The organism is Actinoplanes subtropicus (assembly GCF_000721705.1).
In the GTDB taxonomy this organism is placed as follows: domain Bacteria; phylum Actinomycetota; class Actinomycetes; order Mycobacteriales; family Micromonosporaceae; genus Actinoplanes; species Actinoplanes subtropicus.
Map to the genome: position 1 here is coordinate 397,004 of NZ_JOJL01000004.1, position 56,642 is coordinate 453,645.

Here is a 56,642-nt window from a genome sequence, read left to right on the forward strand (position 1 = left end):
CGCTAGGCCGTTCGGGCTGCTGAACGTGACGAACGGTTGACATCGGGTGATCTCAGGCATCTACTGAGGCCGTTGTGTTACCCGCGTCACAGCCTCGACGGGGAGGCCCGATGGTCCGCGTACGCCTCCGGTCTGTTCTTGCTCTGACCTGCACCGCCGCACTCACCGCGACCAGCGCCGGGTGCGCCGGCTGGGGCGGCGGCCCGGGCGGCGGCGGGCCGGACACGATCAACGTCTTGATGGTCAACAACCCGCAGATGATCGACCTGCAGCGGCTCACCGAGGCCAACTTCACCAGGACGACCGGCATCCACGTGAACTTCACCGTGCTGCCGGAGAACGACGTCCGCGACAAGATCAGCCAGGAGTTCTCCAGCCAGGCCGGCCAGTACGACGTCGCGTCGCTGAGCAACTTCGAGATCCCGATCTACGCGAAGTCGAAGTGGATCGCGCCGCTGGACGACTACACCAAGGCCGACACCCAGTTCGACCAGGCCGACATCCTGCCGTCGATGACCCAGTCGCTGACCGCCGACGACGGCAAGCTGTACGGCGAGCCGTTCTACGGCGAGTCCTCGTTCCTGATGTACCGCAAGGATGTGCTGCAGCAGGCCGGCATCACCATGCCGGACCACCCCACCTGGCAGCAGGTCGCCGGCATCGCCGCCCAGATCGACAACAAGCAGCCCGGCATGCGCGGCATCTGCCTGCGCGGCCAGCCCGGCTGGGGCCAGGTCTTCGCCCCGCTCACCACCGTGGTCAACACCTTCGGCGGGACCTGGTTCCAGAAGGACTGGACGCCCGAGGTCGACTCGCCCGAGTTCACCGCCGCCACCAAGTTCTACGTCGATCTGGTCCGCGCGCACGGCGAGAACGGCGCCCCGCAGGCCGGCTTCACCGAGTGCCTGAACAACATGGTCCAGGGCAACACCGCGATGTGGTACGACGCGACCAGCGCGGCCGGCTCGCTGGAGGCCGACAAGTCCCCGGTCAAGGGCAAGATCGGCTACGTCGCCGCACCGGTCGACAAGACGAAGAGCTCGGGCTGGCTGTACGCGTGGTCCTGGAGCATCCAGCAGGCCAGCAAGAAGAAGGACAACGCCTGGAAGTTCATCTCCTGGGCGTCCAGCCGCCAGTACGAGGAGCTGGTCGGGCGGCAGGTCGGCTGGTCCAGCGTGCCGGCCGGGAAGCGGACCTCGACGTACAAGAACCAGGACTACCTGAACGTGGCGCAGGCGTTCGCGGCGCCGACCGAGGCGGCCATCTCGAGCGCCGACCCGCGCAATCCCGGGGTGCAGCCGCGGCCCGCGATCGGCATCCAGTTCATCGACATCCCCGAGTTCACCGACCTGGGCACCCAGGTGTCGCAGTACGTGAGCTCGGCGATCGCCGGGCAGATGTCGGTCGACGAGGCCCTGAAACGGGGGCAGCGGCTGGCCGAGGACGTCGCCGAGCGGTACCAGTCCCGGCAGAAGGGGTGAAACATGACGTCCGTCGCCGAGCAGACCACCTCCCGGCCCGAGGCGAAACCGCAGCCGTCCCGCAGCGCCCGCGGCCTCGCCTGGGCCCGCCGGGCGCCGCTGATGCCGGCCCTGGTCTTCATGATCATCGTGACCCAGCTGCCGTTCGTGGCCACCCTGGTCATCTCGTTCATGAACTGGAACGCCTACTACCCGGACGAGGTCGGCTTCGCCGGCTTCGACAACTTCAAACGGGTGTTCACCGACGTCAACATGCGCGACGCGGTGCTCACCACGATCTGGCTCACCGCCGGCGTCGTGATCATCAGCCTGCTCCTTGGGCTGGGCATCGCCCTGCTGCTCGACCGCAGGTTCCGCGGCCGCGGCGCGGTGCGGACCATGATGATCGCGCCGTTCCTGGTGGTCCCGGTGGCCGCCGCGCTGCTCTGGAAGCACGCCCTCTACAACCCGGAGTACGGCCTGTTCAACGGCGCGATCACATGGGTGTGGAAGCTCTTCGGCTCGGACCACCCGCCGCAGCCCGACTGGATCAGCAACATGCCGCTGTGGGCGGTCATCTTCGCCCTGGTCTGGCAGTGGACCCCGTTCATGATGCTGATCCTGCTGGCCGGCCTGCAGGGGCGTCCGCTCGACGTGATCGAGGCGGCCCGGATCGACGGCGCCAACGGCTGGCAGATCTTCCGCAGCATGACGCTCCCGCACCTGCGGCAGTACCTGGAACTGGGCGCGCTGCTCGGGTCGATCTACATCGTGCAGAACTTCGACGCGGTCTTCACGATCACGTCGGGCGGATTGGGTACGGCGAATCTCCCGTACACGATCTACCAGATCTTCTACCAGGCCCACGACTACGGCCGGGCCTCCGCGGCCGCCGTCATCGTGGTCCTCGGCACGATCATCATCGCGACGTTCGCGCTGCGGACCGTCTCGTCCCTCTTCAAGCAGGAGGCCGGCCGATGAGCGTGGTCGCTGTTCCGTCCGTTCCGAGGAAGAAGGACCGCGGCGGGCCCTGGCTGTCCCTGCTGGCCTGGGTGGTCGGCATCCTGTTCGTGCTGCCGGTGCTGTGGATGGTGCTGACCTCGTTCCACTCCGAGGCGGATGCGGCCACCAACCCGCCCAAGGTCTTTGCCCCACTGACGCTCGACGGGTACCGCGAGTTCTTCTCCGGGGGCGCCTCGCCGTGGCCGCCCTTGCTCAACAGCCTCACGGCGAGCATCCTGTCGACGGTCCTCGTGCTCCTGTTGTGCTTCCCCGCCGCGTACGCCCTCAGCATCAAACCCGTGCGCAAGTGGACCGACGTGCTGTTCTTCTTCCTCAGCACGAAGATGTTGCCGGTGGTGGCCGGTCTCCTGCCGCTGTACCTGTTCGCGCAGAAGGCTGGGCTGCTCGACAACATCTGGCTGCTGATCATCTTCTACACCTCGATGAACCTGCCGATCGCGGTCTGGATGATGCGCTCGTTCCTCTCCGAGGTGCCGGTCGAGATGCTCGAGGCCGCCTCGGTCGACGGCGCCGGCCTGAGCAAGACGCTACGCTCGGTGATCGCCCCGGTGGTCATGCCGGGCATCGCCGCGACCGCGCTGATCTGCTTCATCTTCAGCTGGAACGAACTGCTGTTCGCCCGGGTGCTGACCGCCACCGTGGCCGAGACCGCGCCGGTGTTCCTGACCGGGTTCGTCACCAGCCAGGGGTTGTTCCTCGCCCAGCTGTGCGCGGCCGCGTTCGTGGTGTCGCTGCCGGTGCTGGTGGCCGGCTTCGCCGCCCAGGACAAGCTGGTGCAGGGCTTGTCCCTCGGCTCCGTCAAGTAGCGCCCGGGTTCTCCGCGCCGTCCGTAGGACCAGGCGCCGGTAGCGGCACAGCCACCTTTTCTGCGGATTTCCGGGGACAAGCCGGAACCTTCCGTACGCCTGGCTCGTCCAACCGGGCATGACTCGTCTCCGCGGCACCCTCTTGGCCGCAACCGTTCCCCTCTTCTTGCTCAGCGCCTGCGCCGGGAACGCACCGGCGGGCGCTTCGGACACGCACGCCACCGAGAGCGCCTCCGTCCCCGCGGATGCGAACACGCTGGTGATCCGCGTCGAGTCCGTGGGCGGGTTCGTCCCCGCCGAGATGACCGTCGGCCGCATCCCCGCCGTCAGCGTCTACGGTGACGGCCGGCTGATCACCGAGGGCCCGCACGCCATGATCTACCCGGCCCGGTCGCTGCCCAACATCCAGGAGCAGCTGCTCACGCCGGAGTTCGTGCAGGATCTCGTACGGCAGGGCAGGGAGGCCGGCGTGCGCAACGGCGCCGACTTCGGCAGCCCGAACATCGCCGACGCCCCGTCGACCCGGGTGACGGTCGGCGACCAGTCGGTGAGCGTGGTCGCGCTGAACGAGGCCCAGCCGACCGACCCGCGCCTGACCGTCGCGCAGCGCACGGCGCGGACCAAGCTGGCCACGTACGTGCGGACGGTGGAGGGTCTCTCCGGGGCCGAGGGCGTGGCCAAGCCGGTCGCCTACCAGCCCACCACGGTCGCCGTGCTGGCCCGCAAATACGTCCCGCCGCAGTCCTCCGAGCCGTCGACGAAGCCGCAGGCGTGGCCCGGCCCGGCGCTGCCCGGCGACATGCTGAACACGAACATCGGCATCGGCTGCGTCGCGGCCACCGGCGCCGACAAGGACAAGGTGCTGGCCGCGGCCAAGGACTCCACCGTGATCACCCCCTGGACCAGCGGCGGCAGCCAGTGGGCCGTCACCTTCCGGCCGCTGCTGCCGGACGAGCAGGGGTGCGCCGCGCTGAAGGGGGCGCGGTGACACCCATCGGGGAACCGCCGGAGCGCGCGGAACCCGGGGGAGAGGGAAGCGGGCCGGAACGGGGTGGTGCCCCCGTTCCGGCCCGCACCCCCTGCCGCCCGCCGGTCACCCGGCGTAGCCTGGCCAAATGAAAGTCGTGGTCGTCGGCGGCAGCGGGCACATCGGCACCTTCCTGATCCCCCGGCTGGTCCGCGCCGGCCACGAGGTGGTCAACGTGAGCCGGGGCAAGAGGTCCAGCTACGCCGAGGACCCGGCCTGGGAGCAGGTCAGCCAGGTGACCGCGGACCGGGAGGACGAGACCTTCGACGACCGCGTCGCCGGCCTGCGGCCCGACGTCGTGGTCGACCTGATCTGCTTCACGCTTCCCTCGGCGACCAGCCTGGTCGAGCGGCTGCGCGGCGAGACCGGCCACCTGCTGCACTGCGGCTCGATCTGGCGGGCCGGCCCGAGCCGCCGGGTGCCGGTCACCGAGGAGGACGCGCCACCGCCGATCGGCGAGTACGGCATCGCGAAGGACGCCATCGCCCGCATGCTGAAGGACGAGACCCGGGCCGGCGGGCTGGCCACGACGTCGCTGCACCCCGGTCACATCGTCGGGCCGGGCTGGCACCCGATCGGCCCGCTCGGCAACCTCGACCCCGCGGTCTGGCGGAGGCTGTCGGCCGGCGAGCCCCTCGACGTGCCGGGGATCGGCACGGAGTTCATGCACCACGTCCACGCCGACGACGTGGCCCAGGCATTCGAGGCCGCCATCGACCGGCGGGAGGCCGCGGCGGGCGAGGATTTCTCGGTGGTGGCGCCGTCCGCGCTGAACGTCCGCGGGTACGCCGAGATCGCGGCATCGTGGTTCGGCCGGAAGGCCGCCCTGCGCACGGTGACCTGGGAGGAGTTCCGCGGCCGGACCGAACCGGAGGCGGCGCAGGCCAGCTGGGAGCACCTGGTCCGCGACCACTACTTCAGCATCGACAAGGCGCGGCGGGTGCTCGGGTATGCGCCGCGCTACCAGCCGGAGGAGGCGGTGCTGGAGTCGATCCGGTGGCTCATCGACAACGGGGAGCTGGAGGTCGCGAACCCGCTGGCGGTGCTATGAGCCGGACGGGAGGTGCTGGACGGCGACGATGCCGGGCATGTTCCTGACCTCGTTGGCCATCCCGCCGAACAGGCCGGGGCTGGCCAGGTCGACGCTCCAGTACCACGGCAGCGTCCGCTCGGCGCCGGCGGCGAGCCGGTCGTGGCCGCAGAAGGCGTCCGCGAAGCCGGGGGTCGGCGCGCCGCTGAAGGTGTAGCCGCCGCCGAAGGCGCGCCGGAAGGCCGCCTCGATCAGGTTGCGTTCCTCGGCGGGGGTGGCGGGGTCGATGAAGACGCGGGAGCGGTAGCTCAGGCGTGCGCTCGGCGGGTCCACGACCCCGGACGGCACCGTCGGCGTGCAGGAGCCGGCGGCCAGGCGCCCGGTGTCCGCCCGGTAGAGGCCCAGGCCCAGCACGATCGTCCCGGCGGCGACCAGCGCGGCGAGCGCCCGGTGCGACCGTGGCTTCTTCAGGACGACCGCCGCGACCATCAGGGCCGCCACGAGGCCGGCGAGGACGGCCGGTCCGGTGCCGAGGTAGGCGAGTCCCTGCCAGAACGGCGCGGCGGTCTCGTCCGCCGTGCCGCTGCCGGGGAGCGCGAGCAGGGCGGCGGGCAGGATGCCGAGCAGGCAGCAGACCGCGCCGGCCACGCCCAGCGCCGCGGCCGGTCGCGACCGCACCCGGCGGCTCATCCAGCCGGTGAGCAGCCAGGAAAGCGCCGCGGCGAGCAGGCCGCCGAGCCAGGCGACACCCGTCACCCACCACGGCGGGCGATGCCAGATGGCGTACGTCGCGTTGCCGTCGCCGTCGTACCACGGAGCACCGGGCCGGAGGTAGTCGGTGAAGTGCAGTGCCAGGCCGCCGCGCTCGGCGGTGAACCCCTCGGCCCGGTCGGCGGGATTCGCCCCGACCATATCCGTCTCGTCCAGCGGCGGGTCGACGCCGGTGATGGTCCAGCCGGACGCCTCGAGCCGGGACCGGGCGGCGGCGGTGTAGCCGGCGACGTCCCGGGTGGCCGGCGTGGACTTGACCCAGGAGACGGCGTACCCGTACTCGATGCCCTCGCCGTCGCCCTGGGTGACGATCTTCGCGGCGTCGCTGCCGCCCCACACCGTCAGGCCGGGGAAGACGGTCTCGTTGAGCTCGGCCGCCTCGGCGCCCACCGGCAGCGACCCGACGGCCTCGAGGCCCAGCCGGCCGGCGGCGCCGGCCCCGAGGAAGCCGGCGGCCAGCGCGATGAGCAGCGCCAGCACGACGATTCCCCGGCTGCGGGGCCGGCCGAGCCGCGCCCGCAGGCCGTGCCGGACCAGGTTGACCACTTCGGACGGGGCCGGGCGGCGCCGGCCGGGCGGCGCGCACTCGATCAGCGTGCCCAGCAACTCGTCGCGCCGGGGCCCGGGCGGGTAAAACCGGAGCAGCCGGCGGTAGGCGCGGACGAGCCGCTGGTCGTCGGTCACCACGCCGGGCGCCCGGCCGTTCCGTGCCCGAAGCGTTTGAGCTGGGCGGCCGCGGCGTCGGCGCTGGCCCGCAGGCGCTCGGTCTCGGCGCCCAGCGCGGTCGCGCCCGGCTGGGTGAGCCGGTAGTAGCGCCGGGTCCGGCCGTCGACGATCTCCTCCCGGTCGACCTCGACCAGCCCCTCGTCCGCCAGCCGGTCGAGCGCGGCGTAGAGGGTGCCGGGCTGCAGGGTGACCCGGCCGCCGGACAACGCGGCGGCCTCGCGGATCACCCCGTACCCATGCCTCGCCTCGGAAGCCAGAGCGGTGAGGATCCAGAAGGTGGGTTCACGCATCGACGCGGCCATACGGGCAATATATAGATCATCTTAGTACGTGGCAAGGAGCCGAGATCAGCGAGGGCCCGGACCGCCTCCAGCCGCAACACGCGCCGGTCGCTGGCCAGGTCCGAGCGGATCTCGTCGGGCAGCACGGCGGGGCGCACGCTGCGGGCGACCACGAGCGGGCCCGTCGACTCGTATGCCCACTTGCGCGGCACCTGGCCCACTTGAGCTTCCCGTACGCGCTGGGAGGCGTGCTCGAACAACTCGTCGACCGAGATCTCGCCGTCGTGGTCGAGGTCGGCCGCCCCGGTCCGCAGCCCCCGCACGAGTGCCTCGGTGAACACCGACGGCTGCGCCTCGTACGAGGTGATCCGGCCGCCCTCGAACGAGTACTCGGTGGCGCTCGACGCCGTCAGCACGACCCGGCCCGTGCCGCCGCCCCGGAACGCGTCGGCAATGTGCACGCTCCGGTCGGCGCGGACCGCCGTGTCGTGGGCGAACGCGCCGCTGTAGCAACAGTCCAGGACGAGCAGGACCGAGCGGGACGCGGATTCGCCCATCTGCTCGGAGACGAACGAGGCGGGCAGGCCGGTGGCCGCCAGCGCGCTCAGTTCGGTGTCGGCGGCGGCGAGATAGCGGCGGCCCCGCTGATCCTTCAGGCCGTGGCAGGAGAAATGCAGCAGCAGTACGTCGTCGGGGCCGCGGTCGGCGAAGAAGGCCGCGACCCGGCGGCGCAGCACGGCCTCGTCGGCGTCGGTGAGCGTGTCGACCTCGAACGCCCCGATCGCCGGCGCGCCGAGGACGTCGGCCAGCGCACGGATGTCCGGAACCGGCGACCGTAACCGGCTGAGCCCCGGATCGCGGTAGGCCGCGTTCGCGACCAGCAGCGCGCTGCGCCGGCCGGCCGGGGCCGGCCGACCCGTTACGCCACCCGCCACGACGGAGACACTGATCCGCTGCCGCCGCGGATGCTGGGACTGTCAGCGCCGGACGAAGTCGGCGACCTGGGCGGCCTCCGCCGCCGCGGACAACCCGGTGAGCAGGAAGCCGACACCGGCGGCGATCAGCTCGACGGCCCTGGTCCCCTCGGGGGCAGGCCCTGCGGCCACCCGGTCGACACCGGGAATGCCCGACGCCAGCAGCTCCCGGCGCAGGTGGAGGGCGAGCTCCTCCACCTCCGCCGGATCCACATCGGCCGCCGCCGACGTGATCCGCAGGGAGATCCCGGTCTCGTCGGTCATCGGACCTCCGATCGCAGTGGTCGCGCGATCGTAACGTGACCGGCCCGCCGATGGTGTCGGCTATCTGCGGCCGACGGCCCGGTCACCCGCCGGCGACGGTCCAGCGCTCGTCGTGGCGGGCCAGATGCAGCGGCCGGCGGCTGCGCCAGCCGTGACGCTCCAGGTCGGGCGTCTCCTGGAGCGCGGTGACCGGCCCCAGGCAGAGCCACGCCACCGGCCGCACGCCGGCCGGGACACCGAGCAGGTCCCGCAGGAAGTCCTCCCGGTAGAAGGACACCCAGCCCACGCCGAGCCGCTCGGCGGTGGCCGCCAGCCAGAGGTTCTGGATGGCCAGGCACACCGAGTACAGGCCGGCGTCGGCGATCGCGTGCCGGCCCAGCACGGCGGGACCGCCGCGCCGCGGGTCGTAGGTGACCACGATCGAGAGCGTTGACTCCAGGACCCCGTCGATCTTGATACGGGCGAACCGGGCGGCCGCCTCCGCCGTCAGGCCGGCGGCGTACACCGTACGTTCGTAGCAGACGTGCTCGTGGAACGCCTCCCGCACCGCCCGGTCCCGGATGACGACGAAGTCCCACGGCTGGGACAGGCCGACGCTGGGCGCGGCGTGCGCGGCGGTCAGGATGCGGTCGAGCGTGGCGTCCGGGACCGGCTCGCCGGTGAACTCGCCACGCACGTCGCGGCGGCGGTGAATGATCTCGTACAGGTCGTGCGTCATGGGCAGGCTCCCGCTGCGCTCATGCCCCGGGCACGCCGGGGCCGTCAGGCGCGAGGCCGGTCTTCGGACTCCCGGATCGTCACCGCACCGCCCGCCTTCCCAGCCCCTTGGGCCAGTGGCTGCGCAAACGCGCGTGGGCGGCAGCTCCCCGGTCACCGCGGCGGGCCCGTGCCGGATTCGCACCGGCTTCCCGATTCTCCCGGGCCGTCGCCGGCCCGGGCACCTCGCAACAAGTTCATGCCGGTCCGTACGCTACCCGCCGGCCGACGCCGTACGCGGCAAGGGTCTTGATCATGGCGGTCCCGTCCGAACGCCGGCCAGCGGTATCGGCGGTTGCCGGCCGCCGATCCTCTGTGCTGGCCCGTATTCGCGGGCGGCGAGCGTTTCGGGCGGTCGATTTCGCCGCGGTGGACAAATGACGCGGTATCCCAGCATGGCCGGTCCCCGGAGAAGCCGGGCCTGAATATCGGCCGGGAAGTCCGGGACGCTCTACGTGTTGCCCAACGAGCTTCAGGGAGGGTCGCCATGAGGCGTCGGAAAGCGGAGATCGTCGTCCCCGGCCAGACCGGGAAGCTGGCCGTCGTCACCGGGGCCAGCGATGGGCTGGGGTTCGAGCTGGCCTCCCGGTTGGCGGCGGCCGGGGCCGAGGTGGTCATGCCCGTACGGAACCGGGGGAAGGGGGAGGGTGCGGCCGAGCGGATCCGGGGGCGGGTGATCGGGGCCAAGGTGAGTGTCCGGGATCTGGATCTGGCGTCGCTGGAGTCGGTGCGGGGGTTCGCTGAGGGGGCGCTCGGGGAGGGACGGCCGATCGACATTCTGGTCAACAACGCGGGGGTGATGACGCCGCCCGAGCGGGTGGAGTCGGTGGACGGCTTCGAGTTGCAGTTCGCGGTCAATCATCTGGGGCACTTCGCGCTGATGGCGCGGCTGCTGCCGTTGCTGCGGGCCGGGCGCGCCAGGGTCACCACGCAGACGTCGTTCGGGGCCAACTCGTACGGGGTGGCCTGGGACGACCCGCAGTGGACCGGGAGGTACCGGGCGAGCCGGGCGTACAGCAGCTCGAAGATCGCCGGGGCGCTGGTCGCGATGGAGTTCGATCGGCGCAGCCGGGCGTACGGGTGGGGGATCGTCAGCAACGTGGCGCATCCGGGGATCGCGGCCACCAACCTGCTCGCGGGGCGGGCGCCGGCGCGGGTCATCGGGTTCCTGAGCCGGTTCGGGGTGCTCGCGCAGACGGCCGAGGAGGGAGCGCTGCCCGCGCTGTACGCGGTGACCAGTCCGGAGGCAGGTGGTGGGGTGCTCTACGGGCCGTCGGGGTTGCTGCATCTGACCGGGGTGCCGGGCGAGCAGCGGGCGTATCGGTACATCGCCGATCCGGGCGCGGCCGCGCGGATGTGGGCGGAGTCCGAGCGGCTGGCGGGGGTGCGGTTCTTCGGGTGAGCGTGGGGCGTGGCTGCCGCTCGGCTGCGGGGCCGGTGATGCGGTGGCTGCGGGGCGGTGGTGGGCGGTGGCTGCGGGGCGGTGGTGAGCCGCGGGATGCGGGGCGGTGGTGGGCGGTGGCTGCGGGGCCGTGGCGAGCCGTGGAGGCCGGGGGAATGCCGGGGCGCTCGGTGCGGTGAGTTGTGGGGCTTTACTCGGGAGCGCTCCCATGTAACGATGAGCCTCAATCGACCAGGAAAGCGCTTTCCGCCGGGCGTTTCGGGTCTCCCTGCTTCCAGGAGTGCTCCCATGAAACTGAAACCGACCCGTGTCCTCGCGGCGTCCGCCGCCCTGCTCGCCGGGGGTGGGGTGGGCTTGGTCATGACGCATGCCAACGCGGCCACCGTGCCCGCGGCCGCCCTGGCGGACGGCTCCACGGCCGTGGCCGATACCGGGTGGGCCGCGCAGTCCGGCGGTACGGCCGGTGGCTCGGCGGCTACGGCCGCGCACACGTACACCGTCTCCACGCGGGCGCAGTTGCTGGCCGCTCTGGCCGGTACCGACCCGGCTACCGGTAAGACCGACAAGAAGGCGCCGAAGATCATCAAGTGGGTCGGCAGCATCGACATGACCGAGGGCAAGCCGTACACCAGCCACTCGGATCAGGCATCGCGGGCCGAGGTCAAGCTGCAGCCGAACACCACGATCATCGGGGTGGGGGCGAACGCGTACCTGCCGAACGGGTGGTTCAAGCTCTCCAAGGTCGACAACGTCATCATCCGGAACATCAAGGTCACCAACCCGTGTGACCTGGCGCCGAAGTGGGACTCCGGGGACGGGGCCGGCAACTACAACTCGGAGTTCGACGGGATGACCGTGGACGGCTCCACGCACGTCTGGATCGACCACATGTGGTTCACCGACGCGCCGTACACCGACGACATGGAGCCGCTCGGCAACACGGACAAGAACGGCGTCCGCAAGAACATCCAGTGCCACGACGGCTCGCTGGACATCAAGAACACGTCGGACTTCATCACGGTGTCCAACACGATCTTCGAGAAGCACGACAAGAACTCGCTGGTCGGCCAGTCGGACAGCAAGACCGCCGACATCGGGCACCAGACCATCACGTTCATCGGCAACCTGTACCGGGACATCACCCAGCGGGCGCCGCGGGTGCGGTTCGGCGAGGTGCACTCGGTCAACAACTACTTCGTCGGCAGCAAGAGCGACCCGGTCTACCCGCACCTGTACAGCATCGGCACCGGGATCAAGTCGCAGATCATCTCGGAGAACAACGTCTTCACCATCACCGGGGCGACCGCGGGGCGCTGCACGGACGTGGTGACCAACCCGAACACGGCCAACCCGGAGGGCAGCTTCTCCGACAGCGGCTCGACGGTCGACGGGGCCGCGCTCGCCGGCTGCACGGCGCCGAGTTCGGTGAACTGGTCGCTGCCCAGCGGCTACAAGTACACCAAGCTGCCCACCTCGCAGGTGGCCGCCTCGGTGCTCGCCAACGCCGGCACCGGCAAGATCTGACAACTGACGAAGCGGACGCCGGCACCCGCGCCGGCAAGATCTGACGCCGGCCGCGGCGGACGCCGGCACCCGCGCCGGCAAGATCTGACGCCGACCGCGGCGGACGCCGGCACCCGCGCCGGCAAGATCTGACGCCGGCCGCGGCGGACGCCCGGCCTACCCTGTGAATTCGGGGTGGCCGGGCGTCCCGTTGAACCCGCTCGGGCCGTTTCTCGTATCGAGATGCAGGTCAGGCCGGTGGGCGACGGAACGATTCTTGGAGGCCCGACGTGGCCGACGATCGTAGCGAGGGTACCGGCCTGGCGGCCGGCTGGGACTTCGGCGGGCGGCGCGCCACGCGGCACCCGGCGGATCGGTACGCGATCGACCAGCCGTTCGCCGACGAGAGCCCGGACCGCGCCATGGAGGTGCTGGTCATGGCGCAGCGGACGGCCGAGGAGCACCTCCGCTCGACCCGCCTCGAGGCGGAGAACATCCGGGCCCGGGCCCTCGCGTCGGCCGGCGAGGTGCTGCGCGACGCCGAGTCGTACGCCGAGGACATCCGCCGCAAGGCCGAGCAGATGCTGGCCGAGGCCAACAACGCCGCGGAGAGCGTCGCCCGGAACGCCCAGGAGCGGGCGGACGAGATCGAGCAGCGCGCGATGATCATCATGTCCGACGCGCGGTCCCGGGCCGAGCGGGTCGGCTCCGACGCGCGGCTGAGCGCCGAGGAACTGCGGCGCCAGGCCAGGACCGAGTACGACGACGTCCTGGAGCGGCTGCAGGCCGGCCGGGACGCGCTGCTGCGCCAGATCGAGTCGCTGGAGCAGTTCGACCGCGACTACCGGCTGCGGCTGCTCGGCTTCATGCAGGACCAGATGCGATCCCTGTGGGCCGACAACCCGCAGGTGCTGGGCGACCCGGCGGAGATGCCCGCCGAGTACCCCTTGGCCTGAGGGGACGCTACTGAAGGTAGGGCGCCAGGTCCTGGTGGCGCAGGCGATAGACCGGGCCGTACTGGCGCAGGACGCCCTTGCGGTGCGCGTCCTCGAGGAAGCGCATCGGGCGCGGCGGCAGGTCGCCCCGTGCCGCGTGCACCGCGACCGCCGCGGCGTAGGCGGCCGAGCGGCTCTGCGCCACGGCGACGGTCAGGCCCGCGGTCAGCCCGTACGTGCACGCCGTGGTCAAGGCGGCGATCACGGCGGCGGCCGGGCTCGACCCGCCCGCGGTGGTGCGCACCCCGACGGCGATGCCCACCGTCGCGGCGACGCCGAGGGTGCAGATCAGCATTACCGTACGGTCGAGGACGAGCAGCCGCCGGGGCGACATGGCCCCGTCCGGATCGTTCTGCCCCCGGCTACCGAAGGCCAGCGCCGCGGCCAGCCCCGCCGACACGCCGAAGAGCGGCAGGTACCGCGGGTCGAGCCCGGCGACGCTCGCTCCGGCCGCGACCGTACCGCCCAGCAGGCCGCCGCCGACGATGCCGGGATAGGACGGGCGCCAGGTCAGCGCCGGGGTGGAGCGGTGTGCCATCTCGGTGGCGACCTTGCTGGCCAGGCCCGCCACCAGGCCGGCGAACAGCCCGTAGGCCATCCCGGCGACCAGCCCGGCGGCGACCGCCGTGAAGACGCCCAGCACGAAGAACGGCGCCCGGTACCAGGCCGGCCACCAGGGTCGGGAGAGCAGGATCACGGCGACGGTGGTGCCGAACATCAGCGCATATCCCGGACGGGGCGAGAACGTGCCGTCCGCGTCGCGGCCAAGGGCCATCGCGTAGCAGGCCGCCGCGAGCACACCGGCGCCGAGACCGGTGAGGACCGGAGCGACCGGCCACGGCCGCGACGACGCCGTCATCCGGGAGCGAAGGACCGACCAGACCACCACGGCCACGGCGACCGCGTCGGCCAGCCCGCGCCACCACCCGCCGGAGAGGTCGGCCTTGGCGGCGTTGCCGACTCCGCTGACGACGGCCGTGACCACTGCCGCGCCGGCCGCGACCGGAAGCGGACGCACGTGCCTCCGGCCACCGTCCCCGACGACCGTGAGGGTGAACCACACCGCCACGGCCACCAGGAGCCCCTCGGCCGGCGCCAGCAGGTAGCCGTGCGCCAGGAACGGCCGGTACGAGTCGGCGAACGTGTTGACGGCGGCCACCACGAGACCGCAGGCCGGCGCGGCGACACGGGCGGCCGGCCAGGACACCGGCGGCCCCGGCGCGAACCGCATGCCGAGGGCCACCACCAGGGCGATGACCGTCGCGGTCGCCACCGCACCGTTGACGTCCTGGTCCCATCCGCTGACCGCGCCGTCGGAGAACCCGGCCGCGAAGCCCTCGGTGAGCGTCGGCTCCAGCCTGAGCAGATGGAAGTATTCCGCGAGCCGGATCGGGGCCACCGCCAGCGCCGCGGCGAGCCCGATGCCCGCCGCGTACCCGGGGCCGGCCCGCACGAGGGTGAGGGGTCGCCAGCTGAACGCGGCGGCGAACCCGGCGACCACCGCCAGCTCGTAGACGCCGCTGAGCACGCCCACCAGGTACGCGCCGAGCGCGGCCACGAACGCGGCCCGGCCGCCGCCGGATTCTGGCCAGACCGGGGATCAGGCCCAGGACGAGCGCGGCCGAGACGACAACGGCCGGCGCCGGGGCAGCGCTGGCCGCGAGCATGACCGCGAGCCCGCCCGCCGCGGCGAGCCCGATCGCCGGCAGCCGGCCGCGCCACGGCGGCCGGTGCGCCGGACGCGGCGGGGCGGCCGGCTCGGCCGGGCCCAACGGCACGCACTGCTCCAGCAACGCCCGGACGTACGCCGCCGCGGCCAGTGAGCCGTAGTGGTGCCAGGTGTCGTTCTTGCCGGCGTCCTCGCAGTAGTCGACCACCCCACGGACGACGAACCAGCCCCGGTTGCGCAAGGCGGCCGCCGCGGTCACGCCCACCGCCTCCATCTCCACGGCGAGCAGCCGGTACCGGGCGGCGAGCCGGTCGCGCAGGCTCTCGTCCCGCACCAGCACGTCGGCGCTGCCGATCGGCCCGTGGTGGACCTTCGGCCAGCCCTCCTCGTGCCCGCTCGCCGCGAGATCGGGGTGCGCGACCGGCTTTCCCGCCTCGTACAGGACGTCGCTCCCGGGCGCGGGCCGGCGGTACACCTCCCGGTCCCGGCCCTGTTCGGCCAGCCAGGTGCGCCACCGCCGGCCGCCGTCGGCCTCCCGGGCGCGCAGCTCGTTGGCCGCCCGGGTCAGGTCGGCCGACCGCCCGCCGATCGGCCGGCGAATGGTCTCCGCGCCGTCGGTCCGGCGCACGTGCGCGAAGCTGACGATCTCCTCGGCCACCACGACGTCGCCCAGCCGTACGTGCCGCGACGGGTCGGCGCGATCCGGCACGCCGCCGGCGATTCCGCAAAGGACCAGGCACTCCAGCGCCGGGAAGCTGCGCAGCAGGTCCGCGCACGCGGCCGAGGCGGCGGGGTTGCTGTCCTGGGTCAGCAGCGCGAGCACCACCCCGTGCGGCCGCTCCGGATCCGTGCTCGGCAGCCAGCCGCGGTAGTACTGGTTGCGGTCCTCCGGCTCGGGCGGCACCCGTTCCAGGTCCTCGATCAGGAGACGCATCGCGGCGGCCTCGACCGGCAGCGCCGACACGATCCCGATCGTCGCGACCAGCGGCTCCACGTATCGACGATATCGGTGCGGTCGAGGGTTGTGTTGTCGAAGCGGTTCGACGACGATCGATGCCATGCCCAAGACATCGAGACTTGTATATCTACTGAGCGTGCTGGTGATTCTCGTCGGCGTGGCGTCCCCGGCGGCGGCGCAGGCGTCGGCCGGGTGGACCGGAGCGTGGTCGACCAGTCCGCAGCGGGAGGCCGGCCCCACGTTCGCGGCGCAGACCTTGCGGATGCTGGTCCATCCCACGATCGGCGGATCGTCGCTGCGGGTGCGGTTGTCCAACACGTTCGGGGAGGCGGACGTCACCTTCGGGGCCGTGGGAGTGGCCCGGGCGGCGGCCTCCGGGGCGGCCGGCCTCGTGGCCGGCACCCAGCGGCGGGTCACTTTCCATGGGCGGGCGGCGGTGACCATCAGGACGGGTGAGTCGGTCTTCAGCGATCCGGTTCCGCTGAGCGTGGCGTACGGGCAGGACCTGGCCGTCGACGTGTACGTGACCGCGGGCGGCGACGCGGCCGCCATCACCGGCCACGACGCCGCGCAGGGGACGCAGTTCGTGGCGGCCGGCAACCAGGCGGGCGCGGGAAGCGCGGCCTTCACGGGTTACGTGAACTCGTGGTTCTGGCTGGACGGCGTGGACGTGCGCCCCGGTCCGGCCGTGCGCGGGAGCATCGTGGCGCTCGGCGACTCGATCACCGACGGCGCGTACACCACGTGGAACGGCAACGACCGCTGGACCGACGTGCTCGGCGCCCGGCTCGGCGGCCGATACGGCGTGCTCAACCAGGGCATCGGCGGCAACCAGGTGCTCACCGACCGGACCGACTGCTGCGGCGCCGGCACCAGCATCTCGGGCCTGAAGCGCGAGAAGGCGGACGTACGCGAGCAGACCGGCGCCCGCTACCTGATCCTCGCCGACGGCATCAACGACATCGGCTACAACGCCACCGCCCCGGACCTGATCGCCGGCCTGCGAACGATCACGGCACGCGCCCACCACGCCGGCATCCGCGTGATCGGCGCGACGATCACCCCCTACGGCTGCGACTCCGGGTGCTTCACGCCGGCGCAGGAAGCCACCCGGCAGACGGTGAACGCGTGGGTGCGGAGCACGCCCGAACTGGACGGAGTTGCCGACTTCGACGCGGCGATCCGCGACCCGCAACTGCCCAGTCAGGTGCTACCGGCCTACCAGGCCGACCACCTGCACCCGAACATCGCCGGCCAGCGCGCCATGGCCAACGCGATCGACCTCGGCCTGTTCCGCTGATCGGTACTGCCGGGAGCCCGGCCCGGCAGCTCAGCCCGGCGGTCGCCGGGCGGGCGTGACCCAACGCCTGGCTCGCGGGGAAACGCGGGTTCGGCCGCCGCTGCGGTGGGGGGAGATGCGAAACGTACGGTATGGGCTTGGTCTTGATCGGTTTTGCATGGAGGCGGACCCGCAAGCCGGCCCGCCTCCCGAAATACCTACTGCACGCCTAGCAGATCGACGACGAAGATCAGCGTTTCGTTCGGCTTGATGACGCCGCCGGCGCCGCGGGAGCCGTAGCCCAGGTGCGGCGGGATGGTCAGCTTGCGGCGGCCGCCGACGCGCATGCCCTGGACGCCCTGGTCCCAGCCGGCGATGACCTGGCCGCCGCCGAGCGGGAAGTCGAAGGGCTCGCCGCGGTCCCAGGAGGCGTCGAACTGCGCGCCGTTGGAGTGCGAGACGCCCACGTAGTGCACGCTGACGTATTGGCCTGCGGCGGCCTCGGCGCCGTCACCGACGGTGATGTCCTCCACCACCAGGTCGGCCGGCGGGTCGCCCTGGATCGGGCCGATCTCGGGCTTGTCCATGTTTGTCCTCCGGTTGTTCGATCCCCGCCATGCAATCACACCGGGCGAAAAGGTGAACGGTCGGCTACGGATCTCCGTATCTCCGCACGTGAAGACTCGCCTACCTCGCCGACTCAGTGCCGCCGCGGCCGCGGGGCTGCTGCCGTCGCTGCTCGTGGCCCTGCCCGCGTTCGCGCACGGGGCGCCGACCTCGCCGATCAGCCGGACGGCCGCGTGTGCAGCGGGCGGCGGGACGGCGACCGGCACGGCGGCGTGCAAGGCGGCCCGGGCGGCCAACGGTGGTCCGTTCGGGACGTTCGACAACCTGCGGGTGCCGAACGTGAACGGGGACGACCGGAAGTTCGTGCCGGACGGGCAGTTGTGCAGCGGGGGACTGGCCGACTTCAAGGGGCTGGATCTCGCGCGGGACGACTTTCCGTCGACGGCCGTCTCGCCGGGGGAGTCGTTGCCGATCACGTACCGGGCGACGTTGCCGCACGCGGGAAGCTTCCGGGTCTATCTCACCGAACAGGGGTTCGATCCGGCGAAGAAGCTCGCGTGGGGGGATCTCGGGAGCAAGCCGCTCGCGGAGATCAAGGATCCGCCGCTGTCGGACGGGTCCTACCGGATGAGCGTACGGCTGCCGTCGGACCGGACCGGGCGGCAGATTCTGTACGTCGTGTGGCAGACGTCGAGCACGGTGGACACCTATTACTCATGCTCGGATCTGGTGTTCCAGAAGAAGGTGGCTGCGGCGCCAGTGGCGGCGCCCAGTACCAAAGCGGCGCCCAGTACAAAACCGGCGCCGAGTACCAAGGCCGCACCCAGCACAAAAGCCACGGAAGCGGCAGAGGAGACCCCGCAGGCGATCACTCCGGTGGGTGACCAAAGCAAGGTGACGCTGGGTCACGGGCTCGTCGCCGGGGCGATGGTGGTGGGGGCTTGTTTCCTTGCGTACGCCTTAATTGGTGGATTTCTCCGGCGGCGGCGTGAAAACCGTTGAACCACAACGGTTCGGCCCCCGTACAGATGGGCGTCGACGCTGCAAGTAAAGACCAGCCCTTCCGCAAGATATGACGAAAGGCCGAGCATGAGTCGTGTTCGTTACGGCAGCCGGGCGGTCAACCGCCTGTCCCGCCGCCGGGTCCTCGCCATCGCCGCCACCGCGGGTGTCGGAGTTTCCGTCGCCGGTGTCGCCGGGCTGAGCCTGGCCGGCGAGACCTCCGCGAAGGACGACGGCCAGCCGCTGGTGCTCTCGTTGCGGGACGCCGCGAAGGGTACGTTCGACGTCTTCTCCGGTGGGTCGAAGTCCACACTCACCGACAAGAAGCTCGCCGCCAGCCTGCTCAAAGCCGTCAAGCGCTGAAAGGGGTTTCGTAAATGTCCTCGCATCGTGAAGCCCCGGAGATCAGCAAAGACCCGGTGGCGGACTCTTCCGACCTGTACGCGTTCGTCAGCCCGGACGACCCGGAGACCGTGACGATCATCGCGAACTACGTGCCGCTGCAGCTCCCGGCCAGCGGACCGAACTTCTTCGAGTTCGGCGACGACGTCCTCTACGAGATCCACATCGACTCGAACGGGGACGCGCGACCGGACCTGACCTACCAGTTCCGGTTCCGTACCGAACTGCGCAACAACAACACGTTCCTGTACAACACCGGCCAGATCAAGTCGCTGGACGACCCGAACTGGAACCGGCGGCAGTTCTACTCGGTCACCAAGGTCGACGCGCACGGCAAGAGCACCGTGCTGCACCCGAAGCTGCCCTGCCCGCCGTGCAACGTCGGCAGGATCTCCATCCCGCACTACGAGTCGCTCGCCGCCGACGCGGTGAAGAAGCTCAAGACGGGCGAGAAGGTCTTCGCCGGCCAGCGCGCGGACGCGTTCTTCGTCGACCTCGGCTCGATCTTCGACCTCGGCACGCTGCGGCCCTTCGAGAACAAGCACGTCGTCGGCAAGACGCTGTTCAACTACGCCGGCAAGGCACACAACGCCACCGACAAGCTGAACGTGCACTCGATCGCCATTCAGGTTCCGCTTTCGACCGTACGCAAGGACGGCAAGAAGGCCGTGCGGGGTCGCGACGCGGGCGCGGTGATCGGCATCTGGACCTCGGCGTCCCGCCGTCAGGTGCAGGTCCGCCAGGGCGACAAGAAGAACGAGGACGTCGAGGTCGGCCCCCAGGTGCAGGTGTCCCGGCTGGGCAACCCGCTGTTCAACGAGGTCATCGTGCCGATGGCGGAGAAGGACCTGTGGAACTCGCTGTCGCCGGCCGAGGACAAGCGGTTCGCCGGCTTCGTCGAGAAGCCCGAACTGGCCTCGCTGCTGCCGGTGCTCTACCCCGGGCTGTTCGACAACCTGGACAAGCTCAACAAGGCCAAGACGCCCCGCGCCGACCTGGTCGCGATCCTGCTCACCGGCATCCCGGACGGGCTGATCAAGGACTTCCAGAACTCCACCGGCGCCACCCAGGCCGACATGCTGCGGCTCAACACCGCGGTACCGCCGGCCAAGGACCCCAAGGCCTTCGGCCTGCTCGCCGGCGACCTGGCCGGCTTCCCGAACGGCCGGCGGATCGAGGACGACGTGGTGTCCATCTCGATCCGGGCCATCGCCGGTGTCACGTTCGCGCTGGTCGACCAGAAGTTCAAGCCGGACGCCGCGGCCGGGCTGGTCGAGCAGGGCCTGTCCATCAAGAACGTGAGCTCGAAGCTGCTCAAGAAGTTCCCCTTCCTGGGTACGCCGTTCGACGGGTTCGACAACCCGTGAGCCACGACCACGCGCACCACCACCACACGCTGGCGCCGTCCGGGCAGGGCACCGTCATGCTCACCATCGGCAACGGTCTCGGGGCCGTGATCATCCACACCCCGGGCAAGCTGCACGGGCACGAGATCGAGGTCAGCCCGGTCGACGACCCGGCGCACCGCACGCACGCCGCGGTCCGCGCCCGGTACGTGGCCGGCGGCGCGTCCTTCGCGGTGGTCATCGACAGCCTGCCCGCCGGCCGCTACACGGTCTGGCGGGACCCGGTGACCCCGATGGCGGAGATCGATGTCCCGGACGGCGGGGTGGCGGAGTTCTCCTGGCCGGTCGAGGCGGCAGTCGCCTGAAGCTAGGGTGGACGGCATGGTTGCCGCCCACCCGGGGGACACACCGGTCCACGTCGCTCTGCGGACGAGCGACGTGGACGAGGCGAAGGCGTTCTGCCGCCAGGCTTTCTACGGGCCGCTGCAGGTCACCCCGGTCGGTGACACGAGCGGCTTCGCCTTCGCCGGCGAGGTGGTGGTGCTCGGCCCGATCACGGTCGGGGTGATCAGCTACGGCGTGGACATCCACGTCGCCATCGCCGACCTGGAGACGTCGTACCACGTGCTGGCCCCGCTGACCGGGTCGCTGCGCTCGCGGCACCGGGGCACGGCCGTGGTGGCCGACCCGACCCGGGCGGCGGTGTACCGGCCGGTCGGCGACATCGACCTCGACTGGCCGGGCGACTGCCGGCTGGTGAGCGTGAAGATCGAGCGGGCCGCGCTCGAGCGCGAGCTGGACGCGGCCCTCGACCAGCAGATCGTGTCGCCGCTGCTGCTGGGCGAGAGCTTCGACCTGGCCGACGGGCCGGGCCGTACGTGGCTGGCGCTGGTCCGGCTGCTGCACGCGGAGTCGTGTGCGGAGGACGGGCTGGCCGCGCGGCCGCGGATGGCGGCCCGCTGGCGGGACATGGTGATCAGCGGGCTCGCGCTGACGGTCGAGCACCCGTACGGCGACGAACCGGCCGGCCTGCAGGGGCCGCGCCGCCCGCGAACCGTGAAGCGCACGCTGGACGCGATGCACGCCGAGCCGTGGCGGCAGTACACGGCCGGCGACCTGGCCTCGATCGCCGGGGTCGGGGTGCGGGTGCTGCAGGAGTCGTTCCGGCAGCACGTGGGGGTGTCACCGCTGGCGTACCTGCGGCGGTTGCGGCTCGACGGGGTGCACCAGGAACTGTCCCGGGCGGACGCCTGGCAGGTGAACGTCTCCGACGTGGCGTACCGGTGGGGCTTCACCCATCTCGGGCGGTTCGCGGGCGCCTACCGGGCCCGGTTCGGCGAGTCGCCTTCGCAAACCCTGCGGGAGCGGCGCTGACCCGCAGGATCCGCCGGTACGCCTGCTGGAGGTCCGAGCCCGGATCGATGCCCAGCTCGTCGGCGAGCCGCGTGCGGATCACCCGGTAGGTCGTCAGCGCCTCGGCCCGGTGGCCGGCCGCGGCCAGGGTGGTCACCAGGCTCGCCTGGACGAGCTCGTGCAGCGGCTCCATCTCGGCCGCGCGCCGCAGTGGCGCCAGCATCCGCGCCGGGCGGTGCAGCCGGACCGCGATCCCGGCGGCGGCCAGGACCGCCTCGAGGAACTCGTCGTCCAGGTTCGCGAACACGACCCGGGCGCCGGGCGTGTCGGCGAGACCGTCACCGGCCCGCCCCTGGACGAGGTGCAGCGCCTCGGCGTACCGCTCCAGCGCCTGGGTGGGCTCCGCGCGACCGGTGAACGTGCGCGCGTCGGTGACCAGCGCCCGGAAGCGGTTGAGGTCGAGCGCCTCCGGGCCGGCGGTGAAGCGGTAGCCGTTGCCGTGCCGCGCCAGGAACGAGCCCGGGGCGCGCGCCGGCAGGCCGGGCTCGAGCAGGCGGGCGGCGCCCGACCGCGAGCTCCAGCAGTCTCGACTTGCCTATCCCGGCCTCACCGCGCAGCACCAGGGCCGCGCCGCGCCGGTCGCCCGCGCCGTCGAGAGCGCCTCGAGCGCGCCGATCTCGTCGTCCCGCCCGACCACCACGCCCACGGTCCACCCCTGGCACGCCAGGGTACCCGGGGAAGGTGGACGCGGCGGCGGCCCGGTCAGGACCGGATGAAGGCCAGCAGATCCGCGTTGATGGTCTCGGCCTGCGTGGTCGGCATGCCGTGCGGGAAGCCGGCGTACGTCTTCAGCGTGCCGTTCTTGACCAGGTCGACCGCGCGCGGTCCCGAGCTGGCATGGGGGACGATCTGGTCGGCATCGCCGTTCATCAGCAGGACCGGGACGGTGACCTTCCGCAGGTCGTCGGAGTAGTCCTCGCGGATGAACGCGTTGACGCACTCGTACTGGCCCTTCGCGCCGCCCATCATGCCCCGGCGCCACCAGTTCGCGATGACCGCCTCGGACGGCTCCACGCCGGGCTGGTCGAAGTTGTAGAACGGCCCCGAGGGCAGCGCCCGGTAGAAGTCCGAGCGGTTCGCCGCGAGCTGGGCCTGGAGGCTCTGGAAGACGGCCAGCGGCGTGCCGGCCGGGTTCGCGCCGGTCTGCAGGACCGACGGCGTCACCGCGGCGATCAGCGCGACCTTGGCCACCCGGCTCTCGCCGTGCCGGCCGAGGTAGCGGGCCACCTCCCCGCCGCCGGCCGAGTGACCGACGTGGACCACGTCACGCAGGTCGAGGTGCGCGACCAGCGCGGCCAGGTCGTCGGCGTAGTGGTCCATGTCGTTGCCCCCGCCGACCTGCTCGGACCGGCCGTGCCCGCGCCGGTCGTGCGCGATCACCCGGAAGCCCTCGCCGAGGAAGAAGAGCATCTGGGGTCCCAGTCGTCGGAGCACAGCGGCCACCCGTGACGGAAGACGATCGGCTGGCCCGTGCCCCAGTCCTTGTAGAAGATCCGGGTGCTGTCGCCGCTGGTGAACTCGGCCATTCCCACCTCACCGTTCCTTTCTGGTCTCGCCACCGACGCTAGGCGGGCCGACTGGACAGCGACTGGAGCGCCGGCCGCCCCGGACCGGACGCAATCAGCCGCTCATCGGATGCGAATTCCGGGCGATCACGGCAGACTGCCGTGCATGAATGTCGATCTCACCTCGGTCGCGCTGCCGGGCGCGGTGCTCGGCGGCCGGTACCGCCTCGCGGAGCCGATCGGCAAGGGTGGGATGGCGGTCGTCTGGCGGGCCACGGACACGGTGCTGCACCGCTCGGTCGCGGTGAAGATGCTGGCCCCGCACGCGCACGATCCCGAGTCGCTGGCGATGATCCGGCGGGAGGCCCGGGCGGCGGCGGTGCTGTCGCATCCGAACGTCGCGCAGGTCCACGACTACGGCGAGTCGATCGCCGGCGACCGGCACGTGCCGTACGTGGTGTTCGAGCTGGTCAAGGGGCCGACCCTGCTGCAGCGGTTGCGGGCGGGCGCGGTGCCGTCCCGGTTCGCGCTGCGGATCGGGGCCGAGGTCGGCGCGGCGCTGGCCGCGGCGCACGCCGCGGGGCTGGTGCACCGGGACATCAAGCCGGCCAACGTGATGCTGTCGCCGACCGGGGCCAAGGTCGTCGACTTCGGCATCGCCGCCGGCCGGGCGATGCCCCGCCGGCCGGGCGAGGCGCTGTTCGGCACCCCGACGTACGTCGCGCCCGAGCGTCTCACCGGAAACGTGGTGACGCCGGCCTCCGATGTGTATGCGCTCGGCGTCCTGCTCTACCGCATGCTGTCCGGGCACACGCCGTGGGCCGACGAGTCGCCCGCCCAGGTCATGGACAACCACGTGCACGCCGAGCCGCCGCGGCTGGTGCCGATGGGCTCGGTCCCGCCCGACGCGGTCGAGCTGACCATGAGCTGCCTCGCCAAGGACCCGGCGGCTCGCCCGACGGCCCGCGAGGTGACCCGGCGGCTCGCCAGGGCGGCGGGTCTCGAGGTGGTCGAGGACGCCCCGGTGCCGGGCGCCCCGGGTGGCCCGGCCCCGGCGGAGCCGTCGATCGTGATCCGCCCGCCGGCCCCGCAGTGGGCGCGAATCACGCTACGGGCGGCCGGGGCGGCAATCGCCGCCGGCATCGTGGCGGCGGCGGGCTGGCTGATCTGGCGCGGCGGCCCGGCCACTCCCGGCACGGCCGCGCCGGTCAAGGACACGCCGTCCGCCTCGGCGCGGGTGAGCGCGCCGGCCGGCGCGCTGCCGGGCACGACGACCCGCGCGGCGGCCCCGACCACCGAGGCCCCGAACCGGACCGCAGCCACCACGAACGCCCCGCCGGCCGTGATCGGCGCCCACCCGCCGTCGCCATCGGCCGGGCGGACGACAACGGCCGCACCGACGGCGGCCACGACCACCACCAACCCGGCGCCGGTCCAGCGGGTCCTGACCTCGGACGGCGGCACGGTCACCGCCGAGTGCCCGACCGCCACCACGGCCCGGATCGTCAGCTGGACGCCCGCCCACGGTTACCACGAGACGTCGGCGGACACCGGCCCCGGCGCGGCGCCGTTCGTCACCTTCCGCCACGGGCAGGCGGACGTAACCATGACGGTCACCTGCTCCGCCGGGGAACCGACCGCAACGACCTCCTAGGCGCGCTTCTCTACCTCACGACGCCGGCCGGCGAGGATGTCGAGGTGGCCGGCCTCGGCGCGGGGCTCCGACCCACCTCGCCGGCGAGCCAGCATCCGAGGACCAAGCCGATCAGAATGCAAGCGCCGGCAATCTTCACGATCGAGGAAAAGCTCGTCCATACCTTCATGTCGAAACCTCCGCATCGGGCCGGAGGGCTTGGCGAAAGTAGACGCGCAGACCGGTTCTCGGAGACGACTTCCCAGCCGAAGTGTTCTGCCGGCAGCGAGCGACACTGCCCCGGACCAGCATGGCGATCTTCCCGGAATTTGGTAGCGTAAAACATGGTCACCTTCCTGTGGGCCTGAATCCTCAGGGGGTTGCCTGGCTGGGTCGATGTAGGCGCATCGGCCCAGCGCGCGTTTGAGACCTCGACAGACGCGTCTGTGGCGCGTGAGTGATCGGTTCCTCCTCACTCCTTTGTCAGATGGCCACCGCGTCCGCGGGCCCCGCCTTAACGACCGTTTGGCACGACGTAACATCATGGTGACTCACCGCTTGTCAATTGCCAAGAGGACGTTGTCGGCGGTACCGTGCCAAATGAAATTGCCATCTGGCTCGTTGCTTCGTCGCTGATCGGGAAATCGGGGAGGCATGGCATCCGATGTCAGATAACCCGGGGCCGGCGGTTCGTCGTCGGCAGTTGGGGGCCGCGCTGCGTCGGCACCGGATCAAGGCCGGTCTGAGCGTCAAGGATGCCGCCGATCACCTGCTGTGTTCTCCGGCCAAGATCAGCCGGATCGAGACCGCCCAACGAAATCCGACACTACGTGATGTACGCGACCTAAGTAATATCTACGGCATATCGGAAGAGGAGAGCTCATGGCTCATGGCTCTCGCTCGCGAGAGTCGTGAACGCGCATGGTGGCAGGCCTTCGACTACGATCCCGGCCTGGAGACCTTGATCGGCTTGGAAGGCGCTGCCAGAACGATAAGCGAATTCCAAAATACGACCATTCCAGGACTGCTTCAAACGCCCGAGTACGCCAATGCGGTAATCAGCCTCTGGCGGCCGGCGAGTGCCGCCGCGCTGCAGAACGCCGTCCATCTCAGGATGAAGCGTCAACAGATACTGAGTGACAGTATCCGGCCAAGGCTCGACTACGTTTTGGACGAGGGGGTCCTTCGCCGGGTCGTCGGCGGCGTGGCCGTGATGCGGGCGCAGTTGGAGCATCTGGCGGAACTCTCAGCCGCTTCTGCCGTCGACTTGCGCATCATCCCGTACGGCGCCGGTGCCCACAAGGGTATGAGTCAGGGCTTCATCATTCTTGAATTCGGTGAGGCGGACGAAAGAATGCCATCTGCCGGCCCGGCATTGCCGACGGTCGTCTACATCGAGGGCCTGACCGGGGAGATGTATGTGGACCAGCCGGCCGAGGTCGCGCACTACCTCGACGTATTCAACGGGCTGAAAGGAAAAGCTCTGCAAAGGAATGAGAGCCTGGACCTTGTTCGATCGGTGAGCCGCACGTTGCGTACCTAGGCTCTGCAAACACCCCGGAAACGGGAAAGTCCTCGGACCCGGCCGAGGACTTTCCCGGGAGAGGAGACGGATCAGGGGATCATGTCGTCGAATTCTCCGTCCTTGGCGCCGCGGATGAACGCATGCCATTCGTCTGCGGTAAACTGCAGAACGGCACCATTCTCCCCGTCCTTCGAGTCGCGTACCGCGACCGAGCCATTTTCCATGGGAGCCACTTCGACGCACCCCCCATGTTGGCAATACCGGGCAGTCCGCCACTTCAAGTTGACAACCTCCGCGCGGCGCATAGTGTCTCCGTAAGTATGGAATTTTTGGACCCCCTCGCCGCGTAGGCACGCCAGAGAGGAGGCCGCCCCCCGGGCGGCCCTAAGCGTTAGCATAGCGGCAGCTCCGGCAACGTCACCCTCAACTTGGCCGTTCAGCGCGTCGCTTCGCCCCAGGTGGGGGCGGTCGGTCGATACCCTCACCACCCGCGCTGGCTCTCCACCAGCGCAAACGGGTGCGCGTGCCGCCGGCCGCGTGGCGGCGCCTGGGCGCCGTTCCTCAGCTGGTCGCCGGCCCGCGGCCAGCACGAGGAGTCGGCGGACGCTCCGCTCGGCGCCGCGCCCGACTGAATCAGGGTGGCTTCGGCCCAAGATACCTGCGCGGCGCGATTCCCACGAGCTCGTATCGCGGGTCCTCGGCAAGCATGGCCAGCAAGGAACGACCGGCCTGCCGAGTCGGAACGCTTCGTCCTCACCCCATTCGTCCACCTCGCCGTTCCTGTTCAATTTCCACTTGGCCCGAGTCATGTGTCATGCCCTAAATGCCATTCTGTGGCCTTCCTTACGTGCCCATCATCAGGGTGCATAGTCGGTACCCGGAACCTCAGATTGCCAGGAGAGTTGGCCGGAAAGGCGGCGAGAATCCCCGGATGCGGGACTTGAGGGAAGGCCAATTCCACGCGATCCTTCCAGCCGGCGGCCGTCGTCCGCGACACGGACCAAGAGCTCGAAGCCCTCGGCTACAGCTCGCTGTGGATCGGTGAGAACGTGGGGCGGGAACCGATCGGCCGGAGTGCCATTCTGCTCGCCGCCACCCGGCGCATCACCGTCGCGCCCGCTGTCGCGAACCTCTGGGCACGGGATGCGCTGTCCATGACGGCCGCGCAGCAGACCCTCGCCGACGCGTACGCACTCCGTTTGTTCTCGGTTTGGGTTCGGCGTCCTCGCCGACTGATCGACGCTCTGGTGGTTGGGGTAAGAGACAGCTGTCGCGAGACGCGTCGAGGAACACCGGCGGGCTGGTGCGGATCACGTTAGCTTTCAGGTGCTCGACGCCGACTTCCGGGGTTGCCGCTGCCCCAATGGCGTCGCCTGGCCGCCGTCATCCCGGCCGGATGCCGGCCCTGAAGAAGCCGGCATCCGACCATCCCGTGCCCGTCAGAGCTCGACCCGCTGGCCCTTCCCGATGACCACGATGCCGTTGTCGGAGACCGTGTAGAGCTTGCGGTCGCGGTCGAGGTCGACGCCGATCTGGGCGCCCTCCGGGATCGCCACGTTCTTGTCGATGATGGCGTTGCGGACGATCGCGCGCCGCCCCACCGACACGCCCTCCATCAGGACCGAGCCCTCCACGTGCGACCAGGAGTTCACCCGGACGTTCGGGGAGATCACCGACCGTTCGACGAGGGCGCCGGAGACCACCACGCCGGGCGAGATCATCGACTCGATGGCGCGGCCCTGGCGGTCGTCGTAGCCGTGCACGAACTTGGCCGGTGGCCAGGAGCCGTAGTTCGTGAAGATCGGCCAGTCGTGGTTGTAGAGGTTGAAGATGGGCAGCGTGGCGATCAGGTCCATGTGGGCCTCGTAGAACGAGTCCAGAGTCCCCACGTCGCGCCAGTAGCCGCGGTCGCGGTCGGTGGAGCCGGGCACGTCGTTGTCGCGGAAGTCGTAGACGTTCGCCTCGCCCCGCTCGACCAGCATCGGGATGATGTTGCCGCCCATGTCGTGCTTGCTGTCCGGGTCCTGGGCGTCCCTGGTGACCGCCTCGCACAGCGCGCGGGTGGTGAAGACGTAGTTGCCCATCGAGGCGTACACCTCGTCGGGGGAGTCGGGCAGGCCGACCGCGTCGCGCGGCTTCTCCCGGAAGGCCCGGATGCGCCGGCCGTCCTCGCCGACGTCGATCACGCCGAACTGGTCGGCCAGGGACCGCGGCTGGCGGATGCCGGCCACCGTCACCGCGGCGCCCGAGGCGATGTGTTCGTCGACCATCTGCTTCGGGTCCATGCGGTAGATGTGGTCGGCGCCGAACACGATGACGTAGTCGGGGGACTCGTCGTTGATCAGGTTCAGGCTCTGGTAGATGGCGTCCGCCGAGCCGGCGAACCAGCGGGGGCCGAGCCGCTGCTGCGCGGGTACGGGGGTCACGTAGTTGCCCAGCAGCGTCGACATCCGCCAGGTCTTGGTGATGTGCCGGTCCAGCGAGTGGGACTTGTACTGGGTCAGCACGACGATCTTGAGGAAGCCGCCGTTCGCCAGGTTGGAGAGCACGAAGTCGATCATGCGGTAGATGCCGCCGAACGGCACACCGGGTTTCGCCCGGTCGGCCGTCAGGGGCATCAGGCGCTTACCTTCACCACCGGCCAGAACGATCGCAAGCACCTTGACAGCCATGGGAGGACGCTAACTTTCCGCCGACGCGAACGCCAGCCGAAGAATGATGCCGGCCAAGAGAAAGCGAGCACAGGTTACCCGATCTTGCCCGGCCTCGCGCCCGGATCACCCGACTGCACTAGGCTGCCAGGCGTGCGTGTCGACTTGATTTCGCGGGAGTATCCGCCGGAGGTGTACGGCGGGGCCGGCGTCCACCTCGAGTACCTGTCCCGCGATCTGCGCCGCCTCGCGGACGTACGGGTGCATTGCTTCGGGCAACCGCGCAGCGAGCCCGGCGTGACCGCCTACCCGGAGCCCGCGGAGCTGAAGGACGCGAACGCGGCGCTGCGCACGATGGGCGTCGACCTGGAGATCGCCAACGGCTGCGCCGGCACCGACATCGTGCACAGCCACACCTGGTACGCGAACTTCGCCGGGCACACCGCGAAACTGCTGCACGGCGTCCCGCACGTGGTCACCACGCACAGTCTCGAGCCGCTGCGCCCGTGGAAGGCCGAGCAGCTGGGCGGTGGTTACGCGCTGTCCAGCTTCTGCGAGCGGGTCGCGATCGAGAGTGCGGACGCGATCATCGCGGTCTCCGGCGGGATGAAGCGGGACGTGCTCACCGCGTACCCCTCGGTCGATCCGGACCGGATCCGGGTGGTCTACAACGGCATCGACACCGAGCAGTACCAGCCCGACCACGGCACCGGCGTGATCGACCGGCTCGGCATCGACCTGAGCCGTCCGAGCGTGGTCTTCGTCGGCCGGATCACCCGGCAGAAGGGCCTGCCGTACCTGATGCGGGCCTGCCGCGAGCTGCCGCCGCAGACGCAGATCGTGCTGCTGGCCGGCGCGCCCGACACCAAGGAGATCGGGGCCGAGGTCGAGGCCCTCGCCGTCGAGCTGCGCGAGGCGCGGGACGAGCGCGGCGTGATCTGGGTGCAGGAGATGCTGCCCAAGACCGAGGTCATCCAGGTGCTCACGCACGCCACGGTGTTCGTCTGCCCGTCGATCTACGAGCCGATGGGCATCGTCAACCTGGAGGCGATGGCCTGCGAGACCGCGGTGGTGGCGACCGCGACCGGCGGCATCCCCGAGGTGGTGGCGGACGGCGAGACCGGCGTGCTGGTGCCGATCGAGCAGCTCGCCGACGGGACCGGCACGCCGGTGCACCCGGAGCGGTTCGTGGCCGACCTGGCCGCCGCGATGACCGAGCTGATCGAGGACCCGCAGCGGGCCGAGCGGATGGGCAAGGCGGGCCGGCGCCGCGCGGTCGAGAAGTTCAGCTGGTCGCGCATAGCCGAGGACACGATGGCGGTCTATCAGTCGGTGCTCTGAAGTATGGCTCGGGCGGCGGCGCGCCCGCTCAGCCAGGCGGTCTGCACCCGCGGCCGGCCGAAGGCGTCGCCGCACAGGTAGACGTGGCCCTCCCGGGCGTACAGTCCGTGACCGGGTTTCGGCGACGCGTACGGCCAGTGACGGGTCTCCACCGACACCGGGTCACCGAGGCCGAGCAGTTCGCCGACCGCCTTGGCCATCTGGACGCCCGGGTCGACCGAGGCTGCCATCGCCGCCGTGGAGTGCGCCACCAGCACCGGCGCCCGGTCCCCACGCCTTTCCCCGTCGTCGCAGACCGTCGACAGCACGGGGTGGTCATTCACGAAAATCCCGGAAAAATCATTCCAAGACCGATTTGCGTACGTGAGAATCGCCGTCACCGCCGGAGACCAGGACTGTGCCCGGGCGGCTCCCAGGTCGGCGATGGCCAGCGCCTGCGGCCCCGGCATGGCCAGCACCACGGCATCCGCCCGCGGCAACGACGTGACCGGAACCCCGAGCGTCACGTCCAGCTCGCGGGCCAGGTCCTCGGCCAGGCTCCGCAGCCCGTCCGGCGCCGCCCAGCGCGTCGTCGCCGCCCCCACCTGCCCGCGCAGCGTGTCGGTCCACGGCCGGGCCAGCCCGTCGATCCGCCAGGTCTGCAGCCGCCCCTGGAACGCCGGATCGTCCGCCGTCAGATAGGCGGCCCCGGTGTCCACCCAGCGCCCGCCCAGCCGCTCGCTGGCCAGCCGGCCGCCCACCTGCGGATCCCGCTCCAGGACCCGGGCCGGAACCCCGGCATCCACCAGCTCCCGGGCGCACGCCAGCCCGGCGATCCCGGCTCCCACGACGACGACGGCCATGTCGGAAAACTCTACGGCCGCCGATCCCGTCCGGCCGGCAAGGCACACTGGAGGGCATGCTCCGCCGCCGTCCGCCCCTGCGGCTCGTCCTTCCGCTCGCGTCCTTGCTGTTCGCGCTGGCCGTCCTCGGCCTGGGCCTGCTGCGTGCCGCCGTGTACCACCCGCCCGCCGTCGCCGGCGACGAGTCGGCGGTTCCGCTGGCCACGCCGGACGGACCGGCCGGCCGGTGCGGGGGAGTGCCGGTGGCCGCGACCCGGCAGCTGCGCGGGATGTGGCTGACGACGGTGCTGAACATCGACTTCCCGAGCCGCCCGGGGCTGCCCGAGGCGCAGGTCAAGGCCGAGTACGAGAAGTGGCTCGACCTCGCCGTGGCCCAGCACCACAACGCGATCTTCGTGCACGTGCGGCCGAGCGGCGACGCGTTCTGGCCGTCGGCCTACGCGCCCTGGTCCGAGTGGCTGACCGGCAAACGGGACGGCCGGTCGCCCGGGTGGGACCCGATGGCCTTCATGGTGAGCGAGGCGCACGCCCGTGACCTGGAATTTCACGCCTGGTTCAACCCGTACCGGGGAAGTCAGCCGGCCCCCGACGGACCCGGCGCCGATTTCACCAAGCTCGCGCCGAACCATCCACTGCTCGCCCACCGGGACTGGGCGATCGCCTATCCCACCGGCAAGACCGCCCGGCTCTACTTCGATCCGGGCAATCCGGACGCGCGCAAATTCGTCGAGGACTCGATGCTGGAGGCCGTCCAGAAGTACGACATCGACGGCGTCCACTTCGACGACTTCTTCTACCCGTATCCGCAGAACGGCCAGGACTTCCCCGACGACGCCAGCTACGCCAGGTACGGGCACGGCGAGGCCCGCGCGCAGTGGCGGCGGGACAACGTGGACACCCTGGTCCGCGAGATGGACCAGCGGATCAAGCAGCTCAAGCCGTGGGTGAAGTTCGGGATCAGCCCGTTCGGCATCTGGCGCAACAAGGCGACCGACCCGGCGGGCTCCGACTCGCGCGGGCTCGAGGCGTACGACGACATCTACGCCGACACCCGCAAGTGGGTGCAGCAGGGCTGGCTCGACTACATCGTGCCGCAGCTGTACTGGAACATCGGCTTCGCCAAGGCCGACTACGCCAAGGTGCTGCCGTGGTGGGTGTCGCTGGTGCAGGGCACGAACGTGCAGCTGTACATCGGCCAGGCCGACTACCGGGTCGGCGAGAAGGGCGCGTGGAGCGAACCGGCCGAGATCGACCGGCACCTGACCATGGACCAGAAGTACGGCGTGCAGGGCGAGGTCCACTTCAGCGCCGCCTCCGTCCGCGCCGATCGGCTCGGCTCGGTCACGCTGTACGACAAGGACCACTACGCGGCCCCCGCCCTGGTGCCGGTGATGAAGCAGCTGCCGGCGAACCCGCCCGGCGCCCCCACGCTGACCCGCGCGCGGGCGGCCGGGGCGTCGCGGCAATTCGACTTCACCCCGGGCCCCGGGGCGCGACCGGTGAGCTGGGCGCTCTACCGGGTGGCCGGCACCACCGCGAAACTGGTGGCGACCGGCCGCGCGGGCTCGCAGGTTGCCGACCCGACCCCGCCGACCGGCACGGCTGCCGTCTACTGCCTCGGCGGCCTTGACCGTTCCGGCAACCAGGGCCCGCTCGGCCCGCCGCTCACCGCCGACGCGTCCTGACCTTGCCACCCTCTTCCCGGCGACCACCGGACCAGCGTGCGGGGAGAGTCCTCGATCGACGACGAGATGTCGGCGCCCGCTCTGGCTCCTCGGCGGCTTCGGCCTCGGGCCGCCGCGATCGGCCGGGACCCGAGCGGCAGCCGAGCCGCTGGCATACCCATCCATTGTGGAATATCGTGCCCGGATGGGCACCGGGATGGTCGTCGCGCTGACCGGGGCGGGGGCGGTGGTTCTGCTGGCCGGGGCGGTCCGGGGCTTCCGGGCGGTCGTCAAGAGCCGCCGCCGGCACCTGTTCGGGCGACCCGTGCACCGGGTCCCCACCGACCGCCGGGTGGTCGCCCTCACCTTGGACGACGGGCCGTACCCGGAGCACTGCCAGGAGATCCTCGATATCCTGCGCAGTCGCCGAGTGCCGGCGACGTTCTTTCTGGTCGGCCGGGACGCGGCGGCGCATCCCGAGCTGACCGCCGCGATTCGGGCGGCCGGTCACGAGCTGGCCAACCACAGCTGGTCGCACCGCCGGATGCTGTTCATGCGGGGGGCGACGATCGCCGGTGAGATCCAGCGGACCGACGACGTTCTGGCCCGGGCCGGTCAGCCGGGTCCGCCGCTGTTCCGTCCGCCGAACTGCGCGAAGCTGTTCGGCCTGCCCTACCACCTGCACCGGGCCGGGCGCCCGATGATCACGTGGGACGTGGAGCCGGAGACCGAGCCCGGGCCGACCGGCGACGCCGAGGTCATCGTCGAGCGGGCGCTGTCCTCCGCCCGTCCAGGATCTATCCTCCTGTTGCACCCGATGGACCAGGTCAACACCGCCACCCGGGCCGCCCTGCCCGGCATCGTCGACGGCCTCCTGGCCCGGGGGTTCACCCTGGTCACCGTCTCCGAGTTGCTCCGCGAGCGGGTTCAGGCACCCTCCGGCCGGGCGTAGGAGGCCCAGAGCGACCGCATCTCATCGCTGTCGGCGAGAAGATCCGCCAGGGTCCCCGAGCCGATCATGCCGCCCCGGCCGAGCAGCACCACCTGGTCGGCCGACTCCAGCAACCGGCGGCGGTGCGAGACGGCCACCACGGTGACACCGTCGCGGCGCAACTCGTCGAACAGCTCCCGTTCGGTCGGCCCGTCGAGCGCGCTGGACGCATCGTCCAGGAAGACCACGTCGGGCCGGCGCACCAGGGCCCGGGCGATCGCGACCCGCTGCAGTTGACCACCGGAGAGCCGCAGGCCGCGCGGCCCGACCGCGGTGGCGGTGCCCTCGGGCATCGCGGCGAGATCGATCTCCAGACGGGCCAGTCGCAGCGCACGGTCCAGATCCGACTCGGTGACCGCCGCGCCGAGCGTGACGTTCTCCCGCAGCGTGCCGGTGAACAGCCGGGGGACCTGCGGCACGTAGGCGCATCGGGGCGGCGCGAGGTCGGCCGGCCGCACCACGGTGCCGTTCCAGCGGATCTCACCGGTGACCGGGCCGGTCAACCCGAGGATCGCTCGCAGCAGCGTGCTTTTGCCGGTGCCGAACCGGCCGGTCACGACGACCAGCGCGCCCGCCGTCACGGTCAGGCAGACCCCTTCCGCTCCCGGGCGGTGGACCAGCGAGCTCACGGTGAGCTCGCGCAGCGGCTCCAGCGTCGCCGGGTCGGCGCCGGGCGCGGGCGGCGGGTCGGTGTCGTCCATCCGCACGCGCCGGCCGACCGGGCCGTCCGGGAGGTCGTGGCGCGTCCGGTCGAGCGAGATGCCGAGCCGCTGCAGCCGGACGACCAGTACGCCCAGGGACGCCAGCGCCTCGGTGAGCATCTGCAGGTAGTAACCGAAGAGCGCGATGTCGCCGACGGTCAGACTGCCGTCGCCGAGGCCACGGGCAGCGGCCAGCAGAACCAGTCCGGTGCCCAGCGGCGCGACGTTCGCGACGGCGTTCTGCTGAAGCGCGGCGTACGTCTCCTCGGCCACCGCCGCCCGGTAGCGTTCCTGGCCGAGCCGGTGCAGGTGTTCGCCGATGTGACTCTCGGCGTGGGCCGCCTGGATCACCGGAACACCGGCGATCGCGTCACGGAAACCCGCGCGCACGCGGGCGGTGGCCGCCACGCTCGCCGCCCGGTACCGCCGGTATCGGCCGTGCATCGCCCGGATCGTCGCCGACAGCACGAGAAGGAGCCCGAACACCGCCGAGGCCAGAGCCGCGTCGACACTCATCAGGATGGCGACGGCCGCCACCGCGAAGATCCAACGCGCCAGGTTGGCCGGCGACCACGCCGCGAACGTGCTGATCTCCTCGACGTCGTTGCCCATGATGGTGAGCACCCCTGGATCACCGGTCCGGTCGGCCGGCGCGCGGAGCCGGGCGGTCAGTAACTGGTCGCGGAGCAGCGCCTTGGTGCGGAAGACGATGCTCGGCTCGAGCCGGGAGATGACCGACGTGAACTGCAGGGTCTGCCGGGCCGCCTCGACCCCGCCGATCGCGGCGATCAGGCTCCAGGGGCCGAGGCCGGCGGCCCGGCCGCCGGAGATCGCGTCGAAGAGCCGCTGCAGCAGCAGCCCGACCGCGAGGGTGCCCACGCGCAGCAGCGTCCAGGCGCCGACCAGCACCAGGTAGTCGCGCCGCTGCCCGCGCAGCACCGAGGCGAAACGCCGCACGGTCGTCACGGAGCGGCCGTTTCCGCGGCGATCAGCCGGGCGAACGCCGAGCCGGGATCGGCGAGCAGGGCGGCCCGGGCGCCGTACTCGGCGACCTGCCCGTCGTCGAGCACCAGGATCCGGTCCGCCACCTCCAGGGTTTCCAGCCGGTGCGACACGATGACCGCGGTGCGGCCGCGGGCGAATCGGCGCAGCGCCTCCCGCAGCGCCCGCTCGGCGTGCGGATCGATCTGCGAGGACGGCTCGTCCAGGAGCACGATCGCCGGGTCGGTGAGGAAGGCACGGGCGAGGTTGAGCATCTGACCCTCCCCGGTGGACAAACGGTTCCACCCGGCGTCGAGGCGGGTGTCCAGCCCGTCCGGCAACGACTCCAGCAGCGCGCCCAGGCCGGCTTCGCGCAGCGCGGTGAGCAGCGCGCGGTCGTCGTAGCCGGTCGCGAAGAGGGTCAGGTTGTCGCGCAGGGTGCCGTCGAAGAGCGTGATGCCCTGGGGGATGTAGGCGACCGAGCGGCGCAACGACGCCCGGTTCAGCAGGCTCAGGTCGTGGCCCCCGACGTGGATCCGGCCGGCGCTCGGCACGAGGTGCCGGAAGGCCAGCTTGATTATCGTCGACTTGCCGCTGCCGGTCCGGCCGACCAACCCGAGGATCTGTCCGGCCGGGAGCCGGAACGAGACGTCACGAAGGATGGCCGGCCCCTCGTCGTAGCCGAACGTCACCCGGTCGAAGACCAGCTCGTACGACCGGTTCGGAGCCAACCGGGCGGTACCCTCGGCGGGCCGGTCGACGAGCAGTCGCCGGACCCGGCGGAGGCTGACCACCGCGGTCTGCGCCTCCAGCGCGCGACTGGCGATCTGGGTGAGCGGGAAGCGGATCAGGGTGGCGTAGCTCAGCGCCGCGAAGACGGTTCCCACCGTCGCCGTGCCGGCGCGGTTCAGCTCGACACCGAGCGCCAGCGCGAGCAACGTGCTGATCACCGACAGCGCCTGCACGGTCGCGGGCCAGCGCGCGCCGGTGGCGGCCGCGAGCCGCCCGGTGCGGTATTCCCGGCGTCCCAGCTCCCACAGCGAGCTCCTGACGTGGTCGACGCCGCCGGCGGTACGCAGGTCCTCGGCACCGGTCGTCCACTCGTCGACCGCGCCCAGGATCAGGGCTTCCGTCTCCCGCTGCGCCTCGATGTACGGCAGTGCCCGCCCGGCCTGGCGCCGCAGCAGCACCAGCATGGCCGCGGTGAACGGCAGGAACAGGACGCCGAAGCGCCAGTCCAGGCGGCACAGCGCGGCGATGATGCCGACAGCGAGCAGGGTCTGGGCGGCCAGGTCGAGCAGCAGGCCGGACATGGTCGAGCCGAGCCGGGCGGTGTCGTTGTCGATCCGGTCGACCAGCTCGCCCGGGGAGGCTTTCGCGAAGAACGACGCGTTCTGCCGTAGCAGGCCCGCCATGATCTGGTCCCGCAGATCGTTCGTGGAGCTCCAGGCGAGCTTGGCGCTGATGTTGGCCATCAGCACCGACGTGCCCAGCCCGGCCACCACGAGGGCGAAGTAGACGACCACCAGCCGTCCGGTCGATTCGATCCGCCCGGAAACGGCCGAGTCGATGAACCGGCGCAGGATCTCGGGCGTCAGCAACTGGCGGCCGATGTCCAGCGGCAACAGCATTGCCAGTAGCGCCAAGCGCCACCGGTTGATTCGAAAATGGCGCCGAAAGAATGGCTTCCAAGATTCAGAATGTGACTCGTCGATCAACGGCATTTCAACGGCAGCCAATGTCTATCCATCGGATCCGGGCACCGGCATCCGGACCGCGGGCAAGGCATGATGCCAGGCACGTGCAACACCCCGTCGTGGGCACCCACCGCGATGCGCTCTTCTGAGCTGTGTGTTCATAGAGGTTACGGTCTCGCAGGCGGCCAACGTACCATGACTTCCGTCGATGCGCCTACCGTCTTTCAGCCCCTCGCCGCCAACCTGGGAATACGCGTCCAGGTTCCGGATAATCAGCCCTCGAAACGTGCGCCGGCGCCGGACGGGGTAGACGTCTCAGCCACCTCTACTGTAGACATGAGACCGATCATACCGATTACGGGGCGGATGGTGTTTTGGTAACACCCAATCATGCTTGCCAACGGCGAGGTGCTGGATGCGCCACCGGATCGGCCATGCCTGCGCACTGAGACGCGCGACAGGAACGGGGAGGAGGGCCACCCGATGGCGAATCCGCAAGTCGCTCGAAGGATCCTCGTGACGGGCTCGGCCGGCTTCATCGGCAGCAACCTGGTGCGGCACCTGGCCGCGGCCGGCCGCCAGGTGGTCGGCATCGACCGCCGCGAGCCGGCACCCGGCACCGACTTTCCGGACCACCTCCGGCAGGTGGTCGGCGACCTCCGCTCGGTCGACCTCGCGCCGCTGCTGGAGGGCGTCGGCACCGTCGTGCACCTCGCCGCGATTCCCGGCGTACGGCCCTCGTGGCGGGACTTCGACGACTACGTCGAGTGCAACCTGCTGGTCACCCGGCGCCTGCTCGAGGCATGCACGACCGCCGGCACACCCCGGCTGGTGATCGCCTCCTCGTCATCGGTCTACGGCGACGGGGTCCGCGGGCCGATGGCGGAGACCCGGTCACCCGCGCCCGCCTCGCCGTACGCCGTCACCAAGCTCGCCGCGGAGCAGCTCGCCCTCGCCTACGCGCACCGGCCCGGCAGCCGGCTGTCCACTGTGGCATTGCGGTTCTTCACCGTGTATGGGCCGGGTCAACGCCCCGACATGCTGATCTCCCGGCTGATCCGGGCCGCGCTGACCGGCGACGAGATCGAGATCTACGGCGACGGCACCGCGCGCCGCGACTTCATCTACGTCGGTGATGTCGTCGAGGCCATCACCCGGGTCGTCGACGCGAACGTCGGCAGTGGTGTGTTCAACCTCGGCTCCGGCGGCAACGTCTCGCTCACCGAGTTGATCTCCCAGGTCAGCGAGCTGGCCGAGCGCGCGCCGCGAGTGGTCCACCGGGACCGCAAGGCCGGCGATGTCGGCTTCACGCTGGCCGATACCGGCCGCACCGCGACCGCGCTGGGCTTCCGGGCGGCCACCACCCTGGTTGAGGGTTTACGCCTGAGTATCGAGGCCCAGCGCGCACGGATGGCCACGACCAGCGCCTGACCGATCGCGGCACGGGGGAGCTACGGGATGTGTGGTTTCGCGGGTTTCAGCCACCCGGGATTCAGCGGGCCGGAAGGCTACGACCTGGCCCTGTCGATGCTCGCGGCGATCCGGCACCGCGGCCCGGACGGCGTGGCGGCCGGCCGGCACGGCGAAATGATGCTCGGCCACTGCGCGCTGCCGTTCACGGATCCGGTCAACGGCGCTCAGCCGCTGGTCACCGCGTCCGGGAACACCGCCGTCGTGCTGAACGGGGAGATCTACAACTTCCCCGAGCTGCGGGCCGAGCTGGCCGCCGGCGGTCTGGCCCCGCGGACCGGGTCGGACACCGAGGTCCTCGCCGAACTGCTGGAGCGCGACGGGGTCCGGGCGCTGGAACGGATCCGGGGCATGTTCGCCTTCGCCCTGCACGACCGGCGCGACGGGCGGACGATTCTGGCCCGCGACCGTCTCGGCAAGAAGCCGCTCTACTACTTCCACGACGGTGCCGGCCTGGTCTTCGCCTCCGAGCTGAGCGCGTTACGCCGGCATCCGCGGTGCCCGTCCACCCCCGATCCCGAGGCGGTCGCCGACTATCTGGTGCTCCAGGCGTTCCCGGCGACCAGGTCGGTGCTCACCGGCGTGCACAAGGTGCCGCCCGGCAGCTACCTGGAGTGGGCGCCGGGCATGACCCGCACGGTCGTCCACTGGCAGCCCGGCCTGCCCGCGACACGGGACCACCGGCCGGCCGGCGAGGTCGAGCGCGACCTCGAGACGGTGCTGCGCGCGGCGGTCGTGCGACGGCTCGGCGGTGCCTCCACTCCCGGGGTGCTGCTCAGCGGCGGCCTCGACTCGAGCGTGGTGGCGGCGCTCGTCAAGCAGGAGACGGGCCGGGCCCCGGCCACCTTCTCGGTCGGCTTCACCGACCCCGCGTTCGACGAGACCGACGCCGCGGCCGCCGTCGCCCGGCATCTCGGGACCGACCATCACCACCGCCGGCTCAGCGCCGGCGACCTGGCCGACGGAGTACGCGAGTGGTACGGCCGGATCGACGAGCCGCTGGCCGACTCGTCCCTGCTGCCCACCGTGCTCGCCTGTGACCTGGCCGCCGGATCGGTGCGTTGCGTGCTCACCGGTGACGGCGCCGACGAGGTGCTCCTGGGCTACCGCTACTTCCAGGCCGAGCGGCTGCTCGGCCTGCTCGGCTCGCTGCCCCGGCCGGTCATCGCCCGGCTCGCGGCGGCGTTGCGGCGCCTGCCGGTCCGGCACGGCAACCTGCCGGCGACCGCCGTCGCCCGCCGGCTGGGGTACGCCCTGGGTTGCCCGCCGCAACGCCGGTTCCTGCTCGCCGGGGCACCGTTCCAGCCCGCCGAGCTGGCCCGGGTCCTGGTCCCGCCGGCGACCGGCCGGCCGTTCGAGCGGGTCGACGCCACGCTCGGTGCGGATCCGGCGCTGAGCTCGCTGGAGCGCAGCCAGCTCGGCATCATCGCGCACTTCCTGACCGACGTGATCCTCACCAAGGTGGACCGGGCGTCGATGCTCACCTCGATCGAGGCCCGGTCGCCGTTCCTGGACGAGGCCATCGTGGACTTCTGCGCCGGCCTCCCGGCCGGCCGTAAACTCCGCGGGTTCACCGGCAAACACCCGCTGCGCCGGATCGCGGCGCGGATGCTCCCGGCGGCCACCGCGTACGGCGTGAAGACCGGATTCCGGGCGCCGATCGGCACCCTGCTGCTCCGCGAGCTGCGCCCCCTGCTGCTGGAGACGCTCGCTCCGCGCCGGCTGGAGCAGCACGGCCTGTTCCGCCCCGAGGCCGTCCAGGGGCTGGTCGGCCAGCACCTCGACGGCCGGGCCGACCACTCGCGGAAGCTCTGGGCGCTGCTCTGCTTCCAGCTCTGGCAGGACGCTGAACCCGCCCCCGCCGGCGGTGCCCTAGTGACCGCCTGCACCGAGCGGCACCTGCGTGAGTTGCACGCTCAGGCCGCGGGCGAGGGCCAGAAGGGCATGCCAAAGGAGGACACAGCATGACCGAGCCACGCATCGTCGTCGTGTCCCCGCGCACCTGGGGACAGTTCGGCAACTTCCTGGCCGCCACCCGGCTCGCCGGCGTGCTGCGGGAACGCCTTCCGGGCCGGGAGGTCGACGTCTGGGAGGCGGAACCCCTGCTGCCCTTCATGGGTGAGTACGGGGCCCGGATCGCCGAGATCTCCACCGGCTCACCGGATGCCCGGACCCGTACGACGCGGTATCTCGCCCTGATGGCGGAGATCGACCAGGCCTACCCGGCCGGTTTCGAGACCGACCCCGGCCACCCGGTCGCCGACCGCCTCGATGGCCTGCGCGAGGCGCTCGCGGAGGCCCGGCCGGAGTTGGTCATCGGCACCAAGGGATTCGTCGCCCGGCTCTGCCGCGCGGCCCTGCACGGGTCTGACGTCCCGGTGGTCAGCTACGTGACCAACCCCGGTCTGCTGGAGCTGCCGATCCATCGAAGCGCCGCGCTCCACGCGACCCTCGTCCCGTTCGCCTGGGCCGGGCAGCGGCTGGTCACCGAGGTGGGCGCGGACCCGGCCTCGGTGCACGTGGTCGGGCCGCTGGTGGCCCGGCACGACCTGGGCTCGTTCGTGAGCGCCGACGTCGACCTGGACGCCCGTCCCGGCTGGCCGGTCCCGGCGGCCGACGGACCGGACCGGCCCCGGATCATCGTGTTCAGCAACCGGGGCGGCGACGACTACGTCCGCGTGCTGAACCACCTGGCCGACCGGCACCCGGACACCGACGTGGTGTTCGTCGGCTACGACGACCCGGCGCTGATCGAGCGGGTCACCCGGGACGTCGGCCTGACCCGGTGGCGCTTCCACACCAAGCTCACCCAGCGCGAGTACTTCGCCTACATCGAGGGCGCGGCCGCCGCCGACCACGCCTTCCTCATCTCCAAGGCCGGGCCGAACACCACACTCGAGGCGGCATCCTTCGGCATCCCCGTCCTGATGCTGGAGTCCGGCCTGCCGATGGAGAGCTGGGTCGGCGGCCTGATCGACGAGCACGGTCTCGGGCGGTGCCGGGTCACCGCCGACGAACTCCTGGCCGACCTCGACCAATGGCTCACCGACCGTGCGCTGATCGCGGCCCGCAAGCGCGACTGCCGCGCCTTCGCCGCATCCGTGCTGGACCCCCAGGGAACGGCTGAACGCATCGAGAACGCGATCCGACCCCTCCTGGACCGACGAAGGGTCGCCGCGACACCAGGCGCACCGGAGAGGAACCGCCCGTGACCGAGACGACTGCCGACACCCAGGCCGACAACGCGACCCGGCGTGGCATCGACTTCCTGATGAGCCGCCGGGACGAGGACGGGCTCTGGCGCGACTACGACATGCTCGGGCCCAGCGACGACTGGATCACCGCGTACGTGGCGAGCGTGCTCGTCCGGCTGCCCGACGACGACGCCGTCCGGGCCGCGCACGAGGCACTCGACCTGCTGATCCCGGAGCAGCACGACAACGGCGGCTGGAACTACAGCGAGGTCGCCCCGGAGGACGCCGACAGCACCGGCTGGGTGCTGCACCTGGCCGAGCTGGCCGGACGGTCCGAGGAGCCGTGGGCGGTCCACGGGCGGGCCTTCGTCAGCCGCCACGTCCACGACGACGGGCTCGTCTCGACGTACGTGCCGGAGCTGGCCAAGGACATCTTCGACCGCTATCCGATCGTGCCCAGCTGGGCCGGATGGTGCGGCGGACACGTCTGCGTGACCGCGGCCGTCGCCGGGCTGGCCGGCCTGGCCGAGCGCGACCGGGTCGTGGCCGGGCTGCTGGAAGCCCAGCGCCCGACCGGGGAATGGCCGGCCTACTGGTGGATCGACCCGGAGATGAGCACGGCCCTCGCGGTCGAGTCGCTGCGCTCGGTGCCGGGGACCGAGCCGGCCCGGGCCGCCGCGGCCCGCTGGGCGGCCGGCCGGATCGGCGCCGGCGGGGCGGTGACCAATCACCTGCATCCGGACGGTTCGCCGTTCGCGACCGCCTTGGCGCTGCGCACCGTCGCCGCCGGCGAGCCGGGCACCGGAGACGCGGCGATCCGGGCCGCGACCGGGTGGCTCGAAAGTCAGCAACGGCCGGACGGCTCGTGGACGCCGTCGGCTCGCCTGCGCATGGCGCTGCCCTGGGAGACCGATCCGGACAGCTACGCGGACTGGACGTTCGACGGGGTCGGGCGGCTCAGCCTGGGGACCATCGCCCGGGACACGTTCGGGCTGCACACCACCGCGACCGTCGTACGGGCGCTGCACATCGGCGCGGACAGGACCGGCGCATGACCACCGAGACCCGCATGACCACAGAGACCGGCGAACGGCGGCGGGACGTCCTCGCCCACCTGCGGACGCACCGCGGCCACGTCATCCACGTCGTCGACCCGTTCAAGATCGAGGTGGCGGAGGCGGTGGAGAAAGCCGGAGCGGTCGCCGAGGCGGGCATGCCGGCGCTGCTGCTGGCCAGTACCGACTACGAGGACTTCGAGGCGGTCATGCCGGCCTATGTGGACGCCGTACGGGCGGTCACCGGCATCCCGACCATCCTGCACTTCCCGCCGATCCCCGGCCGGGGCTTCCCGGTGGTCGAGGAGGCGGACAGCGTGATGCTGCCCGCGCTGCTCGGCTCCGACGACCCGTACTACGTGTGGAAGAGCCTGCTGGAGACGTACGACCTGGGCAACGGATCGGGATCGGCGCAGCCGTTGCTCTCCGCGGCCCTGACCTTCGGGCGGGACGACCGCTCCTACGCCCGGATGGGCACCCGGCCCGTCGGCCAGGACGAGGAGTCCGTCGCCCGGTATGCGGACTGCACCCGGCAATTCGGTTTCGACCTCGCCTATCTCTACTCTCGCAACGAGCGGGTGAACCCACGGAGCTGCGAGATCTTCCGGGCCCGGATGGCGCCCGAACAGCTGCTGTTCGTCAGCGGTGGCGTTCGCTCGCCCGAGCAGGTGGACGCCTATCTGCAGGCCGGCGCGGACTACGTGATCTTCGCCGGCGCGCTGGAGACCCCGGACTGGCGAGCGGCTCTCGCCCGGCTCTGTTCGGCCCAGCGGTTGCAACGTCGTGAGCCCATCCTCCTCTGATCGGATCGGCATGCCCAAACAACTCGTGGTCCTGAACAATCCCAAGGCGACCGGTGCCTCGTGCGGCACCGGCGCGAGCCCGGTCGCGGCCGCTCCGGAGCGCAACCGTCCGCCCCGCTGGCGCAAGCGCAAGCTGCGCATCGCGCTCGTCCGTCACCACGACCTCTGTCTCAACACCCGGCAGATCGGTCAGATCCAGCGCCGGGCCGGGGTGTTGCCGCACCTCGGTCTCGGCTATATCCACACCGCATTGAAGAGCGCGGGTTTTCACAACGTCATCCAGGTGGACACGCCGGCGCTCGGCCTGGACGGCGAGGGGCTGCGCAAGCTTCTCGCCGACTATCAACCGGACCTGGTCGGGATCAGCACCACGACGCCCGGGCTGCCCGGTGCGCTCGAGGCGGCGGCCGCGGCGAAGAGCACCGGCGCGAAGGTCATTCTCGGCGGTCCGCACACCGAGGTGTACGCGGCGGAGAACCTGTACCACGAGTCGATCGACTACGTGGGCGTCGGCGAGGGCATCACCATCATGGCCGATCTCGCCGAGGCTATGGAGCAGGGTGAGGACCCGGACGGCATACGCGGTCTGGTCACCCGGACCTTCGACGGGGGCGCCGCGCCGATGATCAACCTGGAGGACGTCGGCTGGCCGGAGCGCGAGGGCCTGCCGATGGACAGCTACTACTCGATCATGGCGCCCCGCCCCTTCGCCACCATGATCTCGAGCCGGGGCTGCCCGTTCAAGTGCAGCTTCTGCTTCAAGCAGGCGGTCGACAAGAAGTCGATGTACCGCAGCCCGGAGGACGTCGTCGGGGAGATGACGCTCCTGCGGGACCGGTACGGCGTCCGCGAGATCATGTTCTACGACGACGTCTTCACCCTGCACCGCGGGCGCGTCTACGAGATCTGCGAGCAGATCCGGTCGACCGGCCTCAAGGTCCGCTGGGAGGCGCCCACCCGGGTCGACCTCGTTCCGGACAAGCTGCTGGAGGCGATGGCCGGCGCCGGTTGCAAGCGCCTGCGCTTCGGGATCGAGCACGGCGACTCGGGGATCCTGCAGCGGATGAACAAGGAGAGCAACGTCGGCAAGATCGAGAAGGCGGTCACCTCCGCCTTCGAGGCCGGCATCAAGGGGTTCGGATACTTCATCGTCGGGTGGCTCGGCGAGAGCCGGCAACAGTTGCAGGCCACCGTCGACCTGGCCTGCCGGCTGCCGCTGGACTACGCGAGCTTCTACACCGCCACCCCGTTGCCCGGCACGCCGCTGCACAAGGAGTGTGTCGACGCCGGCGCGATCCCGGCCGACTACTGGGACCGGTTCGTCCGGGGCGAATTCGACGTACGGCTCAATCACCTGGTGCCGGACGCCGAGGCCCGGGCGCGGTACGCGTACCGGTCGTTCTTCCTGCGACCTCGGATGGCCAAGTCGTTGATCAGCCATGCGATGACGACGGGGCAGTGGCGCAACACCGCGTCCGGCCTGATGAGCTTGGCCAAGTCGAACAACAACACCGACCGTGACTTCTGACCGGGCCGGCCGGAGCGCCCTGCAACGGGTGGTGGCCCGCGGCTACGCGCCGGCCCAGCCGCCACCCGGCCGGGTCACCGTGCTCCACGGCGGGTCGGCCACGGTGGTGGCCGCGGACGACCCGGCGCCCGGCCGGCTGGGCGCTCTGCCGGGCGACGGCCTCGCCGTCCTGCTGCCCACCTACGTCGCCCGGTGCGGTCTCGCGGAGCAGATCGAGGCGGTGCAGCACGTCCTGGACCGGCTCGAGCCGGTCCGGCGGGCCCATCCCGCGCTCGCCCTGACCTTGTGGATCGGCATGCAGTGCGACGGTCCGGACACCGGCGCGGTGGACCGCGTCGCCGCGCTGGTGCCGGCCCTGCGGGTTCCCGGCGGGGTGACCGTCGCCGGGGCCGCGCTGTCCGGCCGGGGCAAGCTGCTGACCAGCAACGCGGTGCTCCGGATCACCGCCGGCCTCGGCTACCTCGGCTGGCTGTGGGTCGACGACGACGTCGAGCTGGCACCCGACTGCCTGGAGCGCCTGGTCACCCGCTTCCTGCAGCGCGGCGCCACCGGGGCGGTCGGGGCCTGCGAGACCGCCTTGACCAGCACCACCACCTCGGCCCGGGTGATGGACTCGGTGGCCGGGCACACCACTCCGCCCGCCGAGTACCCAGCGGCCGGCTGCATGCTGGTCGCCGCCGACGTCCTCGCCGGGGGCATCTCGCCACGCCGGCTCACGGACGACGGCTTCGTTCTGTTCGAGCTGCTCTCCCGGGCCACCGACACGGCCCGGCCGGACTTCGAGGTGGTCCCGGACGCGATCTGCGGGTTCTGCCGCATCGGCCGGGCCGGCGACACTCTCGTACGCCTGCGCCGGTCGATGTACAGCCACGTGGTCTCGATGGCCGACTACCCGTTGCGAACCGCACGCCGCTACTTCACCCACTACCTGTTCTACGGCCTGTGGCCGCTGGCGCCGTGGGACAACCGGCGGGGCTGGGCCCGCGGCCTGGTCCGTTGGTCGCTCAAGGCAGTCCACTTCACCTGGTTCGGGGCGGTGACCGCGTCGCTGGCGGTCCGGGGGCTCACCGGCCGGCCACTGCGCGGGGTCAGCTGGGGCGCCGACGGGGACTTCCGGACGGCGCTGGCCACCGAGCAGGGGGCGTCCGATGCCGGCACGTGAGTCCATGGTGGTACGCCACCTTCGCCGCCGGATGTCGATCGGTTACGAGCCGGGCACCACGTGGCGCCGCCCGGTGCGCTACGTACGGGCCGACGGCACGGTCGGCGACACCCCGGGCGCCGACCGGCCGGAGGGGCCCGGCGAAGCGGTACGCATCGCATTCGTGCTGCCGACCCACCTCGGGCGCTACTCGGCCGCCGAGCACCAGTCGTGGCTGAGCGACCAGATCGAGCAGTTGGACGACGCCACCCGGGCGCTGCCGGGCGCGCTGATCATGGTTCTGGTCGGCATGCAGTGGATGCGACCGGAGGACGAACCGGCGGCGATCGAGCGGCTGCGGCTGCTGGCCGAGGTGACCGCCGCGCCGGAGGGCGTGCGTTTCCTCGGGTTGTCGCTGCCCGGGCCGGGCAAGGTCAGCACGCTCAACGCCGGCATCGCGATCGCCGACGACCTGGGCCTCACCGCTGTCGGCTGGCTCGACGACGACATCCGGCTCGATCCGCACTGCCTGCGAGAGCTGGTGCTCGACTTCGTCCGGCACGGTGGCCGGGGCGCGGTCGGCGCCACCAAGGTCGCGCACGCCCGGCCGTACGCCACCTCCCGCCTGCTGCACCGGCTGAAGGCGCTGACCAACACGGCCACGAACTACCCGCACGGCTGTTGCCTCCTGGTCGAGCGGGCGGTCGTCACGGGCGGCATCCCCGACCGGTACGTCTGTGACGACGGCTTCGTCTGCTTCCGGCTGCTCGACCCGGAGCACCCGGATCCACTGCACCACCTTCGTCTGGTGCCGTCGGCCACCTGCCATTACGAGGTCGCCGGGCCGGCCGGGCAGTCCCGCCGCCGGATCCGGCGGCTGCTTCTCAACCACGCCATCTACCTCGCCGACTGGTCCTATCCGGTGGCGCGGCACTACTTCCGGCACATCCTCTTCTCCGGCATGTGGCCGCTGACCGACTTCGACTCCTCCGGCGGGAAGCGCCGGGGCGCCGCCAAGTCGGCGATCAAGTGGATCTACTTCGGCTGGTTCGCGCGTACCGCCGGCGAGCTCTACCTTCGCGGCGTGCTCCGCCGGCCGCTGCGGGAAGTGCACTGGGCCGAGTACGTCGCGCCCGGCTCGCCCCACCCTTCCGGGCACCATCCCCTGACGGAGGCGTCAGCATGAAAGTTCTCTCCCTGCACTCCCTCGGTCACGACGCCGGCGTCTCCTACTTCGAGGACGGGGCGCTCCGCTATTCGATCGAGGCGGAGCGGCTCAGCCGGGTCAAGCACGACGGCCGCGTCGACGACGCGCTGCGGCACGTCCTGCGCGAGGCGTCGATCGACCCCACGCAGATCGACCTGATCGCGGTCAGCACCCCGTTCTCGCACCGGCTGCTCGGGCTGGGCGACCTCGACGGCGCGCTGACCGCCGTCGACTCCGGCGCCCTGCACCACCGGACCACCTCGACGCTGCTCGGCCGCCCGGTCGACTGCGTGGTGGTCACCCACGAGGTGTCGCACGCCGCACTCGCCGCGCACTACGCCGGGCACAGCGAGGGATGTGTCGTCCTGGTCAACGAGGGTCGCGGGCAGATCACCCGCAGCTCGCTGTTCCGCGTCGAGCACGGCCGGTTGAACTGGCTGGAGAAGGACCCGCTGCCCTGGTACGGCAACGGGTTCGGCTGGAGCGCGCTGGGCTACCTGTTCGGCTTCGGCAAGAGCCCGAGCGTCGCCGGCAAGGTGATGGCACTGGGCGGATACGGCCGCCCCCGGGCCGACGTCCGTGAGCTGCTGCTCGGCGTCCGCGGGGACGTGATGGCCGATCCGGCCGCGGCCCAGGCGACCTATGACGACCTGAGTGGACGGCCGCAGTTCGCCCGGGACTTCCAGACCATGGCGGACGTCATCGCCACCTTCCAGGAGCTGTTCACCGAGCGGGTGTTCGAGCTGCTCGCCCGGCACACCGGCGTGCCGGCCGAGGTCGACGTCGCGCTCGGCGGCGGGTGCGCGCTCAACATCGTCGCCAACGCCGAGCTGCGGGCCCGGCTCGGCCGGCCGATCGCTATCCCGCCCGCCTGCGGCGACAGCGGCCACTCCATCGGGGCCGGGGTCTACGCGCTGCGCTACGTGCTCGGGCAGGAGGTCGCGCCGTTCTCGGTCTACGCCCTCGGACAGCCCGAGAAGGCCGACGACTCGGCGGCCGCGCTGGCCGCCGCCGGCCTGCGGCCGGTCCCGTACGACCCCGGCGCCGCGGCCCGCGTGCTGGCCCGCGGAGGCGTGATCGCCTTCCTGGAGGGCGCCGGCGAGACCGGCCCGCGCGCCCTGGGCCACCGCTCGCTGCTCGGCGACCCGACCGCCGAGGGCATGCGCAAGCGGCTGAGCGAGGACCTCAAGCGCCGGGAGTGGTTCCGCCCGCTCGGCGCGGTCATTCGGGACGATCGGTTCGCCGAGCTCTTCCCGGGCCAGGAGCTCTCGCCGTACATGCTGTTCAACTACGACGTACGGGAAGGGCTGTTCCCGGAGGCCCGGCACATCGACGGCACCAGCCGGTTACAGACACTGACCGGCGCCGACCACCCCCGGCTCTACCATCTGCTCGGCGAGTTCGAACAGATGACCGGCGTCGCCGCGCTGATCAACACATCGCTGAACGGCCCCGGCCGGGCGATCGCGCAGACCAGCCGGCACATGATCGACGACTTCGGCGGTCAGGACATCGACCTGTTCGTGGCGGACGACGTGATGGCCTACGGGGTGGGTTCCCGATGACCAGCTCGGCCGCCTACCAGGTGCCGGCCGACGTCGGGCGGGACCTGGCGGCCGAGCTCGACGCCGGCCACCGCTACGTCAGCGACCTGCTGATGGCGACCATGCGCGACTTCGGCGCGTCCCCCGGTCTCGTCCGGTACGTCGGTGACCTGCGGCTGTATCTGCGAGCCGCCTGCCTGCTCACGATGTGGCTGCCCGAGGCGCAGCTGCGGCGGGCGGTCGCCGGCGATATCGGCATGCACATCGCGGCGATGAAACTCTTCGACGACCTGCTGGACGACGACAGCGGCTTCGACCGGTTCGAGCTCGCCCTGTGCCTGCTGCTGGAGCAGCGCGCGGTGTCCCGCCTGGCGCTGCGGGCCGAGGACCCGCGGACCGTGCTCACCACGATCGAGGACAACTTCGTCACCGTCGGGGTGGGCCAGTTGCGCACCAAGCGGGAACCGGCCACCGACCTGGCGAGCTGGCGGGCGCACGCGGAGACGTACGGCGGCTGCTTCCTCAGCCTGTACGGCACGCTCGCCGCCCTGGCCGGCCGCGCGCCCCGGACCTCGGCCGCGGCCACCGACTTCGGGTGGGGCTTCGGCATGATCGTCACGATCGCGGACGACCTGCGCGACTACGAGCGGCACGGCGAGCGGACCGGCAATCTCGGGCACCTGCTGCGCACCGGGCGGGTCGGCGAGGACGCGCTGCGGGGCCTGATCGAGGAGGCGCGGGTCCGGGCCACCCCACCGGCGGACGTCCCGTGCGCTCACGACCTGCGTCCGATCATCGACCGGTACGCCGACGACATCCTCGACCGGGGCCTGCCGATCCTGCTGGCGCTGCCGGGCGATCGGCCGCCGCGTCCCGACGGGCGGTCATGATGTGCGGCATCGCGGGGCAGGCCGGCCGGGACGACGTCGATCCCGGCCCGGTCCGGTCGATGCTGACCGCCCTGGCGCACCGCGGGCCGGACGGCACCGGGCTGCACGTCGGCCCGGGCGTGGCGCTGGGCATGCGCCGGCTGGCGATCATCGACGTGGCGGGCGGCGCCCAGCCGGTCTTCAGTGAGGACGGCGACGTCGTCGCGGTGCTGAACGGCGAGCTCTACAACTACCGGCGCCTGCGCCGCGACCTGATCACCCGTGGTCACCGGCTCACCGGCGACGGCGACAGCGAGTGCCTGGTCCACCTGTACGAGGAGTACGGCGACGACCTCGTCGACCACCTGCACGGGATGTTCGCCTTCGCGATCTGGGACGCTCGCGCCGGCCGCCTGCTGCTGGGACGGGACCGGGTCGGCAAGAAACCACTGTTCTGGCGCCTGCTGCCGGACGGCCTCCAGTTCGCTTCGGAAGTGAAGGCGTTCCTGGTCGATCCGGGCTTTCCGCGCACGGTCGACCCGGCCGCGGTGCACGGCTACCTGGCCTGCGCCTACGTCCCCGGCTCCGGCAGCATCTGGCAAGGTGTCCGCCGTCTCGCGCCGGGCACCGTGCTCAGCTGGTCGGCCGGCACGGTTACCAGCCGCCGCTACCACCGACCGGCGTACACCCCGGTGGTGACCGGCAGCCTCGACGAGGCCGCCGCCGAGCTACGGGAGCGGCTGGTCGAGGCGACCCGGCTGCGGCTGGCGGGCGAGCGGCCGATCGGCGTCCTGCTCTCCGGCGGGGTGGACTCGTCGGCCGTGCTGGCGGCGACGGCCCGGCTGGTCCCCGGACCGGTGCCGACCTTCACCATCGGCTTCGACGACGCCGCCAGCGACGAGCGGCGCTTCGCCCGGGCGGCCGCCCGGCACTACGGCGCCGATCATCACGAATGGGTGCTCCAGCCGGACGTCGTACCCCTGCTCGCCGGCCTCACCGAGCAGTTCGACGAGCCGTTCGCCGACTCGTCGGCGATCGCCACGTTCTATCTGGCCCGGATGGCGAGCCGGCACGTGACCGTGGCGCTCAACGGCGACGGCGGCGACGAGTGCTTCGGCGGCTACGACCGGTACCGGCTGTTGGCCGGCGCCGGCCGTCTCGCGCCGGCCGGGCCGCTCGGCCCCCCGTTGGTCCGGGCCGGGACCGCGCTGGCCGCATCGGCGGGTGGCCATCGCCTGCGCCGGGCCGGGCGCGTCCTCGCACTGGCCGGTCGCCGCCCGGTCGACCGGTACGCCGCGCTGATGACCGTCTTCGAGCCGGGCCGCCTGGCCGGCCTCTACACCGGCGAGTTCGCCCGCCTGGTCGAGGGCGTGGATCCGATGCGGCACCTGCGGTCGGCCTGGGACGACGGCGCCGGCCGGTCGATGATCGACCGGCTGCTGACCGTCGACCAGCGCACCTACCTGGCCGGTGACCTGCTGCCCAAGATGGACCTGGCCACCATGGCGCACGGGCTCGAAGCACGCTCGCCGTTCCTTGACCAGGATCTCATGGCCTGGGCGGCCCGCCTGCCCGCCCGGTTCAAACTCGGCGGCGGGATGTCGAAGCGTGTGCTCAAGCACGCGGTCCGGGAATGGTTGCCGGCCGGCCTGATCGACCGGCCGAAAGCCGGGTTCGGCGTGCCGATGGACGACTGGCTGCGCACCGGCCTGCGCCCCCTCGCCTGGGACCTGCTCACCAGCGCCACCGCGCGACAGCGCGGCATCTTCCGCCCGGAGGCGGTGCGCCGCCTGCTGTCCGAGCTGGACGCCGGGCACCGCCACGGCCGCCGGATCTGGGCGCTGATGCAGCTGGAGTCGTGGTACCGCCGCTTCGCCGACCAGTCGCCGCAGCTCATCGCGAGAACCGGAGAACGCCAGTGCTCACCGTGATCCTGCCGCACTTCCGTTGCGCCCGGTACCTGCCCGCGGCGGTCCGGTCGGTGCTCGGCCAGACCGTCCGCAACCTGCGCCTGGTCGTGGTCGACGACTGCTCGCCGGACGACGACTGGGTCTCGGCGCTCGCCCCGTTCCGCGACGACCCGCGGCTGACGGTGTTGCGCGCCTCCCGACGGGTCGGCCACCTGCGCCTCAAGAACGCGGTGCTGCCGACGGTGACCACCCCGTACGTCGGATTCCAGGACGCGGACGACGAGAGCGAGCCGAATCGGTTCGCGGTCCAGGTCGCGATGCTGGAACGCGGCCGGGCCGACCTGGTGGGCTCCGGGTTCACCCAGATCGACGCGGAGGGCCGGGTCACGGGGATGCGCCGGATGCCCCGCAACGGCAACCTGTGGATCCGGATGGGCCGGACCACCGTCGCGCTGCACCCGACCACCGTGGTCCGGCGGGCCGTGTTCAGCCGGCTCGGCGGCTTCGACGGCACCGCCGAGTTCGGTGCCGACACCGACTTCCACCTCCGCCTGGCCCGGCTCTACCGGATCCGCAACAGCCGGCTCCCGCTCTACCGCTACCGGGTATGGGCGCAGTCGCTGACCGGCGCTCCGGAGACGGGTTTCGGCTCACCGGCCCGTCAGGCGTACGTCGCCCGGCTGCTCGAGGCGGAGCAGCGGCGCAAGCAGGCTCGTGGTCCGGCCGAGCTGCTGCCGCTGCTGGTCGCGCCGGGCAACGACGTGGATTTCGACCTCGAGCCGGTTCGATGACGCCCTTGATCGACGTGGTGCTGGTCGCTGGGCACGACTGGCGGCCCGCGGTGCGCCGGCTGCGCGGCCAGACCCGGCCGCCGGCCCGGGTGATCGTGGAGACGGCATCCCCGGTCACCGGCGATCCCGGCAAGGTCACCGTCGTCCCGCCCGGCCGCGGCATCGCCACCGCGACCGCGGACTGGGTCGCCCTGCTCGGCGAGGCCGACGACCCGTACCCGGCCTGGCTCGCCGAGGTGGCCACGGCCGCCGGGGTCGGAGCGGACGCGGTCGCGTGGGGCGTGCTCACCCTGGACGGCGCCGGCATCGTCGAATCGGTCGACCTGCCTCCGGCCACGGCCGGTACGCGGGGAAGGCCCGCTCCGGGCATCGCCTTCCGGCGTTCCTTGGCCACTTCGGACGGACGCCTTCCGCGCCGCACGCGAGTCACCGGGCTCCCGCGGTTGCTGAGCACCCGGCCGGCCCGCGACCCGGTGACGTGCGGGTCCCCGACGGTCAGCGTGATTCTTCCGGTCCGCAACGCCGCCGCGACCCTGGGCGACCAGCTCGACGCGCTGGCCGCACAGGACTACCGCGGCGCCTGGGAGCTGATCGTGGTGGACAACGGCTCCACCGACCACAGCGCGGCGGTCGCCGACGCCCGGCGGGACCGGTTGCCCGGCCTCCGTACGATCTCCGCCCCGGCCGCGCGCAGCGCCGGCGTCGCCCGCAACGCGGGGGTCCGGGCGGCCGCCGGTGAACGGCTGGTCTTCTGCGACGCCGACGACGTCGCCGATCCCGGTTGGCTCACGGCGATGGTGGCCGCGCTGGCGGACGCCGACCTGGTCGGCGGCGCCCTGGACTGTTCGGTCCTGAGCCCGGCCTTCATGGACGAACAGCCGGCCCCGTTGCCCGCGCAGGGTGAGCCGCTTCCGTTCGCGCGCAGCGCCAACTGCGGGATCCGGCGGTCCGTGCTGCACGCGGTCGGCGGGTGGGCCGAGCATTTCCGGGGCGGCGCCGGCGAGGACGTCGAGCTGTCCTGGCGGGTGCAGCTCGCGGGCTATCGACTGGCCTACGCCCCGGCCGCCCGGATGGGCTACCGGCTGCGTCCCACCCTGTCCGGCGTGGCGCGGCAGAAGTGGTCCTACGGTCTGACCGGCGCGCTGCTGTTCCGTACGTTCCGGAACGCCGGCTACCGCCGCCGCCCGTGGCGGCAGGTTCTCCTGAGCTGGCTGTGGATGCTCCGGCACCTGCCGGACCTCGGGCGGCCCGGCACGCCGCGTCGCCGCTGGGTCCGGTACGCGGCCCGGCTGGCCGGTTTCGCGGCCGGCAGCGTACGTCATCGCGCCGCCTATTTCTGAGTGACGCGGATGAGGACTTCTCGGCGATGCCGACCCGAGACGAAGCAGATTGCGAGGAGTGGAGATGACCGGTACCGACGAGGCGATCGCCACGAGCCCGCTGGAGCAGAGCCGGGCGCTGGTCGGCCCGGGGGTGGACCGCATCCTGGTCCGGTCCCTCGAGGCCGCCCGCCGCCAGAGCAACGACGAGGGCTGGCAGGACGGCGTCGACACGGTGCAGGCGTTCCTGGTCGGCTCGGGCAAGCGGGTCCGCCCGCTCTTCTGCCACCTGGGCTGGCGCAGCGCCGACGGGCCGGACGAGCCCGGCATCCTCGAGGTGGCGGCAGCGCTGGAGATGTTCCACGGCTTCGCGCTGATCCACGACGACGTGATGGACCGCAGCGACACCCGGCGGGGCGGCCCCACCGTGCACGTGAGCATGGCTCGGGCACACGAGCGGTGCGGCGGCCGGGGACGGTCTCTGGACTACGGGCGCAGCACCGCCATCCTGTGGGGCAACCTCTGCCTCACCTGGGCGGACGACCTCTTCCTGAACGCCCCGCTGCCGCCGGAGCGGATCGGCCCCGCCGTCGAGATCTTCCGCCGGATGCGGGCCGAGGTCCTGCTCGGGCAGTACCTCGACATCCGGGGCGAGGCGGTCACCGCCGATCTCCCGACCTCGTACCGGATTCTGCTTCTCAAGTCCGCCCGTTACACGGTGGAGCGGCCGCTGCAGATCGGTGCGACCCTGGCCGGTGCGTCCGAGCCGGTGCTGGCGGCGCTGTCCCGCTACGGGGTGGCTCTCGGGGTGGCCTTCCAGCTGCGGGACGACACCCTGGGCGCGTTCGGCAACGATGCCGAGACCGGCAAGTCGGCGACCACCGACCTGCGGGACGGCAAGTCGACGGTCCTGATGGCGATGACCCGGCAGGCGGCGTCACCGGAGCAGCTCGCCGTCGTCGACCGCTGGCACGGCAACCCCGACCTGGACGACGAGGGGGTCGCCGCGCTGCGTCAGGTGATCGTCGACACCGGCAGCCTGCGCCAGGTGGAGCAGGTCATCGAGGAGCGGACCGAGGAGGCGGTGGCGGCTCTGCGCGACGCCGAGATCCCCGAGCCGGCCGGCCGGGCCCTCACCGAGATCGCCCACCAGCTCGTCCACCGCACCAACTGACGTCGCGGAGGTGGGAGCCGTCCGGCCAGCCACCTCCGCGCGACGATCGCGTGCTAGCGCATAGCCGCCGCGACCGGCTGGCGAATGCTCTGCAGATGCTTGCGGCGGCGCAGTCGTACGACGGTGAGCACCCCGGTCAGCACGATCATGCCGACGGCCATGCCGAGGCCGTGCTGCAGGCCCCGGGTCAGATAGCCGGAGTCGACGTTGTCGACCACGTACGTTCCGATCTCCCGCGACGACCAGAACGGCAGGTATTTCGACGAGCTCTTGGCCGGGTCGACCGCCATCTGGACCCCGACCAGCCCGATGAGCAGCAGGGTGCCCTCCAGGTCGCGCGGCACCAGGGCGCCGATCAGCATGCCGAGCGGCACCGCGATCAGGGCGGTCAGCATGAGCATCAGGGCGAGCGCGCCCGGCCGCCGGATGTCCTGGTCGAAGTAGATCAGCAGGAAGTAGGCGCCGGCGATGGCCCACGAGACCAGCAGCAGCGACGCCAGCCGCCCGATCAGCAGGGCGAGCGACGAGTAGCCGACCAGCCGGAGCCGGGGCTCGACCGTCTTCGCCGAGTTGCCGGAGAACAGCCCGGCGGTGCTGGCACCCCAACCGAGGCCGAGGCTGGCGAACCGGATGGCTTGACCGGTCTGGTCGTGCCGCGCCGCGTAGAAGGCGAGGGGTAACAGAAACAGCATGCCGAGCACGGTCCGGCGCCGGGCCAGGTCACGTAGCACCATCTCGGCGACCGTGAGTACCTTGGTCATCGGTTTCGCTCACTTCCGGTCGGCGTGAGGTCCAGCACCTGGTCGACGCGGTCCATCGCGTTGAGCATGTGGGTGATCACTACGATCGTGCGGCCGGTGTCGCGCAGCCGCCAGATCACCTCCCAGAAGTCGGTGTACGTGCCGCGGTCGAAGCCCTGATAGGGCTCGTCGAGCAGGAGGATGTCGTGCCCGCCGAGGACGGCGAGGATCACGTTGAGCTTCTGCCGGGTGCCGCCCGAGAGGTGTCGCGCCTGAACCTTCGGATCGGGCGACCAGCCGAGGCCGGCCGCCATCTCCCGGCCTCGCGATCGGGCCACGTCACGCTTCAGCCCGTTGCCCCGGCCGAAGAGGATGAAATGCTCGTCCGGACGCAGGAAGTCGAAGGTCCCGCCGGCCTGCGGGCAGTAGCCGATCGAGCCCTGCACCTCGACCTGGCCACTGTTCGGCGAGATCAGGCCGGCGCAGATCTTGAGGAACGTCGACTTCCCCGCCCCGTTCGCCCCGACCACCGCGGCGACCTCGCCGGCGTGCACCTCGAGGTTCACTCCGGAGAGCACCTCGCGACGGCCGAACCTCTTCGTGATGCCGCTGGCGCGCAGCCGGACGGGTGGCGACGGGGCGGCCACGTTTCCCCGCCCGTGCGACATGCCGGCGGGCGGGCGTCGGTCCGGCGGCTCGCCAGGTTGCTGGC

General features: G+C 71.5%; 50 protein-coding genes, 2 pseudogenes and 1 riboswitch. Of the genes and pseudogenes, 35 read left to right on the forward strand and 17 right to left on the reverse strand.

Annotated elements, in window-relative coordinates:
• Positions 1-110 precede the first annotated feature (110 nt).
• From IH26_RS0107595 to IH26_RS0107615, 5 genes are all read left to right on the forward strand, one after another.
• Complete coding sequence (locus IH26_RS0107595; protein ID WP_030435401.1) at positions 111-1,481, forward strand: ABC transporter substrate-binding protein; 1,371 nt, start codon at positions 111-113, stop codon at positions 1,479-1,481.
• A 3-nt stretch (positions 1,482-1,484) separates the two neighbouring features.
• A complete protein-coding gene (locus tag IH26_RS0107600; protein WP_030435402.1) occupies positions 1,485-2,441 on the forward strand; it encodes a carbohydrate ABC transporter permease in 957 nt (318 codons plus the stop codon).
• Positions 2,438-3,289 (forward strand): carbohydrate ABC transporter permease, encoded by an 852-nt coding sequence (locus IH26_RS0107605; protein ID WP_030435403.1) that lies wholly within the window; start codon positions 2,438-2,440, stop codon positions 3,287-3,289. The genes IH26_RS0107600 and IH26_RS0107605 overlap by 4 nt, the downstream gene beginning before the upstream one ends.
• 118 nt (positions 3,290-3,407) lie before the next feature.
• On the forward strand, positions 3,408-4,277 hold the full coding sequence (locus IH26_RS0107610; protein ID WP_030435404.1) for a hypothetical protein: 870 nt from the start codon (positions 3,408-3,410) through the stop codon (positions 4,275-4,277).
• 127 nt (positions 4,278-4,404) lie between these two features.
• Positions 4,405-5,367, forward strand: a complete 963-nt coding sequence (locus IH26_RS0107615; RefSeq protein ID WP_030435405.1) for an NAD-dependent epimerase/dehydratase family protein — start codon at positions 4,405-4,407, stop codon at positions 5,365-5,367.
• On the opposite strand, the gene IH26_RS55625 is transcribed toward IH26_RS0107615, so the two are convergent.
• From IH26_RS55625 to bluB, 5 genes are all read right to left on the reverse strand, one after another.
• Positions 5,362-6,804, reverse strand: a complete 1,443-nt coding sequence (locus IH26_RS55625) for a hypothetical protein (protein WP_051807684.1) — start codon at positions 6,802-6,804, stop codon at positions 5,362-5,364. The two genes, IH26_RS0107615 and IH26_RS55625, sit on opposite strands and share 6 nt — an antisense overlap.
• Positions 6,798-7,145: a PadR family transcriptional regulator gene (locus tag IH26_RS0107625; RefSeq protein ID WP_034213988.1), complete on the reverse strand. Its 348-nt coding sequence runs from the start codon at positions 7,143-7,145 to the stop codon at positions 6,798-6,800. Before IH26_RS0107625 ends, IH26_RS55625 begins: the two co-directional genes overlap by 7 nt.
• The gene (locus tag IH26_RS53265) at positions 7,067-8,059 is read right to left on the reverse strand and encodes a caspase family protein (RefSeq protein ID WP_051807686.1); all 993 of its coding nucleotides are present in this window, start codon (positions 8,057-8,059) and stop codon (positions 7,067-7,069) included. Before IH26_RS53265 ends, IH26_RS0107625 begins: the two co-directional genes overlap by 79 nt.
• Before the next feature lie 42 nt (positions 8,060-8,101).
• Positions 8,102-8,362, reverse strand: coding sequence for a hypothetical protein (locus tag IH26_RS0107635; RefSeq protein WP_030435409.1), 261 nt, complete (start codon positions 8,360-8,362; stop codon positions 8,102-8,104).
• Positions 8,363-8,444: 82 nt separating this feature from the next.
• The gene (bluB, locus tag IH26_RS0107640) at positions 8,445-9,080 is read right to left on the reverse strand and encodes a 5,6-dimethylbenzimidazole synthase (protein ID WP_030435410.1); all 636 of its coding nucleotides are present in this window, start codon (positions 9,078-9,080) and stop codon (positions 8,445-8,447) included.
• A 37-nt stretch (positions 9,081-9,117) separates the two neighbouring features.
• A riboswitch (cobalamin riboswitch) is annotated at positions 9,118-9,322 on the reverse strand.
• 283 nt (positions 9,323-9,605) lie between these two features.
• Between bluB and IH26_RS0107645 the strand changes: the two genes are divergently transcribed.
• The 3 genes from IH26_RS0107645 (at position 9,606) to IH26_RS0107655 (ending at position 12,979) form a co-directional block, all read left to right on the forward strand.
• Positions 9,606-10,520 (forward strand): SDR family oxidoreductase, encoded by a 915-nt coding sequence (locus IH26_RS0107645; RefSeq protein ID WP_030435411.1) that lies wholly within the window; start codon positions 9,606-9,608, stop codon positions 10,518-10,520.
• A gap of 288 nt (positions 10,521-10,808) precedes the next feature.
• A complete protein-coding gene (locus IH26_RS0107650) occupies positions 10,809-12,044 on the forward strand; it encodes a pectate lyase family protein (protein ID WP_051807687.1) in 1,236 nt (411 codons plus the stop codon).
• A gap of 269 nt (positions 12,045-12,313) precedes the next feature.
• Entirely contained in the window at positions 12,314-12,979 is a 666-nt protein-coding gene (locus tag IH26_RS0107655) for a hypothetical protein (protein WP_051807689.1), read from the forward strand.
• Positions 12,980-12,986: 7 nt separating this feature from the next.
• Here the strand turns inward: IH26_RS0107655 and IH26_RS0107660 are convergent, their stop codons facing one another.
• On the reverse strand, positions 12,987-14,576 hold the full coding sequence (locus tag IH26_RS0107660) for a hypothetical protein (protein ID WP_030435414.1): 1,590 nt from the start codon (positions 14,574-14,576) through the stop codon (positions 12,987-12,989).
• Between the two features lie 107 nt (positions 14,577-14,683).
• On the opposite strand from IH26_RS0107660, the gene IH26_RS59605 reads away from it, so the two are divergent.
• Positions 14,684-14,848 (forward strand): hypothetical protein, encoded by a 165-nt coding sequence (locus IH26_RS59605; protein WP_157437099.1) that lies wholly within the window; start codon positions 14,684-14,686, stop codon positions 14,846-14,848.
• 71 nt (positions 14,849-14,919) lie between these two features.
• Here the strand turns inward: IH26_RS59605 and IH26_RS64465 are convergent.
• Positions 14,920-15,747: pseudogene (locus tag IH26_RS64465) on the reverse strand (5'-methylthioadenosine/S-adenosylhomocysteine nucleosidase family protein); the annotation flags it as partial.
• Here IH26_RS64465 and IH26_RS0107675 point away from each other — a divergent pair.
• Complete coding sequence (locus IH26_RS0107675) at positions 15,746-16,945, forward strand: SGNH/GDSL hydrolase family protein (protein ID WP_030435416.1); 1,200 nt, start codon at positions 15,746-15,748, stop codon at positions 16,943-16,945. The pseudogene IH26_RS64465 and the gene IH26_RS0107675 sit on opposite strands and share 2 nt — an antisense overlap.
• A 197-nt stretch (positions 16,946-17,142) precedes the next feature.
• Here IH26_RS0107675 and IH26_RS0107680 read toward each other — a convergent pair whose 3' ends face one another.
• Positions 17,143-17,511 carry an FKBP-type peptidyl-prolyl cis-trans isomerase gene (locus IH26_RS0107680; protein ID WP_030435417.1) on the reverse strand — a complete coding sequence of 123 codons (369 nt, stop codon included), beginning with the start codon at positions 17,509-17,511 and terminating at the stop codon, positions 17,143-17,145.
• A 154-nt stretch (positions 17,512-17,665) separates the two neighbouring features.
• Between IH26_RS0107680 and IH26_RS53270 the strand changes: the two genes are divergently transcribed.
• The 5 genes from IH26_RS53270 (at position 17,666) to IH26_RS0107705 (ending at position 21,615) form a co-directional block, all read left to right on the forward strand.
• On the forward strand, positions 17,666-18,493 hold the full coding sequence (locus IH26_RS53270; protein ID WP_245664991.1) for a lytic polysaccharide monooxygenase: 828 nt from the start codon (positions 17,666-17,668) through the stop codon (positions 18,491-18,493).
• An 87-nt stretch (positions 18,494-18,580) separates the two neighbouring features.
• The gene (locus tag IH26_RS0107690; RefSeq protein ID WP_030435419.1) at positions 18,581-18,856 is read left to right on the forward strand and encodes a hypothetical protein; all 276 of its coding nucleotides are present in this window, start codon (positions 18,581-18,583) and stop codon (positions 18,854-18,856) included.
• 14 nt (positions 18,857-18,870) lie between these two features.
• Positions 18,871-20,262, forward strand: coding sequence for a DUF4331 domain-containing protein (locus tag IH26_RS0107695; protein ID WP_030435420.1), 1,392 nt, complete (start codon positions 18,871-18,873; stop codon positions 20,260-20,262).
• Positions 20,259-20,606, forward strand: coding sequence for a hypothetical protein (locus tag IH26_RS0107700; protein WP_030435421.1), 348 nt, complete (start codon positions 20,259-20,261; stop codon positions 20,604-20,606). The genes IH26_RS0107695 and IH26_RS0107700 overlap by 4 nt, the downstream gene beginning before the upstream one ends.
• Positions 20,607-20,622: 16 nt before the next feature.
• Positions 20,623-21,615: an AraC family transcriptional regulator gene (locus IH26_RS0107705; RefSeq protein WP_030435422.1), complete on the forward strand. Its 993-nt coding sequence runs from the start codon at positions 20,623-20,625 to the stop codon at positions 21,613-21,615.
• On the opposite strand, the gene IH26_RS57750 is transcribed toward IH26_RS0107705, so the two are convergent.
• Complete coding sequence (locus tag IH26_RS57750; RefSeq protein WP_084598703.1) at positions 21,533-22,147, reverse strand: BTAD domain-containing putative transcriptional regulator; 615 nt, start codon at positions 22,145-22,147, stop codon at positions 21,533-21,535. The genes IH26_RS0107705 and IH26_RS57750 overlap by 83 nt on opposite strands.
• 209 nt (positions 22,148-22,356) lie before the next feature.
• Entirely contained in the window at positions 22,357-23,088 is a 732-nt protein-coding gene (locus tag IH26_RS53275) for an alpha/beta fold hydrolase (RefSeq protein WP_245664993.1), read from the reverse strand.
• Between the two features lie 237 nt (positions 23,089-23,325).
• On the opposite strand from IH26_RS53275, the gene IH26_RS55630 reads away from it, so the two are divergent.
• A complete protein-coding gene (locus IH26_RS55630) occupies positions 23,326-24,813 on the forward strand; it encodes a serine/threonine-protein kinase (protein ID WP_051807691.1) in 1,488 nt (495 codons plus the stop codon).
• Between the two features lie 643 nt (positions 24,814-25,456).
• Positions 25,457-26,335 (forward strand): helix-turn-helix domain-containing protein, encoded by an 879-nt coding sequence (locus tag IH26_RS0107730; protein ID WP_030435425.1) that lies wholly within the window; start codon positions 25,457-25,459, stop codon positions 26,333-26,335.
• Between the two features lie 71 nt (positions 26,336-26,406).
• Here the strand turns inward: IH26_RS0107730 and IH26_RS64190 are convergent, their stop codons facing one another.
• A complete protein-coding gene (locus IH26_RS64190; RefSeq protein WP_342668249.1) occupies positions 26,407-27,126 on the reverse strand; it encodes a DUF397 domain-containing protein in 720 nt (239 codons plus the stop codon).
• Positions 27,127-27,306: 180 nt separating this feature from the next.
• Here IH26_RS64190 and IH26_RS64470 point away from each other — a divergent pair.
• Positions 27,307-27,636, forward strand: a pseudogene (locus IH26_RS64470) (LLM class flavin-dependent oxidoreductase); the annotation flags it as partial.
• A 120-nt stretch (positions 27,637-27,756) separates the two neighbouring features.
• Here the strand turns inward: IH26_RS64470 and glgC are convergent.
• Positions 27,757-28,989, reverse strand: coding sequence for a glucose-1-phosphate adenylyltransferase (gene glgC, locus IH26_RS0107740; protein ID WP_030435427.1), 1,233 nt, complete (start codon positions 28,987-28,989; stop codon positions 27,757-27,759).
• 132 nt (positions 28,990-29,121) lie between these two features.
• Here glgC and glgA point away from each other — a divergent pair, with 132 nt between their 5' ends.
• Positions 29,122-30,309, forward strand: coding sequence for a glycogen synthase (gene glgA, locus IH26_RS0107745; RefSeq protein WP_030435428.1), 1,188 nt, complete (start codon positions 29,122-29,124; stop codon positions 30,307-30,309).
• Here glgA and IH26_RS0107750 read toward each other — a convergent pair.
• Entirely contained in the window at positions 30,294-31,151 is an 858-nt protein-coding gene (locus IH26_RS0107750) for an NAD(P)/FAD-dependent oxidoreductase (protein ID WP_030435429.1), read from the reverse strand. The two genes, glgA and IH26_RS0107750, sit on opposite strands and share 16 nt — an antisense overlap.
• Positions 31,152-31,207: 56 nt before the next feature.
• On the opposite strand from IH26_RS0107750, the gene IH26_RS0107755 reads away from it, so the two are divergent.
• The gene (locus tag IH26_RS0107755; RefSeq protein WP_030435430.1) at positions 31,208-32,836 is read left to right on the forward strand and encodes a glycoside hydrolase family 10-like protein; all 1,629 of its coding nucleotides are present in this window, start codon (positions 31,208-31,210) and stop codon (positions 32,834-32,836) included.
• 184 nt (positions 32,837-33,020) lie between these two features.
• The gene (locus tag IH26_RS0107760; RefSeq protein ID WP_030435431.1) at positions 33,021-33,767 is read left to right on the forward strand and encodes a polysaccharide deacetylase family protein; all 747 of its coding nucleotides are present in this window, start codon (positions 33,021-33,023) and stop codon (positions 33,765-33,767) included.
• Here the strand turns inward: IH26_RS0107760 and IH26_RS0107765 are convergent.
• Both IH26_RS0107765 and IH26_RS0107770 read right to left on the reverse strand, forming a co-directional pair.
• A complete protein-coding gene (locus IH26_RS0107765) occupies positions 33,743-35,473 on the reverse strand; it encodes an ABC transporter ATP-binding protein (protein WP_051807694.1) in 1,731 nt (576 codons plus the stop codon). The two genes, IH26_RS0107760 and IH26_RS0107765, sit on opposite strands and share 25 nt — an antisense overlap.
• Entirely contained in the window at positions 35,470-37,119 is a 1,650-nt protein-coding gene (locus IH26_RS0107770; RefSeq protein ID WP_051807696.1) for an ABC transporter ATP-binding protein, read from the reverse strand. Before IH26_RS0107770 ends, IH26_RS0107765 begins: the two co-directional genes overlap by 4 nt.
• A gap of 582 nt (positions 37,120-37,701) precedes the next feature.
• Between IH26_RS0107770 and IH26_RS0107775 the strand changes: the two genes are divergently transcribed.
• From IH26_RS0107775 to IH26_RS0107840, 14 genes are all read left to right on the forward strand, one after another.
• Positions 37,702-38,616, forward strand: a complete 915-nt coding sequence (locus IH26_RS0107775) for an NAD-dependent epimerase/dehydratase family protein (protein WP_169789734.1) — start codon at positions 37,702-37,704, stop codon at positions 38,614-38,616.
• 27 nt (positions 38,617-38,643) lie between these two features.
• On the forward strand, positions 38,644-40,623 hold the full coding sequence (asnB, locus tag IH26_RS0107780) for an asparagine synthase (glutamine-hydrolyzing) (protein ID WP_063763658.1): 1,980 nt from the start codon (positions 38,644-38,646) through the stop codon (positions 40,621-40,623).
• Entirely contained in the window at positions 40,620-41,867 is a 1,248-nt protein-coding gene (locus tag IH26_RS0107785; RefSeq protein ID WP_051807698.1) for a glycosyltransferase family protein, read from the forward strand. The genes asnB (IH26_RS0107780) and IH26_RS0107785 overlap by 4 nt, the downstream gene beginning before the upstream one ends.
• Entirely contained in the window at positions 41,864-42,904 is a 1,041-nt protein-coding gene (locus IH26_RS0107790) for a prenyltransferase/squalene oxidase repeat-containing protein (RefSeq protein WP_030435437.1), read from the forward strand. The genes IH26_RS0107785 and IH26_RS0107790 overlap by 4 nt, the downstream gene beginning before the upstream one ends.
• Positions 42,901-43,707 (forward strand): geranylgeranylglyceryl/heptaprenylglyceryl phosphate synthase, encoded by an 807-nt coding sequence (locus IH26_RS0107795; protein WP_063763659.1) that lies wholly within the window; start codon positions 42,901-42,903, stop codon positions 43,705-43,707. Before IH26_RS0107790 ends, IH26_RS0107795 begins: the two co-directional genes overlap by 4 nt.
• Positions 43,708-43,717: 10 nt before the next feature.
• Positions 43,718-45,235, forward strand: a complete 1,518-nt coding sequence (locus IH26_RS0107800; protein WP_030435439.1) for a B12-binding domain-containing radical SAM protein — start codon at positions 43,718-43,720, stop codon at positions 45,233-45,235.
• Positions 45,225-46,397, forward strand: a complete 1,173-nt coding sequence (locus tag IH26_RS0107805) for a hypothetical protein (protein ID WP_051807700.1) — start codon at positions 45,225-45,227, stop codon at positions 46,395-46,397. The genes IH26_RS0107800 and IH26_RS0107805 overlap by 11 nt, the downstream gene beginning before the upstream one ends.
• Positions 46,384-47,562: a glycosyltransferase family 2 protein gene (locus IH26_RS0107810; protein ID WP_211268599.1), complete on the forward strand. Its 1,179-nt coding sequence runs from the start codon at positions 46,384-46,386 to the stop codon at positions 47,560-47,562. The genes IH26_RS0107805 and IH26_RS0107810 overlap by 14 nt, the downstream gene beginning before the upstream one ends.
• A complete protein-coding gene (locus IH26_RS0107815; RefSeq protein ID WP_030435442.1) occupies positions 47,559-49,148 on the forward strand; it encodes a carbamoyltransferase C-terminal domain-containing protein in 1,590 nt (529 codons plus the stop codon). Before IH26_RS0107810 ends, IH26_RS0107815 begins: the two co-directional genes overlap by 4 nt.
• Positions 49,145-50,017 (forward strand): hypothetical protein, encoded by an 873-nt coding sequence (locus IH26_RS0107820; RefSeq protein ID WP_051807704.1) that lies wholly within the window; start codon positions 49,145-49,147, stop codon positions 50,015-50,017. The genes IH26_RS0107815 and IH26_RS0107820 overlap by 4 nt, the downstream gene beginning before the upstream one ends.
• Positions 50,014-51,927 carry an asparagine synthase (glutamine-hydrolyzing) gene (gene asnB, locus IH26_RS0107825; protein WP_084598707.1) on the forward strand — a complete coding sequence of 638 codons (1,914 nt, stop codon included), beginning with the start codon at positions 50,014-50,016 and terminating at the stop codon, positions 51,925-51,927. Before IH26_RS0107820 ends, asnB (IH26_RS0107825) begins: the two co-directional genes overlap by 4 nt.
• Positions 51,915-52,697, forward strand: a complete 783-nt coding sequence (locus tag IH26_RS0107830) for a glycosyltransferase family 2 protein (protein ID WP_030435445.1) — start codon at positions 51,915-51,917, stop codon at positions 52,695-52,697. Before asnB (IH26_RS0107825) ends, IH26_RS0107830 begins: the two co-directional genes overlap by 13 nt.
• Positions 52,694-54,037: a glycosyltransferase family 2 protein gene (locus tag IH26_RS55635; RefSeq protein WP_030435446.1), complete on the forward strand. Its 1,344-nt coding sequence runs from the start codon at positions 52,694-52,696 to the stop codon at positions 54,035-54,037. Before IH26_RS0107830 ends, IH26_RS55635 begins: the two co-directional genes overlap by 4 nt.
• Before the next feature lie 64 nt (positions 54,038-54,101).
• Complete coding sequence (locus IH26_RS0107840) at positions 54,102-55,190, forward strand: polyprenyl synthetase family protein (protein WP_051807706.1); 1,089 nt, start codon at positions 54,102-54,104, stop codon at positions 55,188-55,190.
• A gap of 53 nt (positions 55,191-55,243) precedes the next feature.
• Here the strand turns inward: IH26_RS0107840 and IH26_RS0107845 are convergent, their stop codons facing one another.
• Positions 55,244-55,951: a hypothetical protein gene (locus IH26_RS0107845; RefSeq protein WP_030435448.1), complete on the reverse strand. Its 708-nt coding sequence runs from the start codon at positions 55,949-55,951 to the stop codon at positions 55,244-55,246.
• Complete coding sequence (locus IH26_RS0107850) at positions 55,948-56,577, reverse strand: ATP-binding cassette domain-containing protein (RefSeq protein WP_245664995.1); 630 nt, start codon at positions 56,575-56,577, stop codon at positions 55,948-55,950. The genes IH26_RS0107845 and IH26_RS0107850 overlap by 4 nt, the downstream gene beginning before the upstream one ends.
• Positions 56,578-56,642 lie beyond the last annotated feature (65 nt).

What these genes read in the sequence shown, in the direction of transcription:
- glgC (WP_030435427.1), bottom strand. Translation starts at nt 28,989, where the DNA reads ATGGCTGTCAAGGTGCTTGCGATCGTTCTGGCCGGTGGTGAAGGTAAG.
- IH26_RS0107820 (WP_051807704.1), top strand. Translation starts at nt 49,145, where the DNA reads ATGACCAGCTCGGCCGCCTACCAGGTGCCGGCCGACGTCGGGCGGGAC.
- IH26_RS0107840 (WP_051807706.1), top strand. Translation starts at nt 54,102, where the DNA reads ATGACCGGTACCGACGAGGCGATCGCCACGAGCCCGCTGGAGCAGAGC.
- IH26_RS0107770 (WP_051807696.1), bottom strand. Translation starts at nt 37,119, where the DNA reads ATGCTGTTGCCGCTGGACATCGGCCGCCAGTTGCTGACGCCCGAGATC.
- IH26_RS0107785 (WP_051807698.1), top strand. Translation starts at nt 40,620, where the DNA reads ATGACCGAGCCACGCATCGTCGTCGTGTCCCCGCGCACCTGGGGACAG.
- IH26_RS0107750 (WP_030435429.1), bottom strand. Translation starts at nt 31,151, where the DNA reads ATGGCCGTCGTCGTCGTGGGAGCCGGGATCGCCGGGCTGGCGTGCGCC.
- IH26_RS0107705 (WP_030435422.1), top strand. Translation starts at nt 20,623, where the DNA reads ATGGTTGCCGCCCACCCGGGGGACACACCGGTCCACGTCGCTCTGCGG.
- IH26_RS64190 (WP_342668249.1), bottom strand. Translation starts at nt 27,126, where the DNA reads ATGACTCGGGCCAAGTGGAAATTGAACAGGAACGGCGAGGTGGACGAA.
- IH26_RS0107600 (WP_030435402.1), top strand. Translation starts at nt 1,485, where the DNA reads ATGACGTCCGTCGCCGAGCAGACCACCTCCCGGCCCGAGGCGAAACCG.
- IH26_RS0107615 (WP_030435405.1), top strand. Translation starts at nt 4,405, where the DNA reads ATGAAAGTCGTGGTCGTCGGCGGCAGCGGGCACATCGGCACCTTCCTG.
- IH26_RS0107635 (WP_030435409.1), bottom strand. Translation starts at nt 8,362, where the DNA reads ATGACCGACGAGACCGGGATCTCCCTGCGGATCACGTCGGCGGCGGCC.
- IH26_RS0107675 (WP_030435416.1), top strand. Translation starts at nt 15,746, where the DNA reads ATGCCCAAGACATCGAGACTTGTATATCTACTGAGCGTGCTGGTGATT.
- IH26_RS0107755 (WP_030435430.1), top strand. Translation starts at nt 31,208, where the DNA reads ATGCTCCGCCGCCGTCCGCCCCTGCGGCTCGTCCTTCCGCTCGCGTCC.
- IH26_RS0107595 (WP_030435401.1), top strand. Translation starts at nt 111, where the DNA reads ATGGTCCGCGTACGCCTCCGGTCTGTTCTTGCTCTGACCTGCACCGCC.
- IH26_RS0107815 (WP_030435442.1), top strand. Translation starts at nt 47,559, where the DNA reads ATGAAAGTTCTCTCCCTGCACTCCCTCGGTCACGACGCCGGCGTCTCC.
- IH26_RS0107800 (WP_030435439.1), top strand. Translation starts at nt 43,718, where the DNA reads ATGCCCAAACAACTCGTGGTCCTGAACAATCCCAAGGCGACCGGTGCC.
- IH26_RS0107625 (WP_034213988.1), bottom strand. Translation starts at nt 7,145, where the DNA reads ATGGCCGCGTCGATGCGTGAACCCACCTTCTGGATCCTCACCGCTCTG.
- IH26_RS55635 (WP_030435446.1), top strand. Translation starts at nt 52,694, where the DNA reads ATGACGCCCTTGATCGACGTGGTGCTGGTCGCTGGGCACGACTGGCGG.
- IH26_RS0107810 (WP_211268599.1), top strand. Translation starts at nt 46,384, where the DNA reads ATGCCGGCACGTGAGTCCATGGTGGTACGCCACCTTCGCCGCCGGATG.
- IH26_RS0107760 (WP_030435431.1), top strand. Translation starts at nt 33,021, where the DNA reads ATGGGCACCGGGATGGTCGTCGCGCTGACCGGGGCGGGGGCGGTGGTT.
- asnB (WP_084598707.1), top strand. Translation starts at nt 50,014, where the DNA reads ATGATGTGCGGCATCGCGGGGCAGGCCGGCCGGGACGACGTCGATCCC.
- IH26_RS0107695 (WP_030435420.1), top strand. Translation starts at nt 18,871, where the DNA reads ATGTCCTCGCATCGTGAAGCCCCGGAGATCAGCAAAGACCCGGTGGCG.
- IH26_RS0107795 (WP_063763659.1), top strand. Translation starts at nt 42,901, where the DNA reads ATGACCACCGAGACCCGCATGACCACAGAGACCGGCGAACGGCGGCGG.
- IH26_RS0107605 (WP_030435403.1), top strand. Translation starts at nt 2,438, where the DNA reads ATGAGCGTGGTCGCTGTTCCGTCCGTTCCGAGGAAGAAGGACCGCGGC.
- IH26_RS0107690 (WP_030435419.1), top strand. Translation starts at nt 18,581, where the DNA reads ATGAGTCGTGTTCGTTACGGCAGCCGGGCGGTCAACCGCCTGTCCCGC.
- IH26_RS0107610 (WP_030435404.1), top strand. Translation starts at nt 3,408, where the DNA reads ATGACTCGTCTCCGCGGCACCCTCTTGGCCGCAACCGTTCCCCTCTTC.
- IH26_RS59605 (WP_157437099.1), top strand. Translation starts at nt 14,684, where the DNA reads ATGACCGCGAGCCCGCCCGCCGCGGCGAGCCCGATCGCCGGCAGCCGG.
- IH26_RS0107730 (WP_030435425.1), top strand. Translation starts at nt 25,457, where the DNA reads ATGTCAGATAACCCGGGGCCGGCGGTTCGTCGTCGGCAGTTGGGGGCC.
- IH26_RS0107645 (WP_030435411.1), top strand. Translation starts at nt 9,606, where the DNA reads ATGAGGCGTCGGAAAGCGGAGATCGTCGTCCCCGGCCAGACCGGGAAG.
- bluB (WP_030435410.1), bottom strand. Translation starts at nt 9,080, where the DNA reads ATGACGCACGACCTGTACGAGATCATTCACCGCCGCCGCGACGTGCGT.
- asnB (WP_063763658.1), top strand. Translation starts at nt 38,644, where the DNA reads ATGTGTGGTTTCGCGGGTTTCAGCCACCCGGGATTCAGCGGGCCGGAA.
- IH26_RS0107680 (WP_030435417.1), bottom strand. Translation starts at nt 17,511, where the DNA reads ATGGACAAGCCCGAGATCGGCCCGATCCAGGGCGACCCGCCGGCCGAC.
- IH26_RS55630 (WP_051807691.1), top strand. Translation starts at nt 23,326, where the DNA reads ATGAATGTCGATCTCACCTCGGTCGCGCTGCCGGGCGCGGTGCTCGGC.
- IH26_RS0107650 (WP_051807687.1), top strand. Translation starts at nt 10,809, where the DNA reads ATGAAACTGAAACCGACCCGTGTCCTCGCGGCGTCCGCCGCCCTGCTC.
- IH26_RS0107845 (WP_030435448.1), bottom strand. Translation starts at nt 55,951, where the DNA reads ATGACCAAGGTACTCACGGTCGCCGAGATGGTGCTACGTGACCTGGCC.